This window comes from Achromobacter sp. 1014246743 (assembly GCF_059760725.1).
Genome location: NZ_JCBANA010000031.1, coordinates 1 through 56,218 on the forward strand (window position 1 = coordinate 1; position 56,218 = coordinate 56,218).

At 65.8% G+C, this 56,218-nt stretch carries 50 protein-coding genes and 1 pseudogene (1 of these 51 cut by a window edge); 35 read left to right on the plus strand and 16 right to left on the minus strand.

Annotated features, from left to right (window positions below):
* The first annotated feature begins 65 nt into the window (after nt 1–65).
* The 3 genes from AC6LJ2_RS14645 to AC6LJ2_RS14655 all read left to right on the plus strand — a co-directional run bounded on the left by AC6LJ2_RS14645 (nt 66) and on the right by AC6LJ2_RS14655 (nt 2,690).
* The gene (locus AC6LJ2_RS14645) at nt 66–1,040 is read left to right on the plus strand and encodes a diacylglycerol/lipid kinase family protein (RefSeq protein ID WP_263910410.1); all 975 of its coding nucleotides are present in this window, start codon (nt 66–68) and stop codon (nt 1,038–1,040) included.
* Nucleotides 1,037–1,831 carry a metallophosphoesterase family protein gene (locus tag AC6LJ2_RS14650; protein WP_498151617.1) on the plus strand — a complete coding sequence of 265 codons (795 nt, stop codon included), beginning with the start codon at nt 1,037–1,039 and terminating at the stop codon, nt 1,829–1,831. Before AC6LJ2_RS14645 ends, AC6LJ2_RS14650 begins: the two co-directional genes overlap by 4 nt.
* Nucleotides 1,832–1,922: 91 nt before the next feature.
* Nucleotides 1,923–2,690 carry a phosphatase PAP2 family protein gene (locus AC6LJ2_RS14655; protein WP_263910412.1) on the plus strand — a complete coding sequence of 256 codons (768 nt, stop codon included), beginning with the start codon at nt 1,923–1,925 and terminating at the stop codon, nt 2,688–2,690.
* Here the strand turns inward: AC6LJ2_RS14655 and AC6LJ2_RS14660 are convergent.
* The 3 genes from AC6LJ2_RS14660 to AC6LJ2_RS14670 are packed head-to-tail and all read right to left on the minus strand — an operon-like array spanning nt 2,661 to nt 4,149.
* Complete coding sequence (locus tag AC6LJ2_RS14660; RefSeq protein ID WP_445658390.1) at nt 2,661–3,095, minus strand: NAD(P)-binding domain-containing protein; 435 nt, start codon at nt 3,093–3,095, stop codon at nt 2,661–2,663. The two genes, AC6LJ2_RS14655 and AC6LJ2_RS14660, sit on opposite strands and share 30 nt — an antisense overlap.
* Nucleotides 3,092–3,538, minus strand: coding sequence for a PaaI family thioesterase (locus AC6LJ2_RS14665; protein ID WP_498151618.1), 447 nt, complete (start codon nt 3,536–3,538; stop codon nt 3,092–3,094). The genes AC6LJ2_RS14660 and AC6LJ2_RS14665 overlap by 4 nt, the downstream gene beginning before the upstream one ends.
* Nucleotides 3,535–4,149 (minus strand): TetR/AcrR family transcriptional regulator, encoded by a 615-nt coding sequence (locus AC6LJ2_RS14670; protein WP_263910415.1) that lies wholly within the window; start codon nt 4,147–4,149, stop codon nt 3,535–3,537. Before AC6LJ2_RS14670 ends, AC6LJ2_RS14665 begins: the two co-directional genes overlap by 4 nt.
* 450 nt (nt 4,150–4,599) lie before the next feature.
* On the opposite strand from AC6LJ2_RS14670, the gene AC6LJ2_RS14675 reads away from it, so the two are divergent.
* From AC6LJ2_RS14675 to AC6LJ2_RS14755, 17 genes are all read left to right on the plus strand, one after another.
* A complete protein-coding gene (locus AC6LJ2_RS14675) occupies nt 4,600–5,712 on the plus strand; it encodes a porin (protein WP_263910416.1) in 1,113 nt (370 codons plus the stop codon).
* Between the two features lie 314 nt (nt 5,713–6,026).
* The gene (locus tag AC6LJ2_RS14680) at nt 6,027–6,386 is read left to right on the plus strand and encodes an NADH-quinone oxidoreductase subunit A (protein ID WP_006217959.1); all 360 of its coding nucleotides are present in this window, start codon (nt 6,027–6,029) and stop codon (nt 6,384–6,386) included.
* A gap of 51 nt (nt 6,387–6,437) precedes the next feature.
* A complete protein-coding gene (locus AC6LJ2_RS14685; RefSeq protein WP_006217960.1) occupies nt 6,438–6,914 on the plus strand; it encodes a NuoB/complex I 20 kDa subunit family protein in 477 nt (158 codons plus the stop codon).
* Between the two features lie 81 nt (nt 6,915–6,995).
* Nucleotides 6,996–7,622, plus strand: coding sequence for an NADH-quinone oxidoreductase subunit C (locus AC6LJ2_RS14690; protein ID WP_263910417.1), 627 nt, complete (start codon nt 6,996–6,998; stop codon nt 7,620–7,622).
* Between the two features lie 3 nt (nt 7,623–7,625).
* Nucleotides 7,626–8,882, plus strand: coding sequence for an NADH-quinone oxidoreductase subunit D (locus AC6LJ2_RS14695; RefSeq protein ID WP_054429653.1), 1,257 nt, complete (start codon nt 7,626–7,628; stop codon nt 8,880–8,882).
* 43 nt (nt 8,883–8,925) lie between these two features.
* Entirely contained in the window at nt 8,926–9,420 is a 495-nt protein-coding gene (nuoE, locus tag AC6LJ2_RS14700; RefSeq protein ID WP_498151619.1) for an NADH-quinone oxidoreductase subunit NuoE, read from the plus strand.
* A complete protein-coding gene (gene nuoF / locus AC6LJ2_RS14705) occupies nt 9,417–10,784 on the plus strand; it encodes an NADH-quinone oxidoreductase subunit NuoF (RefSeq protein WP_263910418.1) in 1,368 nt (455 codons plus the stop codon). The genes nuoE and nuoF overlap by 4 nt, the downstream gene beginning before the upstream one ends.
* 15 nt (nt 10,785–10,799) lie before the next feature.
* The gene (nuoG, locus tag AC6LJ2_RS14710) at nt 10,800–13,127 is read left to right on the plus strand and encodes an NADH-quinone oxidoreductase subunit NuoG (RefSeq protein ID WP_498151620.1); all 2,328 of its coding nucleotides are present in this window, start codon (nt 10,800–10,802) and stop codon (nt 13,125–13,127) included.
* Nucleotides 13,127–14,200, plus strand: a complete 1,074-nt coding sequence (gene nuoH, locus AC6LJ2_RS14715; protein WP_059374944.1) for an NADH-quinone oxidoreductase subunit NuoH — start codon at nt 13,127–13,129, stop codon at nt 14,198–14,200. The genes nuoG and nuoH overlap by 1 nt, the downstream gene beginning before the upstream one ends.
* A 21-nt stretch (nt 14,201–14,221) precedes the next feature.
* The gene (nuoI, locus tag AC6LJ2_RS14720) at nt 14,222–14,710 is read left to right on the plus strand and encodes an NADH-quinone oxidoreductase subunit NuoI (protein WP_025137063.1); all 489 of its coding nucleotides are present in this window, start codon (nt 14,222–14,224) and stop codon (nt 14,708–14,710) included.
* Nucleotides 14,711–14,727: 17 nt separating this feature from the next.
* A complete protein-coding gene (locus AC6LJ2_RS14725) occupies nt 14,728–15,384 on the plus strand; it encodes an NADH-quinone oxidoreductase subunit J (protein WP_445658393.1) in 657 nt (218 codons plus the stop codon).
* Nucleotides 15,381–15,689 carry an NADH-quinone oxidoreductase subunit NuoK gene (nuoK, locus tag AC6LJ2_RS14730; protein ID WP_006217969.1) on the plus strand — a complete coding sequence of 103 codons (309 nt, stop codon included), beginning with the start codon at nt 15,381–15,383 and terminating at the stop codon, nt 15,687–15,689. Before AC6LJ2_RS14725 ends, nuoK begins: the two co-directional genes overlap by 4 nt.
* A gap of 17 nt (nt 15,690–15,706) precedes the next feature.
* Complete coding sequence (gene nuoL / locus AC6LJ2_RS14735; protein WP_263910424.1) at nt 15,707–17,737, plus strand: NADH-quinone oxidoreductase subunit L; 2,031 nt, start codon at nt 15,707–15,709, stop codon at nt 17,735–17,737.
* Nucleotides 17,734–19,236, plus strand: a complete 1,503-nt coding sequence (locus tag AC6LJ2_RS14740) for an NADH-quinone oxidoreductase subunit M (protein ID WP_263910425.1) — start codon at nt 17,734–17,736, stop codon at nt 19,234–19,236. The genes nuoL and AC6LJ2_RS14740 overlap by 4 nt, the downstream gene beginning before the upstream one ends.
* Before the next feature lie 9 nt (nt 19,237–19,245).
* Nucleotides 19,246–20,730 (plus strand): NADH-quinone oxidoreductase subunit NuoN, encoded by a 1,485-nt coding sequence (gene nuoN, locus AC6LJ2_RS14745; protein ID WP_498151621.1) that lies wholly within the window; start codon nt 19,246–19,248, stop codon nt 20,728–20,730.
* 12 nt (nt 20,731–20,742) lie between these two features.
* Nucleotides 20,743–21,072, plus strand: coding sequence for a DUF2818 family protein (locus tag AC6LJ2_RS14750; RefSeq protein ID WP_024068076.1), 330 nt, complete (start codon nt 20,743–20,745; stop codon nt 21,070–21,072).
* A gap of 369 nt (nt 21,073–21,441) precedes the next feature.
* Entirely contained in the window at nt 21,442–23,697 is a 2,256-nt protein-coding gene (locus tag AC6LJ2_RS14755; RefSeq protein ID WP_263910777.1) for a TonB-dependent siderophore receptor, read from the plus strand.
* 69 nt (nt 23,698–23,766) lie between these two features.
* On the opposite strand, the gene serB is transcribed toward AC6LJ2_RS14755, so the two are convergent.
* Together serB and mfd are read right to left on the minus strand one after the other, a co-directional pair.
* The gene (gene serB / locus AC6LJ2_RS14760; protein ID WP_263910427.1) at nt 23,767–24,624 is read right to left on the minus strand and encodes a phosphoserine phosphatase SerB; all 858 of its coding nucleotides are present in this window, start codon (nt 24,622–24,624) and stop codon (nt 23,767–23,769) included.
* 23 nt (nt 24,625–24,647) lie between these two features.
* Complete coding sequence (mfd, locus tag AC6LJ2_RS14765; RefSeq protein ID WP_445658395.1) at nt 24,648–28,130, minus strand: transcription-repair coupling factor; 3,483 nt, start codon at nt 28,128–28,130, stop codon at nt 24,648–24,650.
* A 29-nt stretch (nt 28,131–28,159) separates the two neighbouring features.
* Here mfd and ispD point away from each other — a divergent pair, with 29 nt between their 5' ends.
* From ispD to AC6LJ2_RS14780, 3 genes are all read left to right on the plus strand, one after another.
* A complete protein-coding gene (ispD, locus tag AC6LJ2_RS14770; RefSeq protein ID WP_263910428.1) occupies nt 28,160–28,843 on the plus strand; it encodes a 2-C-methyl-D-erythritol 4-phosphate cytidylyltransferase in 684 nt (227 codons plus the stop codon).
* On the plus strand, nt 28,840–29,325 hold the full coding sequence (ispF, locus tag AC6LJ2_RS14775; protein WP_263910429.1) for a 2-C-methyl-D-erythritol 2,4-cyclodiphosphate synthase: 486 nt from the start codon (nt 28,840–28,842) through the stop codon (nt 29,323–29,325). The genes ispD and ispF overlap by 4 nt, the downstream gene beginning before the upstream one ends.
* Nucleotides 29,326–29,643: 318 nt before the next feature.
* Entirely contained in the window at nt 29,644–31,641 is a 1,998-nt protein-coding gene (locus AC6LJ2_RS14780) for a DUF4344 domain-containing metallopeptidase (RefSeq protein WP_263910431.1), read from the plus strand.
* Nucleotides 31,642–31,747: 106 nt separating this feature from the next.
* On the opposite strand, the gene AC6LJ2_RS14785 is transcribed toward AC6LJ2_RS14780, so the two are convergent.
* From AC6LJ2_RS14785 to risA, 4 genes and pseudogenes are all read right to left on the minus strand, one after another.
* A complete protein-coding gene (locus tag AC6LJ2_RS14785; protein ID WP_199167074.1) occupies nt 31,748–32,266 on the minus strand; it encodes a carboxymuconolactone decarboxylase family protein in 519 nt (172 codons plus the stop codon).
* A 74-nt stretch (nt 32,267–32,340) separates the two neighbouring features.
* On the minus strand, nt 32,341–32,889 hold the full coding sequence (locus tag AC6LJ2_RS14790) for a peroxiredoxin (protein WP_006389231.1): 549 nt from the start codon (nt 32,887–32,889) through the stop codon (nt 32,341–32,343).
* 59 nt (nt 32,890–32,948) lie between these two features.
* Nucleotides 32,949–34,254, minus strand: a pseudogene (gene risS, locus AC6LJ2_RS14795) (sensor histidine kinase RisS).
* 124 nt (nt 34,255–34,378) lie between these two features.
* Entirely contained in the window at nt 34,379–35,113 is a 735-nt protein-coding gene (gene risA, locus AC6LJ2_RS14800) for a response regulator transcription factor RisA (RefSeq protein ID WP_003813882.1), read from the minus strand.
* 130 nt (nt 35,114–35,243) lie between these two features.
* Between risA and tsaB the strand changes: the two genes are divergently transcribed.
* Nucleotides 35,244–36,509, plus strand: a complete 1,266-nt coding sequence (gene tsaB / locus AC6LJ2_RS14805; protein ID WP_498151622.1) for a tRNA (adenosine(37)-N6)-threonylcarbamoyltransferase complex dimerization subunit type 1 TsaB — start codon at nt 35,244–35,246, stop codon at nt 36,507–36,509.
* The gene (locus tag AC6LJ2_RS14810) at nt 36,506–37,543 is read left to right on the plus strand and encodes a uracil-DNA glycosylase (protein ID WP_498151623.1); all 1,038 of its coding nucleotides are present in this window, start codon (nt 36,506–36,508) and stop codon (nt 37,541–37,543) included. The genes tsaB and AC6LJ2_RS14810 overlap by 4 nt, the downstream gene beginning before the upstream one ends.
* 113 nt (nt 37,544–37,656) lie before the next feature.
* On the opposite strand, the gene lplT is transcribed toward AC6LJ2_RS14810, so the two are convergent.
* Nucleotides 37,657–38,976, minus strand: coding sequence for a lysophospholipid transporter LplT (lplT, locus tag AC6LJ2_RS14815; protein WP_445658399.1), 1,320 nt, complete (start codon nt 38,974–38,976; stop codon nt 37,657–37,659).
* 313 nt (nt 38,977–39,289) lie between these two features.
* Between lplT and smc the strand changes: the two genes are divergently transcribed.
* Genes smc through ligA form a run of 3 tightly spaced genes read left to right on the plus strand, consistent with a single transcriptional unit; the run spans nt 39,290 to nt 46,047 of the window.
* On the plus strand, nt 39,290–42,823 hold the full coding sequence (gene smc, locus AC6LJ2_RS14820; RefSeq protein WP_445658400.1) for a chromosome segregation protein SMC: 3,534 nt from the start codon (nt 39,290–39,292) through the stop codon (nt 42,821–42,823).
* Between the two features lie 45 nt (nt 42,824–42,868).
* Entirely contained in the window at nt 42,869–43,948 is a 1,080-nt protein-coding gene (locus AC6LJ2_RS14825) for a cell division protein ZipA C-terminal FtsZ-binding domain-containing protein (RefSeq protein ID WP_263910441.1), read from the plus strand.
* Nucleotides 43,948–46,047, plus strand: a complete 2,100-nt coding sequence (gene ligA / locus AC6LJ2_RS14830; RefSeq protein ID WP_498151624.1) for an NAD-dependent DNA ligase LigA — start codon at nt 43,948–43,950, stop codon at nt 46,045–46,047. Before AC6LJ2_RS14825 ends, ligA begins: the two co-directional genes overlap by 1 nt.
* An 86-nt stretch (nt 46,048–46,133) precedes the next feature.
* Here ligA and AC6LJ2_RS14835 read toward each other — a convergent pair whose 3' ends face one another.
* From AC6LJ2_RS14835 to msrB, 4 genes are all read right to left on the minus strand, one after another.
* Nucleotides 46,134–46,910, minus strand: a complete 777-nt coding sequence (locus tag AC6LJ2_RS14835) for a peptidylprolyl isomerase (protein WP_025137083.1) — start codon at nt 46,908–46,910, stop codon at nt 46,134–46,136.
* A 17-nt stretch (nt 46,911–46,927) separates the two neighbouring features.
* Nucleotides 46,928–47,197 carry a BolA family protein gene (locus AC6LJ2_RS14840; RefSeq protein ID WP_263910443.1) on the minus strand — a complete coding sequence of 90 codons (270 nt, stop codon included), beginning with the start codon at nt 47,195–47,197 and terminating at the stop codon, nt 46,928–46,930.
* Nucleotides 47,198–47,281: 84 nt separating this feature from the next.
* A complete protein-coding gene (locus AC6LJ2_RS14845; protein WP_498151625.1) occupies nt 47,282–47,860 on the minus strand; it encodes a septation protein A in 579 nt (192 codons plus the stop codon).
* Nucleotides 47,861–48,259, minus strand: coding sequence for a peptide-methionine (R)-S-oxide reductase MsrB (gene msrB, locus AC6LJ2_RS14850; protein WP_263910445.1), 399 nt, complete (start codon nt 48,257–48,259; stop codon nt 47,861–47,863). It abuts the gene before it with no gap.
* A gap of 52 nt (nt 48,260–48,311) precedes the next feature.
* On the opposite strand from msrB, the gene AC6LJ2_RS14855 reads away from it, so the two are divergent.
* The 7 genes from AC6LJ2_RS14855 (at nt 48,312) to AC6LJ2_RS14885 (ending at nt 55,359) form a co-directional block, all read left to right on the plus strand.
* A complete protein-coding gene (locus AC6LJ2_RS14855) occupies nt 48,312–48,989 on the plus strand; it encodes an energy-coupling factor ABC transporter ATP-binding protein (RefSeq protein ID WP_263910446.1) in 678 nt (225 codons plus the stop codon).
* Nucleotides 48,986–49,582, plus strand: coding sequence for a CbiQ family ECF transporter T component (locus AC6LJ2_RS14860; RefSeq protein ID WP_263910448.1), 597 nt, complete (start codon nt 48,986–48,988; stop codon nt 49,580–49,582). Before AC6LJ2_RS14855 ends, AC6LJ2_RS14860 begins: the two co-directional genes overlap by 4 nt.
* Nucleotides 49,583–49,611: 29 nt before the next feature.
* The gene (locus AC6LJ2_RS14865; RefSeq protein ID WP_263910450.1) at nt 49,612–50,169 is read left to right on the plus strand and encodes a biotin transporter BioY; all 558 of its coding nucleotides are present in this window, start codon (nt 49,612–49,614) and stop codon (nt 50,167–50,169) included.
* Nucleotides 50,170–50,418: 249 nt separating this feature from the next.
* On the plus strand, nt 50,419–51,582 hold the full coding sequence (locus tag AC6LJ2_RS14870) for an ABC transporter substrate-binding protein (protein WP_263910452.1): 1,164 nt from the start codon (nt 50,419–50,421) through the stop codon (nt 51,580–51,582).
* Between the two features lie 134 nt (nt 51,583–51,716).
* A complete protein-coding gene (locus tag AC6LJ2_RS14875) occupies nt 51,717–52,754 on the plus strand; it encodes a branched-chain amino acid ABC transporter permease (RefSeq protein WP_263910454.1) in 1,038 nt (345 codons plus the stop codon).
* A 5-nt stretch (nt 52,755–52,759) separates the two neighbouring features.
* Nucleotides 52,760–54,598 (plus strand): branched-chain amino acid ABC transporter ATP-binding protein/permease, encoded by a 1,839-nt coding sequence (locus AC6LJ2_RS14880; protein ID WP_263910455.1) that lies wholly within the window; start codon nt 52,760–52,762, stop codon nt 54,596–54,598.
* Nucleotides 54,595–55,359, plus strand: coding sequence for an ABC transporter ATP-binding protein (locus AC6LJ2_RS14885; protein ID WP_498151626.1), 765 nt, complete (start codon nt 54,595–54,597; stop codon nt 55,357–55,359). Before AC6LJ2_RS14880 ends, AC6LJ2_RS14885 begins: the two co-directional genes overlap by 4 nt.
* A 48-nt stretch (nt 55,360–55,407) precedes the next feature.
* Here AC6LJ2_RS14885 and AC6LJ2_RS14890 read toward each other — a convergent pair whose 3' ends face one another.
* Nucleotides 55,408–55,830, minus strand: a complete 423-nt coding sequence (locus AC6LJ2_RS14890; RefSeq protein WP_498151627.1) for an ASCH domain-containing protein — start codon at nt 55,828–55,830, stop codon at nt 55,408–55,410.
* Nucleotides 55,812–56,218: the 3' portion of a phosphocholine-specific phospholipase C gene (locus AC6LJ2_RS14895; protein ID WP_445658402.1), read on the minus strand. The gene runs 1,744 nt beyond the window's last position; 407 of the gene's 2,151 nt are visible here — the last part of the coding sequence; the start codon falls outside the window, past its right edge; the stop codon is at nt 55,812–55,814. The genes AC6LJ2_RS14890 and AC6LJ2_RS14895 overlap by 19 nt, the downstream gene beginning before the upstream one ends.

The window sequence follows — 56,218 nt, forward strand, 5'->3', positions numbered from 1 at the left end:
GGCTCGCGCCGCGACGCGAGCCGCCGCGGTTGCGGTGATTTGCCGCCATGGGCTATCTTTTGCCCATGACGCCAATCCAGCAGAGTCCGATGGCAGGGGCTCGTCCCCTGACGGGACAAGAACCTCTCTTCATCGTCCTGAACACCGGCTCCGGGCGCGGCGACGCGCAGGTGCTGCAGGACACCATCCGCCGCGTCCTCGACGAGGCCGGCCGCTCCTACCAATTGATGCCCGTCGACGATCCGTCGCGGCTGACCGAGACCGCGCAGGCGGCGGTGGCCAACGCCCGCAAGGGGCAAGGCATCGTGGTGGCCGCCGGCGGCGATGGCACCCTCAACGCCGTCGCCAGCCAGGTGGTAGGGCAGGGCGTGCCTTTCGGCATCTTGCCGCAGGGCACTTTCAACTACTTCGGCCGCCGCTACGGCATCTCGCAAGATACCGAGCCCGCGTTGCGCAGCCTGTTGGCCGGCGAACTGCGGCCGGTGCAGGTGGGCATGCTCAACGGCCGCCTGTTCCTGGTCAACGCCAGCCTGGGCCTGTATCCGCAACTGCTCGAAGATCGCGAGGCCTACAAGCAGCGCTTTGGCCGCAGCCGCCTGGTGGCGCTGTGGTCCGGCGTGGTGACCCTGCTGCGCGCCCCGCGGCAGCTCAGCCTGCGGCTTGAATACGAAGGCCGGACCCGCGATCTGCGCTCGCCGACGCTGGTGGTGGGCAACAACCGCCTGCAACTCGAACACATCGGCATCGACCCCACCGAACTTGACCGCAACCGCCTGGTCGCCATGGCTGCGCGCCCGGTGGGCACGCTGGCGCTGTACGGCCTGCTGCTGCGCGGCCTGTTCAGCCGCCTGGGCGACGCCGAGCACGTCATCAGCTTCGCCTTCGACCGCCTGACCGTGGCCATCCGCGGACGGCACCGGGTCAAGGTCGCGATGGACGGTGAAATCTCCTGGATGGACACGCCGCTCGAATTCAAGGTGTCCGAGCATCCCCTGCCGCTGGTGGTGCCCGCGGACGCGGACCCCCAGGGGCGCCCATGACGCGCATCCTGCAGTTTTCCGATACCCACTTCGGCACCGAGCGCAAACCCGTCGTCGAGGCGGCGTTGGACCTGGCCCGTTCCGTGGCCCCGGACCTGGTCGTCATCAGCGGCGACATCACCCAGCGCGCCCGCCGCGGCCAGTTCGCCGCCGCCCGCAAGTTCATCGAACGCCTGTCGCTGCCGGTGCTGGCCGTGCCGGGCAACCACGACATTCCGCTCTACAACATCTTCGCGCGGGCGCTCAATCCCTACGGCAACTACAAACGGGCGCTGGGCGCCGTGCTCGAACCGGTCTTCGAGAACGCCGGGCTGCTGGCCATCGGCGTCAACACCACCCGGCCGCGGCGCCACAAGGACGGCGAAATCTCCGATGCGCAGATCGCCCGGGTGGCGCAGCGTCTGCGCCAGGCCAAGCCGGGCCAGCTGCGGGTCGTGGTGGCGCACCATCCGGTGCGCGCCAAGGTCGAGTCCGACCGCCACAACCTGCTGTTCGGCCGTGAACGCGCGCTGGCGGCCTGGGCCCAGGCCGGTATCGACCTGATCCTGGGCGGCCACATCCACCTGCCCTACGTGTTGCCGGCCAGCGCCGATCCCACGCTGGCGGCAGGCTGGGTCGTGCAGGCCGGCACCACCTGCTCGCGGCGGGTGCGCGGCAGCATTCCCAATTCGGTCAACCTCATCACCCGGCAAGCCTCTGGCGAGGGACAGGTCTGCCACGTCGAACGCTGGGACTACGCCGCGGCCACGCACGCTTTCGCCCCGGTCGACAAGACCCTGGTGTCCGGTTGAGGCGCACCATGACGCGGCGTCTCCGGGCGGCAAGCCTTGCGGCACAGAGGGCGGGCGCGATGGTCGCACCCGGCTCGCCAGGAGGCCCGCAATGAACAGCGCCTATGCGCAATGGGTGGCGGCCCACGCACTGCTCCTGCTGATCCTGCTGCCGCTGGCCGCCGCAGTCCTGGCGGTGGGGCTTGCCCGCGCCTACGTGCAGGCCCGGCCCCCGGCGCGGCTGGCCGGCTTTGCCGGCATGGTCGGCCTGGCCTGCGCGGCGTTCCTGTCGCTGGCGGCCGCGGTGAGCCGGCCAGGGGGCGTGGTCGAATTCGATAGCGCCCTGGCGGACGCGCTCAGTATGTCGTTGTCCGATTCGCTCTTGTGGCTGCTGTCGTGGTTCACCACGCTGGGCGACCGCAATTTCCTGACGCTCATCGCCGTCGGCATGACCGTCACGCTGCTGTGGCGGCGGCAATGGCTGCTCGCCGGATTCTGCGCGGCGGCCACGGGCGGGGGCGGGGCGCTCAACAGGTTGCTCAAGCATGGCTTCGAACGCGTCCGGCCCGAGCACGACCATGGCTTTGCGACGGCGGTGGGCTGGAGCTTTCCCAGCGGTCATGCATCGGCCGCCATGGCGGTGTATGGCGCGGCCTGCTATCTGGCCTGGCGCCTGGCGCCCCCGTCTTGGCGTTTGCCCGGCGTGGCCCTGGCGGCGGCATTGGTGATGGCGATCGGGCTCAGCCGCATCCTGCTGCAGGTGCATTTCGCCAGCGACGTCGTCGCCGGCTTTGCCATCAGCTTCGCCTGGCTGGCCCTCTGCGCGGCCGCCGCCGAGCGCCTGGCCCGCTCAGCGCGGCAGGATCAAGGCATTCAGTAACCGCGCGTGCGGCTCGCCGGCAGAGGCCGGGCGCAGCGGCGCGCAGGCATAGCGCCCGCCGGCCGTGGCGATCGCCAGATCCAGCCGGCGCGCCCGCTCGGGCGGCGGGGGCTCCAGGTCCACGATCAGCTTGCCCGCCACGTGCGCGGTCACCTCGCCGTCACTGAAGCGCTCCAGCGTGCGGTCGATCTCCCGTTCGCGGGGCAAGGCCAGCACGATGGTGTCGGATTCGGCCAGCGCCTCGCGGGCCGAGGTCGCCAGCGTGGCGCTGCCGCGGAAGTCCTCGCAGCGGTCCGGGTCGATGTCATAGATCGTCAGGGCAATGTCGGGTTCGGCCGCCAGCAGCCGCCGCGCCGCCAGCGTGCCCGTGCGCCCCATGCCCACGATGCTGATGCGCGGGCTCATGGCTTGGGCACCGACCAGGTGCTGACGATGTGCGCCAGCGGCTCGTCCGACCCGGCGCCGGTCAGGATGACCTCGCCCGCCGACAGCCGGCCCACCTTCAGCAGCCGTGCCTCGGCATGTACCGCCCCGGCCGGACTCTTGCGCAGGAAATTGATGGTCAGGCTGGCCGTCACGGCGTGGGCCTGCCCGGTGGCGCCCACCACCGCGGCGTACATGGCCAGGTCCGCCAGGCCCATCAGCATCGGGCCGGCGACGATGCCGCCCAGCCGCTGGTGGCTGTCGCGGGCCGGCAGGACGGCCCGCGCGGTGCCCCGGCCGATGTGGTGCACCTCGATGCCCAGCAGCAGCGAAAAGGGGTGTTGTTCGGCGAGCAGCAGGCGGAAGTCCGCCAGGCTGATCAGGGGCGCCTGGGCGTTGGCGCAGGGCAGGGCGGTCGCGGTCATCGTTGTTCCAGCGCGGTGCAGTAGTGATCCAGCAGGACGTCAGCCTGCTGGCCCAGGGATTTCAGGCGGTGGGTATGCAGCAGCAGCAACAGGCCGATGAGATACGTGAAGATATTCATCTGCTCTGTCCGCACCGTGTCGGCCGGCCAGGCCTTGGTGCGCCCCAGGCCCACACCGAGAAGATCCACGCATTGCCGCAGGCGGCCGTTGAGCTGTTCATCCATCTCGCGGCCCAGGCCGCGCGGCCCCAGCCCCTGGAACAGGTACAGCCCCAGTGAAAAATCGGTGCGGCGGGCCGCGTAGTAGTCAAAGAAGGCCTGGATGGCCCGCCGCGCGGCCGAGGCCGGCTCTCCTTGCGCGGTGGCCGTCACCAGATGCGCGTGCAGGCGCTGCAGCGATTCGTCCAGCAGGGCGCCGTACAGGATCTCCTTGCCGGCGAACCAGGGGTAGATGGCCCCCGTCGTGCAGCCGGCCTCCTTGGCGATGGCACGCAATGTGGTCTTCTCCAGGCCGTCGCGCTCGAATACGCGCTGGGCGGCGTCCAGGATCATCTGGCGGCGCAGTGCGCTCAGTCGTTCATTGCGGTCGGCGCGTTGGGTCGGCGTGGGCATGGGGGGCGGGATGGCGGGCGCCAGGGTGTTGGTGTGTTCTTGAATAATATCGATGATTTATTTATATAACAACGTTATCAAGCCTGACGCACCAGATTGGACCGGGCCCCGCAGGCCTGCAGGGGCAAAAGCGGTAAAACGACCCCATCGGACTCGGAAAGGCGCCTGAAAGAAACGGCCGTGGCCCCCTTGAATTATTAGGGCCAGGGCTGAAAGTCGCATGGATACGTGGTCGTTTGCAAAACGCTGGGTTAGCCCCGGTGCCATTGGCGCGATGTTGCAATATCCCAACAGGGCTGTCGCAAACCTGCACTTTTCTGACGCCGACCATAGCCAGCCCCCCTGATTTTTGATGCAATAGCGTCAACTTCCCTTCGCGGAGTTAGGGGGGCGGCAGGCTGGTTTGCTGGATTGCTGCTCTTGTCACTCAAATCAACGGAGATTTCTTAAATGAAAAAGACTCTGCTCGCTGCCGCCCTGCTCGCCGGTTTCGCCGGTGTCGCCCAGGCAGAAACGTCTGTCACCCTGTACGGCATCATCGACACGGGCCTCGGCTACAACAAGATCAGCGGTGGTACCGACGCTCAGAACGGTAGCAAGTTCGGCATGATCAACGGCGTCCAGAACGGTTCGCGCTGGGGTCTGCGTGGTTCGGAAGATCTGGGTGACGGCCTGCGCGCTGTTTTCCAACTGGAATCGGGCTTTGATTCGGGTAACGGCACGTCGGCCCAAGGTGGCCGCCTGTTCGGTCGTCAAGCCACCGTCGGTCTGGCCAGCGACAGCTGGGGTCAACTGGACTTCGGTCGCCAAACCAACATCGCGTCGAAGTACTTCGGCTCGATCGACCCGTTCGGCGCTGGTTTCGGCCAAGCTAACATCGGTATGGGCCTGAGCGCCACGAACACCGTCCGCTACGACAACATGGTCATGTACCAGACCCCGTCGTTCAGCGGCTTCCAGTTCGGCGTCGGCTACTCGTTCAACGCGAACGACACCAACACCGCCCAAACCGGCTTCCGTACCGCCGACAACACCCGCGCCATCACGACCGGCCTGCGTTACGTCAATGGTCCCCTGAACGCCGCTCTGACGTTCGACCAACTGAACGCTTCGAACAAGCTGACCCAAGGTCAAGTTGACGCCACCCCGCGTCAATACACCATCGGCGGTTCGTACGACTTCGAAGTCGTGAAGCTGGCTCTGGCCTACGCTCGCACGACCGACGGCTGGTTCGGTAGCCAAGACGTCAAGACCTCGGCCGGCACGATCGGCTTCGGTTCGAACGCCTTCGCTGACGGCTTCAAGGCCAACTCGTTCATGGTTGGCCTGTCCGCCCCGATCGGCGGCGCTTCGAGCCTGTTCGGTTCGTGGCAAATGGTCAAGCCGGGCAACGACAAGCTGACCGGCGACGACGCGAACATGAACGTGTTCAACCTGGGCTACACCTACGACCTGTCCAAGCGCACCAACCTGTACGCTTACGGTTCGTACGCCAAGAACTACGCCTTCGTGGACGACCTGAAGTCGACCGCCGTCGGCGTCGGCATCCGTCACCGCTTCTAATCGAAAGCAGGGCGCAAGTCCTGCCTCGATTCGCAGTGCATGAGCGGGCTTCGGTCCGCTCATATGAAGCCACCTTTCGGGGTGGCTTTTTTTATTTCCAAAAGAGTGTGTGGCGGCCACTGTGCGGGCGTTTTGTGGTGCCCGCGGGCGGTATGGGCGCGCCTTGCGTTAAGCTTGTTTTCTTCCGCCAAGAACTGCCATTGTTCCACTAGAGGAATGCAGTCTTTCACCCGCTGTTCCCGCTACAGAGTTCAGCCAGAAGTAACCGCGCGAATGCTACAATCCTAAGGTTTGCGCATTTGACGGACGCCTGAATGAACCTGCAACAGTATTTCCCCGTCCTGCTGTTTATCGTAGTGGCCACCCTTATCGGGTTCGCGCTTCTGACGGCCGGCTCCCTCCTTGGCCCGCGGCGTCCTTACGCCGAGAAGCTATCACCCTATGAGTGCGGCTTCGAAGCCTTCGAAGACGCTCGCATGAAGTTTGACGTGCGCTACTACCTGGTGGCGATCCTGTTCATTCTTTTCGACCTGGAAATCGCGTTCCTGTTCCCCTGGGCCATCGCCCAAGGCACGGTCGGGCTCGTCGGCTTCTGGACGGTCATGGTTTTCCTCGCCGTGTTGACCGTCGGCTTCATCTACGAATGGAAAAAGGGCGCGCTGGACTGGGAATAACCCGCCGCCGGGTTGTTCACTGCATTTCACTGCACGCTATCAGAGACGAATATGGCTATAGACGGCATTCTCAAGCAAGGGTTCATCACTACCAGCGCCGACAAGTTCCTTAACTGGGCGAAGACGGGCTCCATGTGGCCCATGACCTTCGGCCTGGCCTGTTGCGCGGTCGAGATGATGCACGCGGGCGCGGCCCGCTACGACCTGGACCAGTTCGGCATCATCTTCCGCCCCAGCCCGCGCCAGTCCGATCTGATGATCGTCGCCGGCACGCTGTGCAACAAGATGGCGCCGGCGCTGCGCAAGGTCTATGACCAGATGCCCGAGCCGCGCTGGGTGGTGTCCATGGGCTCCTGTGCCAATGGCGGTGGTTACTACCACTACTCGTATTCCGTGGTGCGCGGCTGCGATCGCATCGTACCGGTAGACGTCTACGTGCCGGGCTGCCCGCCCACGGCCGAGGCGCTGGTCTACGGCTTGCTGCAGATGCAGAACAAGATCCGTCTGACCAACACGATTGCGCGCTGATTCTTCGTACCGGTCCGCGGCCGCCACAAGGCCGCCGCAGGCCCCTCCGAAACAGCGTATCGGTTCACCTAAGCGTACAAGATGATGACCAGGCTCGAAACCCTGAAAAACAATTTGCAGACCACCCTCGGCGCCGATATCGCGCTGACCGAGGCGCTGGGCGAGCTGACGCTCGAAGTGCCGGCGGAACAATGGTTCGCGGTCTGCAACAAGCTGCGCACCGAAGCCGGCCTGCGCTTTGAAACCTGTATCGACCTCTGTGGCGTCGACTACCTGACGTGGGGCAACGGCACGCGCGAGCTGCCTGAGGAAGCCAACGCCAAGGTCCACCGCGCCCGTTTCGCGGTCGTCGTGCACCTCCTGTCCATCGAGAACAACTGGCGCCTGCGCGTGCGCACCTGGGCCGCCGACGATGAATTCCCCATCGTTGCCTCGCTGATGGAATGCTGGCCGGCCGTGGGCTGGTTCGAGCGCGAAGCCTTCGACCTGTACGGCATCGTCTTCGAAGGCCACCCCGACCTGCGCCGCATCCTCACCGACTACGGCTTCATCGGCCACCCGTTCCGCAAGGACTTCCCGCTGTCCGGCACCGTCGAAATGCGCTACGACCCGGAACAGAAGCGCGTCATCTACCAGCCCGTCACGATCGATCCGCGCGAGATCACGCCGCGCGTGGTCCGCGAAGACACCTACGGCTTGGGGCGTTAAATCATGGCAGAAATCAAGAACTACACGCTTAACTTCGGCCCGCAGCACCCGGCTGCGCACGGTGTGCTGCGCCTGGTGCTCGAACTGGACGGCGAAGTCATCCAGCGTGCCGACCCGCACATCGGCCTGCTGCACCGCGCCACCGAAAAACTGGCCGAGCACAAGACCTACATCCAGGCGCTGCCCTACATGGACCGCCTGGACTACGTGTCCATGATGTGCAATGAGCACGCCTACGTCATGGCCATCGAAAAGCTGCTGGGCGTCGAAGCCCCGCTGCGCGCGCAGTACATCCGCGTGATGTTCGACGAGATCACCCGTCTGCTGAACCACCTGATGTCGCTGGGCTCGCACGCGCTGGACGTGGGCGCCATGGCGGTGTTCCTGTACGCCTTCCGTGAACGCGAAGACCTGATGGACTGCTACGAAGCGGTTTCGGGCGCGCGCATGCACGCGGCCTACTACCGCCCGGGCGGCGTCTACCGTGACCTGCCGGACACGATGCCCCAGTACGGCGACACCAGCAAATACCGCGGCGAAAAGGAAATGCGCGTCATGAACGACGCCCGTTCCGGTTCGCTGCTGGACTTCATCGAAGACTTCACCAACCGCTTCCCCGCCTGCGTCGACGAGTACGAAACCCTGCTCACCGACAACCGCATCTGGAAGCAGCGCCTGGTGGGCATCGGCGTGGTCGATCCCGAACGCGCCAAGGCGCTGGGCTTCACCGGCCCGATGCTGCGCGGTTCCGGCGTGGCCTGGGACCTGCGCAAGATGCAGCCCTACGAAGTCTACGACCTGCTCGATTTCGACATCCCCGTGGGGGTCAACGGCGACTGCTACGACCGCTACCTGGTCCGTATCGCCGAAATGCGTGAAAGCAACCGCATCATCCGCCAGTGCGTGGAATGGCTGCGCAACAACCCGGGCCCGGTCATGATCGAGAACCACAAGATCGCCCCGCCCAAGCGCACCGCCATGAAGACCAACATGGAAGAGCTGATCCATCACTTCAAGCTCTTCACTGAAGGTTTCCACGTGCCTCCCGGTGAAGCGTTCGCTTCGGTGGAACACCCGAAGGGCGAGTTCGGCATCTACCTGGTGTCGGATGGCGCCAACAAGCCTTACCGCCTGAAGATTCGGGCCCCCGGCTTCGTCCACCTGCAGTCGCTGGATGAAATGTCGCGCGGTCACATGATCGCCGACGCCGTCACCATCATTGGTACGCAAGACATCGTTTTCGGCGAAATCGATCGCTGATCCAGACAGTCACGAGCACGCCCGCATAACCCGGATTCAAACTATGCTGCTTTCCGAACAGGCCTACCAGAATATCGACCGAGAACTCGCGAAGTTCCCGGCCGACCAGCGGCAGTCCGCCATCATGGCCTCTCTTGCGATCGCGCAAGAAGAGAAGGGCTGGTTGGCTACCGACATTATTGAAGATGTGGCCAACTACATCGGCGTCCCGCCCATCGCGGTCCAGGAAGTCGCCACTTTCTACAACATGTTCGACGTCAAGCCCGTCGGCAAGAACAAGATCGCCGTCTGCACGAACTTGCCCTGTGCCTTGCGCGACGGCGAACGCGCCGGCGACTACCTCAAGCGCAAGCTGGGCGTGGACTATCGCGAAACCACCGCCGACGGCCAGTTCACCCTGGTCGAGGGCGAATGCATGGGCGCTTGCGGCGATTCCCCCGTGCTGATCGTGAACAACAAGCATATGTGCGTGCGCATGACCGAAGAGAAGCTGGACGCGCTGGTCGCGACCCTCAAGGCGCAAGGAGAGTCGGCATGAACGCGCCCGACATCTACAAGCAGTTCGCGCAAGGGCTCGAGCCCAACCCGCTGAACGACCTGTCCAATTCGATGTGCCTGCACGGCCGGCACATCAAGCCGCAGATCATGGCCGACGTCGACGGTGCCAACTGGCGCCTGGCCGACTACGTCAAGCGCGGCGGCTACGAAGCCCTGCGCAAGATCCTCACCACCGGCATGAAGCCGGAAGACGTGATCGCCGAAGTCAAGGCCTCGGGTCTGCGCGGCCGTGGCGGCGCGGGCTTCCCGACCGGCCTGAAGTGGAGCTTCATGCCGCGCGCCTTCCCGGGCCAGAAGTACCTCGTCTGCAACTCCGACGAAGGCGAGCCGGGCACGTTCAAGGATCGCGACATCCTGCGCTTCAACCCGCACATCGTGATCGAAGGCATGGCGATCGCCGCCTACGCCATGGGCATCAGCGTCGGCTACAACTACATCCACGGTGAAATCTTCGAAGTCTACGAGCGCTTCGAAGAGGCCCTCGAAGAGGCGCGCGCCGCCGGCTTCCTGGGCGACAAGATCCTGGGTTCGGAATTCAGCTTCCAGCTGCACGCCTTCCACGGCTACGGCGCCTACATCTGCGGCGAAGAAACCGCGCTGCTCGAATCGCTGGAAGGCAAGAAAGGCCAGCCGCGCTTCAAGCCGCCTTTCCCCGCCAGCTTCGGCCTGTACGGCAAGCCCACCACCATCAACAACACCGAAACCTTCGCGGCGGTGCCCTGGATCATCCGCAACAGCGGCCAGGCCTACCTCGAAGTCGGCAAGCCCAACAACGGCGGCACCAAGCTGTTCTCGATCACCGGCGACGTCGAACGTCCCGGCAACTACGAGATCCCGCTGGGCACCCCGTTCTCGACGTTGCTGGAACTGGCAGGCGGCATGCGCGGCGGCAAGAAGCTCAAGGCCGTGATTCCCGGCGGCTCCAGCGCTCCGGTGCTGCCGGCCGACATCATGATGGAAACCACGATGGACTACGACGCCATCGCCAAGGCGGGTTCCATGCTGGGTTCGGGCGCCGTGATCGTCATGGACGAAACGCGCTGCATGGTGAAGTCGCTGCTGCGTCTGTCGTACTTCTATTTCGAGGAAAGCTGCGGCCAGTGCACGCCGTGCCGCGAAGGCACCGGCTGGCTCTACCGCATGGTGCACCGCATCGAAAACGGTCACGGCCGTCCGGAAGATCTGGACATGCTGGACAACGTGGCAGGCAACATCATGGGCCGCACCATCTGCGCCCTGGGTGACGCCGCCGCCATGCCCGTCCGTGGCTTCCTCAAGCATTTTCGCGACGAATTCGCGCACCACATCGAGCATAAGTCTTGTGTGGTTCCGCAATATCTGTAGGTCTCAGGAACAGCAATGGTTGAACTAACCGTCGACGGCAATACGGTAGAAGTGCCCGAGGGCAGCATGGTGATGCATGCGGCCCAGAAAGTCGGGCTTTACGTGCCGCATTTCTGCTACCACAAGAAACTGTCCATCGCGGCCAACTGCCGCATGTGCCTGGTCGAAGTGGAAAAAGCGCCCAAGGCGCTGCCCGCCTGCGCCACCCCCGTGACGAACGGCATGGTCGTGCACACCTGCTCCGAGAAGGCTCGCGCCGCTCAGAAGTCGGTGATGGAATTCTTGCTCATCAATCACCCGCTCGACTGCCCGATCTGCGATCAGGGCGGCGAATGCCAGCTGCAAGACCTGGCCGTGGGTTATGGCGGCTCCGCCTCGCGCTACCAGGAAGAAAAGCGCGTGGTGTTCCACAAGGACCTCGGTCCGCTGGTTTCCGCCGAGGAAATGAGCCGCTGCATCCACTGCACCCGCTGCGTGCGCTTCGGCCAGGAAATCGCCGGCGTCATGGAACTGGGCATGCTGGGCCGTGGCGAACACTCCGAAATCACGTCGTTCGTGGGCCGCTCGATCGAGTCCGAGCTCTCGGGCAACATGATCGACATCTGTCCGGTGGGCGCGCTGACCTCCAAGCCCTTCCGCTACAGCGCCCGCACCTGGGAACTGGCGCGCCGCCGTTCGGTCAGCCCGCATGACAGCCTGGGCGCCAACCTGGTCGTCCAGGTCAAGGGCGATCGCGTGATGCGCGTGGTCCCGTTCGAAGACGAAGCCGTCAACGAATGCTGGATCAGCGACCGCGACCGTTTCTCGTACGAAGGCCTGAACAGCGACGACCGCCTGTCCGCCCCGATGATCAAGGGCACCGACGGCAAGTGGCAGGAAGCCTCCTGGGCCGACGCCCTGGCCGCCGTGGCGCAGGGCCTGTCGCGGGTTCGCGACAGCTTTGGCGCCGGCCAGATCGGCGCGCTGGCGTCCGAATACGCCACCACCGAAGAATACGCACTGCTGGGCCGCCTGGTGCGCGCGCTGGGGTCGGAAAACATCGACTTCCGCCTGCGCCAGACCGACGCCGCCTTCGACGCCGCCCTGACCGGCGCGCCGTGGCTGGGCATGCCCATCGCCGAACTCGACAACCTGGACCGCATCCTGGTCGTCGGCTCGTTCCTGCGCAAGGATCACCCGCTGATGGCCCAGCGCCTGCGCCAGGCCGCCAAGCGCGGCACGCAGATCCTGATGGTCGACAGCGCCGCCGACGATCCCCTGATGCCCGTCGCCGGCCGCATCACGGTTGCGCCGTCCGAGCTGCCGCGTGCCCTGGCCGAAGTCGCCGTGGCCCTGGCGCAAGCCAAGGAAGCCGCCGTGCCCGCCGAATTCGCCTCGGTCACCCCGGGCGAAAACGCCAAGATCATCGCCGCCAGCCTGGCTTCCGGTGCCAACACCGCCGTGCTGCTGGGCAATATGGCCGTGGCCAGCGCCCAGGCCTCGACCCTGGCCGCCAACGGCCGCGCCGTGGCTGATCTGGCCGGCGGCAAGTTCGGCTTCCTGACATCCGGCGGTAACACCGTCGGCGGTTACCTGGCCGGTGCCGTGCCGGGCAAGGGCGGCAAGAATGCCGCCGCCATGCTGGCCGAGCCGCTCAAGGCCTACGTCGTGCTGCACGCCGAACCGCTGCTGGATGCCGACAACGGCCAGCAAGCGATCGCCGCGCTGCGCGGTGCGCAGTTCGCCGTGGCCCTGACGCCTTACCGTTCGGCCGCCGCCGAATGGGCCGACGTCATGCTGCCGGTGGCCCCGTTCACCGAAACCTCGGGCACGTTCGTCAACGCCCAGGGCCTGGCCCAGAGCTTCAAGGGCACGGTCGCGCCGTTCGGCCAGACCCGTCCGGCCTGGAAGGTCCTGCGCGTGCTGGGCAACGTCCTGCACCTGGCCGGCTTCGACGACGAAACCTCCGAATCCGTGCGCGACGCCGCGCTGGCCGGTGGCATCGAAGGTCGCCTGTCCAACGACATCAAGGCGCCGCTGGGCCTGGGCCAGGCCGTGGCCGGCCTGGAGCGCGTTGCCGACGTGCCGATCTACCGCAGCGACGCCATGGTGCGCCGCTCGGAACCGCTGCAGGCCGCGCCGGCTTCGAAGAAGCCCGCCGCGCGCATGAACGGCCGCACGCTCACCAGCCTCGGCCTGACAGCCGGCGTCACGGTGCGCGTGACGGGCGGGCAGGGCGCCGTCGAGCTCGAAACCGTGCAGGATGATGCCGTGGCCGATCGCGCCGTGCGCATTTCCGCAGCCTTTGAAAATACCGCAGCCCTGGGTGGCGCATTTGGTCAACTCAGCGTGGAGCGTGCCTGATGGAATGGCTCAATGTTCTTGAAAGCCAGGGTACGGCGCTGCTGGGCCCGACGGTCTGGATGGTGCTCTGGACCCTCATCAAGATTGTCGTCATCGCCGTGCCGATCATCCTGTGCGTCGCCTACCTGACGTACTGGGAACGCAAGATGATCGGCGCCATGCACGTGCGCATGGGTCCGAACCGCGTCGGCTTCAAGGGGCTGCTGCAGCCTTTCGCCGACGTCTTCAAGCTGCTGACCAAGGAAGTCGTGGTCCCCAGCCAGGCCAACAAGGTGTTGTTCATCGTGGCCCCCGTGGTCACGCTGATGCCGGCGCTGGCGGCCTGGGCCGTGGTGCCCTTCGGCCCCGACGTCGTGCTGGCCAACGTCAACGCCGGCCTGCTGTACATCATGGCCATCACGTCGGTCGGCGTGTACGGCGTGATCGTCGCCGGTTGGGCCTCGAACTCCAAGTACGCGTTCCTGGGCGCGCTGCGCGCCTCGGCCCAGATGCTGTCGTACGAATTGGCCATCGGTTTCGTGCTGGTGACGGTGCTGCTGGTGTCCGGCAGCCTGAACATGTCGGAAATCGTGCATGTGCAGAACCGCGGCTGGTTCGCCGACAAGGGCCTGACGTTCCTGTCCTGGAACTGGCTGCCGCTGTTGCCGCTGTTCGTGATCTACGTGATCTCGGCCGTGGCTGAAACCAACCGCCACCCGTTCGACGTGGTGGAAGGCGAATCCGAAATCGTGGCCGGCCACATGGTCGAATACTCGGGTATGGCCTTCGCCCTGTTCTTCCTGGGCGAATACGCCAACATGATCCTGCTGTCCTGCATGGCGTCGATCATGTTCCTGGGCGGCTGGGCATCGCCCATCGATATCGCGCCGCTGACCTGGATTCCGGGTTGGATCTGGCTGGGTCTCAAGACGTTCGTCGTGGTCTCGTTGTTCGTGTGGTTCCGCGCTTCTTTCCCGCGCTACCGCTACGACCAGATCATGCGTTTGGGTTGGAAAATCTTCATCCCGCTGACCGGCGTTTGGCTGGTCGTGGTGGCGATCTGGATGCAGACGCCCTGGAACATTTGGCGCTAAGCCGCCAGGCAGAGGCAGGATATGGAAGCGATCAAAGATTTCTTCGGCAGCTTGATGCTGGCCGAACTGCTCAAGGGCATGCGCCTGACGGGCAAGTATTTCTTCAAGCGCAAGGTCACCTTGCGCTACCCGCAGGAAAAGACGCCGACCTCGGCGCGCTTCCGCGGGCTGCACGCGCTGCGCCGCTACCCCAACGGGGAAGAGCGCTGCATCGCATGCAAACTGTGTGAAGCCGTGTGCCCCGCGCTGGCCATCACCATCGAGTCGGACCAGCGCGATGACGGCACCCGCCGCACCACGCGTTACGACATCGACCTGACCAAGTGCATTTTCTGCGGCTTCTGTGAGGAAAGCTGCCCCGTGGACTCGATCGTGGAAACCCATATCCACGAATACCACGGTGAAAAGCGCGGCGACCTGTATTTCACCAAAGACATGCTGCTCGCCGTGGGCGACCGCTACGAAGCCGACATCGCCCGCCGCCGGGCCGAAGACGCTCCCTACCGTTGAGCCCAGGGTCCTGATCCATGACTTTTACCACTGTCCTGTTTTACATACTGGCCGCCGTGCTGGTGATCGCGGCGTTCCGCGTGATCACCGCGCGCAGCCCGGTCACCGCCGTCCTGCACCTGATCCTGGCCTTCACCAACGCGGCCATGCTCTGGATGCTGCTGGGCGCCGAGTTCCTCGCGCTGCTGCTGGTGCTGGTGTACGTGGGCGCCGTGATGGTGCTCTTCCTGTTCGTCGTCATGATGCTGGACATCCGCATGGATGCGCTGCGCCAGGGCATGAAGACCTACCTGCCGCTGGGCCTGATCATCGGCCTGGTCATGGTGGTGGAAATGGCCTTCGTGCTGGGTTCGACCTGGTACGGCGCGGGCCCCCAAGCCCCGGTCGCCGGCGACTACAACAACGCCCGTGCCCTCGGTGAAGTGATGTACACGCAGTACATCTACGCCATCGAAGTCGGCGCCGCGCTGCTGCTGGTCGGCATGGTTGCCGCCATCGCACTGACCCTGCGCCGCCGTCGCGACGTCAAGTACAACGACCCGGTTGCCGCCGTCCGCGTGCGCTCGAAGGATCGCTTCCGCATGGTGAGCATGCCCGCCCAGAGCGAGCGCGCCCAGGCCAGGAACGGCGCCTCGGCGCCCGCCGCCGCCGCGCCCCAAGGAGAAAAACAATGACGCTGACGCTGGCCCACTATCTGATCCTCGGGGCGATCCTGTTCGCCATCGGGATCTTCGGTATCTTCCTGAACCGCCGCAACCTGATCATTCTCCTGATGTCCATCGAGCTCGTGCTCCTGGCCGTCAACATGAACTTCGTGGCGTTCTCCAGCTGGTTCGGCGACACCGCCGGCCAGGTGTTCGTGTTCTTCATCCTGACCGTGGCCGCCGCTGAAGCGGCGATCGGCCTGGCCATCCTGGTGCTGCTGTTCCGCAACCTGAACACGATCAACGTTGACGAACTCGATCGCCTGAAGGGCTGACGGGGTATTGGAAGAAAATGTCTAGCTCACCCAATCTCTACCTGCTCATCGCGCTGGCGCCGCTGGCCGGAGCAATTCTCGCGGGCCTTTTCGGCACCGGCTTCCTGGGCCGTCCCATCGGCCGCCGCGCCTCGCACGTCATCACCATCCTGGGCGTGCTCATTTCCGCCATCGGTTCGGTGGTGGTGCTGGGCGACGTGCTCAACGGCCTGCGCTTTGACGGCGCGGTCTACACCTGGAGCCTGATCGGCCAGACCAAGCTGGAAATCGGCTTCCTGATCGACCCGCTGTCGGCCATGATGATGGTCGTGGTGACCTCGGTGTCGCTGATGGTGCACATTTACACCATCGGCTACATGGCCGACGATCCCGGCTACCAGCGCTTCTTCTCGTACATCTCGCTGTTCACGTTCTCCATGCTGATGCTGGTGATGTCGAACAACATGGTGCAGCTGTTCTTCGGCTGGGAAGCGGTGGGCCTGGTGTCGTACCTGCTGATCGGCTTCTGGTACACCCGCCCCACGGCGATCTTCGCCAACATGAAGGCATTCCTGATCAACCGCGTCGGCGACTTCGGCTTCGTGCTGGGCATCGGCCTGTTGTTCGCCTATGCCGGCACCATGCACTACGGCGAAGTCTTCGCCCAGGCCGACAAGCTGGCCACCCTGACGCTGCCCGGCTCGGACTGGATGCTGCTGACCGTGGCCTGCATCTGCCTGTTCATCGGCGCCATGGGCAAGTCGGCGCAGGTTCCCCTGCACGCCTGGCTGCCTGACTCGATGGAAGGCCCGACCCCGATCTCCGCACTGATCCACGCCGCCACCATGGTGACGGCCGGCATCTTCATGGTGGCGCGTTTCTCGCCGCTGTTCGAACTGTCGGACGTGGCGCTGTCGTTCATCATCGTCATCGGCGCCATCGGCGCGCTGTTCCTGGGCATCCTGGGCATCATCCAGACCGACATCAAGCGCGTGGTCGCGTATTCCACGTTGTCGCAACTGGGCTACATGACCGTCGCGCTGGGCGCCTCGGCCTACTCGGTGGCGATCTTCCACCTGATGACGCACGCGTTCTTCAAGGCGCTGCTGTTCCTGGGCGCCGGTTCGGTCATCATCGGCATGCACCACGACCAGGACATCCGCAACATGGGCGGCCTGCGCAAGTACATGCCCATCACCTGGATCACGTTCCTGCTGGGCACGCTGGCCCTGGTCGGCACGCCGTTCTTCTCGGGTTTCTACTCGAAGGAACACATCATCGAAGCCGCCGGCGCCGCCCACGTCTGGGGCGCAAGCTTCGCTTACTACGCCACGCTGATCGGCGTGTTCGTGACCTCGCTGTACTCGTTCCGCGTGTACTTCCTGGTCTTCCACGGCAAGGAACGCTTCGACACCAGCGACCATGGCCATGGCCATGATGCCCACGGCCACGACGACCACGGTCATGACGACCACGGCCACCACGGCGGCAAGCCGCATGAGTCGCCCTGGGTCGTGACCCTGCCGCTGATCCTGCTGGCGATCCCGTCGGTGCTGGTGGGCGCCTGGGCGGTCGATCCCATGCTGTTCGGCAAGTTCTTCAACGGCGTGATCACGGTGCTGCCGCAGCATCCGGCCATGCACGAGCTGCACGAAGAATGGCACGGTTGGGTGGCTTTCGGCCTGCACGCCTTCCAGACCCTGCCGTTCTGGCTGGTCGTGGCCGGTGCGGTCATCGCCTGGTACTGCTACCTGATCAATCCGAAGGTTCCGGCCGCGATCAAGTCGAGCCTGTCGGGCGTGAACAAGGTGCTTGAAAACAAGTACTACGTCGACTGGGTCAACGAACAGATCATCGCGCGCGGCCTGCGCTGCCTGGGCCGTGGCCTGTGGCAGACCGGCGACCGCGGCATCATCGATGGCTTCCTGATCAACGGTAGCGCCCGCGTGGTGGGCTGGGTGGCTGCGATCAGCCGTCACCTGCAGTCCGGCTTCATCTATCACTACGCGTTCGCAATGATCATCGGCATCATGGCGCTGGTGACTTTCTTTGTGCTGATTCCCCAATGATGGCAAGCGAGATGGCATCCAACACTTTCCCCTGGCTCACGCTTGCGATCTTTGTCCCGATCGTATTCGGCCTGCTGGTGCTGGCGGTGGGCCGAGACGACCGTCCCGGCCTGACGCGCGGCCTGTCGCTGATCGGCTCGATCGCCGGCTTCCTCGTCACGATCCCGCTGTACACCGGGTTCGACTCCAAGACGGCTGCCATGCAGTTCGTCGAGAAGGCCTCCTGGATCGAAGCCTTCAACGTCAATTACCACCTGGGCATCGACGGCATTTCGCTGTGGTTCGTGCTCCTGACCGCCTTCATCACCATCATCGTGGTGCTGGCCGGCTGGGAAGTCATCACCAGCCGCGTGGCGCAGTACATGGCCGCCTTCCTGATCCTGTCGGGTCTGATGGTGGGTGTGTTCGCCGCGCTGGACGGCATGCTGTTCTACGTGTTCTTCGAAGCCACGCTGATCCCGATGTACATCATCATCGGCGTCTGGGGCGGACCGAACCGCGTGTATGCGGCATTCAAGTTCTTCCTCTACACCCTGATGGGTTCGCTGCTGACGCTGGTCGCGTTCATCTACCTGTGGCACGCCTCGGGCGGTTCGTTCGACATCCTGACCTGGCAGCAGACCAAGCTGGGCTACACCCCGCAGATCCTGATCTTCGTGGCGTTGCTGGCGGCCTTTGCGGTCAAGGTCCCGATGTGGCCGGTGCACACGTGGTTGCCTGACGCCCACGTCGAAGCCCCCACGGGCGGCTCCATCGTGCTGGCCGCGATCATGCTGAAGCTGGGCGCCTACGGTTTCCTGCGCTTCTCGCTGCCGATCGCCCCCGACGCTTCGCACAGCCTGGCAGGCATGATGATCACGCTGTCGCTGATCGCCGTCATCTACATCGGCCTGGTCGCGATCGTCCAGGACGACATGAAGAAACTGGTGGCCTATTCGTCCGTTGCCCACATGGGCTTCGTGACGCTCGGCTTCTTCATCTTCAACACGGCCGGCGTCGAAGGCGCCATCGTGCAGATGATCTCGCACGGTTTCGTATCGGGCGCCATGTTCATGTGTATTGGTGTGCTCTACGACCGCATGCACTCGCGCCGCATCGCCGACTACGGTGGCGTGGTCAACGTGATGCCGCGTTTCGCCACGTTCTTCATCCTGTTCTCGATGGCCAACAGCGGCCTGCCGGCCACCAGCGGTTTCGTTGGTGAGTTCATGGTGATCATGGGTGCGGTCGAGCACAACTTCTGGATCGGCCTCCTGGCAGCCACCGCGCTGATCCTGGGCGCGTCGTATTCGCTGTGGATGGTCAAGCGCGTGGTGCTGGGCGACATTGCCAACGATCACGTCCGTGAGCTGACCGATATCAACCGCCGCGAATTCGTGATTCTTGGCGTGATGGCGATCGCCGTGCTGTACATGGGGATCTATCCCAAGCCCTTCACCGACGTCATGCACGTGTCGGTCGAGGCCCTGCTGCAACACGTTGCCGTCTCGAAACTGTAAGACAAGACAATGATGCAATCCCAAATCGATTTCGCCCTGGCGACACCGGAAATCCTCCTGCTGGTTTTCGGCCTGGCTATCCTGCTCGTCGACGCGGTCAGCAATCACCCCGAGCGCAAGCCGACGTTCCTGCTGACCATGCTTGCACTGGGCGTGCTGACCGTGGTGTCGGCGCTGCAGTGGAAGAACGGCGTTGCGGGTTCGACCTTCAACGGCCTGTACGTCACCGACGAACTGTCGCACCTGCTCAAGATCGCCTCGTACATCGCGGTGGCGGTCACGCTGGTCTACGGCCGTGTCTACGCCCAACTGCGCGACATGATGCGTGGCGGCGAGCTCTACGTCCTGACGCTGTTCGCGCTGCTTGGCCAGATGGTCATGATCTCGTCGGGCAACCTGATCTCGATCTACCTGGGCCTGGAACTGATGTCCCTGGCGCTGTACGCGCTGATCGCCCTGCGCCGCGACAACGTCGTGGCCACCGAAGCCGCCATGAAGTACTTCGTGCTGGGTGCGCTGGCCTCGGGCTTCCTGCTGTATGGCATGTCGATGGTCTACGGCGCCACGGGTCACCTGGACCTGGCTGAAGTCTCGAAGGTCATCGCCGCCGGCAAGGCCGAGAAGCTGGCCCTGGTGTTCGGCATCGTGTTCCTGGTGTCGGGCCTGGCATTCAAGCTGGGCGCCGTGCCGTTCCACATGTGGGTGCCGGACGTCTACCAGGGGTCGCCCACCGCGGTCACCCTGATCCTGGGCGGCGCGCCCAAGCTGGCGGCCTTCGCCATCACGCTGCGCCTGCTCGTGGACGGCCTGCATGGCCTGGCCGCCGACTGGCAGCCGATGCTGATGATCCTGGCCGTGCTGTCGCTGGCCATCGGCAACCTGACCGCTATCGCACAGACCAATTTCAAGCGCATGCTGGCCTACTCGACCATCTCGCACATGGGCTTCGTGCTCTTGGGCCTGATGTCGGGCTCGGTGGTGGGCAAGCCGGAACTGGCCTCGTCCGCCTACGGCGCGTCGCTGTTCTACATGCTGACCTACGTGCTGACCACGCTGGCCAGCTTCGGCATCGTGCTGCTGCTGTCGCGCCAGGGTTTCGAGTGCGAGCACATCGACGACCTGAAGGGCCTGAACCGTCGCAGCCCGTGGCACGCCGCCATCGTGCTGCTGCTGATGTTCTCGCTGGCCGGCATTCCGCCGCTGGTGGGCTTCTACGCCAAGCTGGCCGTGCTGCAGGCCCTGATCAGCGCCGGTCACGTCACGCTGGCCGTGGTTGCGGTGATGTTCTCGCTGATCGGCGCGTTCTACTACCTGCGCGTGGTCAAGGTCGTGTACTTCGACGAACCTGCGGCCGATGCCGCCCCGATGGCGGCCACCTGCGGCCAGCGCGGCGTGCTGTCGGTCAACGGCCTGTTGATCCTGGTGCTGGGCCTGTTGCCGGGTGGCCTGATGGCCCTGTGCGTGCAGGCCATCCGCGGCTCGCTCAGCCTGTAAGCAGACCGGGCCATGAACCAGACCTTGGCGGTATGGCTCCTGATCGCGCTGGCGCTCGTCAGCGCGAACCTGCCTTTCCTGACCGAGCGCGTGTTCGCCGTGCTGCCCTGGAAGCAGGGGGGCGCCGAAGCCGTCAAGCCGTTCTGGATGCGCCTCGTTGAAGTGCTGGTGTTCTACCTGATCGTAGGCGCCCTGGGTTTTACCTTCGAGTCCGTGCTGGGCAATCGTTTTGCCCAGACCTGGGAGTTCTACGCCATCACCCTGAGCCTGTATCTGGTACTGGCCTATCCCGGATTCGTGTACCGCTACCTGTTCAAGCGCCATCCGCGTCTGCGGACCTGAGCATACGCTCACGGATAGGCCCAGGAAGTGCCAGAACGCCCCGCCAGGGGCGTTTTTCATTGTGGCGGCACCCTGGGTGGGGAGGGGGGTAGCCGATGCGTCAGGCGCTGTTCTACGGGGCGCACGCATTCTTGCTGTCGTATCGCTCGTTTTGCCCTGAGTCTGACTCGGGAAAACCCGCGTCATGAGGTGCTGTTTACTGAGGAAATTTCCTCAGCGCGTGTTGTTTTTTCATCTTTTAGTCCTATTTCGGCGGGCTTTCAGGAATCTTTCAGCAGGACCCCTCAGAATCGCAACCTGTAAAAAAACAAGAATCGTTGTCATTCATGTTCAGGAGAAGCTGATTTGAAGCCCCAAGACTCGTATTCGATGAATACGCTTACCTCGTCCCTGGCCGCCGCGATCGCGGTGCCGGCCCTGTTCGTCGGCTCCTGCGCGTCGGCGCAATCCGCTGATGCCGGCGTGACGCAGCTTTCGCCGGTGCGGGTCGAGGGCGAGGGCTCGTCCTATCAAACCTCCACGGCGCAGTCGCCGAAAATGACGGCGCCGCTGCTGGATACGCCCCGGACAGTACAGGTCGTGCCCAAGCAGGTCATCCAGGACCAGGCCGCGAGCACGTTGCAGGATGTGCTGCGCAATTCGCCGGGCATCACCTTCGGTGCAGGCGAAGGTGGCCGGCCCGGCGGCGACCTGCCCATCATCCGGGGGCAGAATTCGGCGGGCAGTATCTTCCTGGATGGGGTGCGCGACGCCAGCACCCAGGTGCGCGACACCTTCAACCTGGAGCAGGTCGAGGTCATCAAGGGGCCTGATTCGGTCTATTCCGGACGCGGCGGTGCGGGCGGCAGCATCAACATGGTGAGCAAGGCGCCCAAGGCAACGGACTTCACGGAAGCCACCGCCCAGATCGGCACCGACAGCAACTACCGCGCGACCATCGACAGCAATTGGCGCCTGGCCGACAAGGCGGCGTTCCGCCTGAACGTCATGGGCAACAAGGGCGACGTGCCGGGGCGCGATGACGCGGTCAATTTCGAACGCTGGGGCGTGGCGCCGTCGTTGATGCTGGGCGTGGGCACACCCACCCGCATCACGCTCAGCTACTACCACTACCAAGACGACAGCATGCCGGATTACTCGATTCCGTATGACCCGAAGACGGGCCAGCCGGTGACCGAGACCCGGGGCGTCAGCCGCAAGACCTTCTACGGCCTGAAAGATCGCGACTTCATGAAAACGCGCGATGACGTGGCCACCGTCGACTTCCAGCACGATTTTTCCGACAAGCTGCAATTGCGCAACGTGCTGCGCTATGGCCGCGGCACCACCGACTTTGCCGCGACGAACCCTGATGACAGCAAGGGCAACGTGCCCAACGGCCTGGTCTATCGGGCCCTCAAGTCGGGCTACTACGTCACCAAGACGTTCGCGAACCAGACCGACCTGACGGGCGAATTCGAGACCGGCAGCCTCAAGCACACCTTCGACCTGGGCTTTGAATACAGCAACGTCAAGCAGGACAAGGACAGCTATACCGAATCCGGTGTGCCCGCGGGCACCAGCGGTTGCGTCACCGGTACGGACGCCAAGAACAAGCCCATCTACGCCAATCCGGCGCTTTGCGCGCCGCTGTGGAATCCGGACCCCGGCACGTCCTACCCCGGCACCCTGACACGCAACGGCAACCCGGCCCGCTACAACACGGATACCGTGGCGCTGTACGGCTTTGACACCATCAAGTTCAACGAGCAATGGCAAGCCAGCGTCGGCCTGCGCTGGGACAACTACCGCACCAGCGGCAGCAACATCGCCAAGGGCCGCAGCGATCCGGCCACCACGCCAGCGTTCTACAGCACCAGCCGCGAAGACAACCTGTTCAACTACCAGTTGGGTCTGGCCTACAAACCCTTGCCCAACGGCACGATTTACGCGACCTACGGCACGTCGTCGACGCCGTCGGCCCTGGCAGGCAGCGCCATTTCGGACGCGGTTTCCGTGACCAACCAGTCGCTCGAACCCGAAAAGAGCCGCTCGGTTGAACTGGGCACCAAGTGGCAGGTGTTCGACGACCGCCTGACGCTGTCCGGCGCGGTGTTCCAGGACATCCGCAAGAACACCAGCGTCGCGGTATCGGCCACCGAAGTGGCGCAGGTGGGCGAGGCCAAGGTGCGCGGCATTGAGCTGGGTTTCTCCGGCAGCATCACGCCCAAGTGGAATGTGTTCGGCGGCTACACCTTCATGAACAGCGAAATGACCAAGGGCGCCTACAACAGCGGCGCCGTCGGCCAGGACCTGCCCAACACGCCGCGCAACGCCTTCAGCCTGTGGACCACCTACAAGGTGCTGCCCAAGCTGACCGTGGGCGGTGGTGCGTATTACGTCGACAAGGTGTACGGCAATTCCGACGCCACCAGGAATGCCGACGGTACGCCCAAGGCGCGTTGGGTGCCTTCCTACTGGCGCTTCGATGCGATGGCGGCGTACGAGTTCAACGACCACATCTCGGCGCAGTTGAATGTGCTGAACCTGTTTGACGAAACCTACTACACCAAGGCCTACGCCGCGCACTATGCGGCTCTGGGTACGGGCCGGGCGGCGCTGCTGTCCCTGAAGGTCCGCTACTGATAACGGGCGCTCCAACAAAAAGCCACCTTCACTGAAGGTGGCTTTTTTTCGCCCCGCGTTTGGCGGGGATCAGCTTTCGAACCAGTTCAGCACGCCGTCCAGGCCCGACACGTTCAACGCATAGCGCGTCTGCTGGCGCACCAGCGGCTTGGCGTGATAGGCCACGGGGAAGCCGGCGGCGCCCAGCATCTTCAGGTCGTTGGCGCCATCGCCCATGGCGATGATCTGCTCTTTGGTGGCGCCATGCGCGCGGGCGAATTCGCGCAGATAGACGGCCTTGGCATCGGCGTCCAGGATGTCGCCCAGCACGCGGCCGGTCAGCACGCCGTTGTCGATTTCCAGCGTGTTCGCGTGCGCGCTGTCCAGTTTCAGGCGCTCGCGCAGGCGGTCGGTGAAGAAGGTGAAACCGCCCGACACCAGCAGCACCTTGATGCCTGCCGCCTGCGCGGTGGTGATGAGACGTTCGGCGCCAGGGTTCAGGCGCAGTTTTTCGGTGTAGACCTGTTCCAGGGCTTCGGCGGGCACGTCCTTGAGCAGCGCGACGCGGCGGCGCAGGCTTTCGGAGAAGTCCTTGATTTCGCCGCGCATTGCGGCTTCGGTGATTTCGGACACCTTGTCCTTCACGCCGGCCACGCCCGCGATCTCGTCGATGCACTCGATGTTGATCAGCGTCGAATCCATGTCCATGGCCAGCACCTTGCAGTGCGACAGCTTCAGGCCGGCCGGCAGGAAGGCGACGTCGATGCCGTGACGTTCGGCCCAGCCCGTTGCCTCGGCGCGCGTGGCGTCGTCGTATTGCACGTCCAGCAGTCGGGCGGCGGTGGCGCTGATGCGCGCCACGCCCTGGGCCTGGGCCAGCGCGGCGATCTGCTCGGCGTGTTCGACCGTCAGGCCGGGGGATTGAACGACAAGGTGATGGATAGTCATAAAGATGCGAATGTCGGGGCGGGTTACTTCAGGGCGCGCAGCACGGCACGCACCGCGTCGGCGCGGGCAGGTATTTGCGCAGCCTTGATCTCAACCCGCAATTTATCCTGTCCGGCGAGTTTGATGTGGCGTTGGCGCTGCACCAGCTCGATGATTTTGGCAGGATCGACGCTGGTCTTGGGGCCGAACTGCAGCAGCGCCTGGGTCTCGCTGGCGTCGATCTTGACGATGCCCAGCGGTTGCGCGGCCAGGCGCAGGCGGTGCGTGGTGAGCAAGGTCTGGGCGGCCTCAGGCAGTTTGCCGAAGCGGTCGATCAGCTCTTCCTGGATGTGGATCAGGTCGTCTTCGTCGGCGGCATGAGCCAGGCGCTTGTAGACGCCCAGGCGTGCGTGCACGTCGGCGCAATAATCGGACGGCAGCAGCGCCGGCGCATGCAGGTTGACTTCGCAGGCCAGGTTGAAGGGCGCGTCCAGGTCGGGTTCTTCACCGGCCCGCAGGGCGCGCACGGCCTCGTTGAGCATCTCGTTGTACATCGAGAAGCCGACTTCCTGGATGTTGCCCGACTGCGAGTCGCCGAGCACTTCGCCGGTGCCGCGGATCTCCAGGTCGTGCATGGCCAGGTAGAAGCCCGAACCCAGTTCTTCCATGGCCTGGATGGCCTCCAGCCGCTTCTTGGCGTTGCTGGTGATGGCGTCTTCGCCCGGTGTCAGCAGGTACGCATAGGCCTGGTGGTGCGAACGGCCGACCCGGCCGCGCAACTGGTGCAACTGTGCCAGGCCGAAGCGATCGGCGCGGTGGATCACGATGGTGTTCGCGCTGGGCACGTCGATGCCGGTCTCGATGATGGTGGTGCACAGCAGCACGTTGTAGCGTTGCTGGTAGAAGCCCTTCATCACCTGTTCCAGTTCGCGCTCGGGCATCTGACCGTGGGCCACCGCGATGCGGGCCTCGGGCACCAGTTCTTCCAGGCGGGCACGGCGGTTGTGGATGGTCTCGACCTCGTTGTGCAGGAAGTAGCACTGGCCGCCGCGCTTGAGTTCGCGCAGCAGCGCCTCGCGCAGCGTGCTGCCGTCTTCGCGCCGCACGAACGTCTTGATGGCCAGGCGCTTTTGCGGCGCGGTGGCGATGACGGAAAAGTCGCGGATGCCTTCCAGCGACATGCCCAGCGTGCGCGGAATTGGCGTGGCCGTCAGGGTCAGCACGTCGACCTCGGCGCGCAGCGCCTTCAGCGCTTCTTTCTGGCGCACGCCGAAACGGTGCTCTTCGTCGATGATGACCAGGCCCAGGCGCTTGAACTTCACGTCCTTGGACAGGATCTTGTGGGTGCCGATGACGATGTCGACTCGGCCGTCGTTGATGCCTTCGACGGCGGCTGCCACCTCCTTGGGTGACCGGAAGCGCGACAGTTCCACCACCCGCACGGGCCAGTCGGCGAAGCGGTCTGAGAATGTCTGCGCGTGCTGTTCAGCCAAGAGCGTGGTGGGGCAGAGCAGGGCGACCTGCTTGCCGTTGGCCACGGCCAGGAAGGCGGCGCGCAGGGCGACCTCGGTCTTGCCGAAGCCGACGTCGCCGCAGACCAGGCGGTCCATCGGCCGGCCCGAGGTCATGTCGGCCAGGACGGCCTCGATGGCGGCGGCCTGGTCGGCGGTTTCCTCGAAGCCGAAGCCTTCGGCAAAGGCCTGGTAGTCGTTCAGCGGCAGGTTGAAGGCAAAGCCCTCGCGCGCGGCGCGTTGGGCGTACAGCGCGAGCAGTTCGGCGGCGGTGTCGCGCACCTGCTTGGCGGCCTTGCGGCGTGCCTTGTCCCATTGGCCCGAACCCAGCTGGTGCAGCGGCGCGGCTTCGGGATCGGCGCCGCTGTAGCGGGCAATCACGTGCAGCTGCGACACCGGCACGTACAGCGTGCTGCCGTTGGCGTACTCGAGATGCAGGAATTCCATCTCGCCTTCGCCCATGTCCATGTTGACCAGGCCGTGGTAGCGGCCGATGCCGTGCTGCGCATGCACGACAGGATCGCCGGCGCGCAGCTCGGACAGGTCGCGCACCATGGCTTCGACGTTGCTGGCGCGTTCCTGGTCGCGCTTGCCGCGCCGGCCGGTGCTGGCCAGCCCGGGATACAGGTCATTCTCGGTCAGGAAGGCCAGGTTTGCCTGCGGCAGCTCGAAGCCCGTGGCCAAGGGCGCGGCCACGATGCCGAAATGGGCATCTGACGCCAGGAAGGCCTCGACCGTGTCCGGCTGGGCGTCCGGCGTGACGCCGAATTCGTTCAGCATCTGCACCAGCGTCTCGCGCCGCCCGGCCGAATCGGCGCACAGCAACACCCGGCCCTGATGCTTGCCCACCAGCGTGCGCAGCTTGGCGATCGGGTCGTCGGACCGGCGCGCCACGCTGACGTCGGGCGCGGCGCGGAAATCGGGGTGCGGCTGGCCTGCGGCCAGCGACAGGCGGCGGAACGCCTTCAGGTGGGCGTACAGCGCCTGTTCGTCCAGGAACAGGGCCGACGGCGGCAGCACCGGTCGCTCGCGGTCGCTCTTGAGGAAGTTGTAGCGGCTGCCGGTGTCCTGGCTGAACCGCATCATGGCGTCGTCGATGTCGCCGACCGTGACCGTGATGGTGCCTTCGGTCAGGTAGTCGAACAGCGTGGCGGTTTCTTCGAAGAACAGCGGCAGGTAGTACTCGACCCCGGCAAACGGAATGCCGTTGCCGATGTCTTTGTAGGGCAGGGCGCGCGACGGGTCGCCTTCGAAGACCTCGCGGAAACGCGCACGGAAGCGGTTGCGCGAATCCTCGTCCATGGGGAATTCGCGGCCGGGCAGCAGTTGCACCTCGCGCACCGGGTACAGGCTGCGCTGGGTGTCCACGTCAAAGCTGCGGATGGTCTCGATCTCGTCGTCGAACAGGTCCAGCCGGTAGGGCAATGCCGAGCCCATCGGGAACAGGTCGATCAGGCCGCCGCGCAGGCAGAATTCCCCCGGCGCGGTGACCTGGGTGACGTGGTTGTAGTTGGCCAGCGTCAGTTGCGCCCGCAGCGCGGCTTCGTTCAGCTTGTCTTTCTGGCGGAACGAAAACGTGTAGGCCGCCAGGAACGAGGGGGGGGCCAGGCGGTACAGCGCCGTGGTCACCGGCACCGTCAGCACGTCCACCGACTTGGTCATCAGCGAATGCAGCGTGTGCAGGCGTTCGGAGATCAGATCCTGGTGGGGCGAAAACGCGTCGTAGGGCAGCGTTTCCCAGTCGGGCAGCTGGCGTACCCGCAGCCCGGGGGCGAACAGGGCGATTTCCTCGGCCAGGCGCTGCGCTTCGAGTGGCTCGGCCGTCAGCACGACCAGGGGCGCGGCCGCCTGCCGGGCCAGGTCGGCCAGCAGCCAGGCGTCGCCGGACCCCGGCGGACGGGGCTGGGCGTAGCGCGCGCCGGCTTTCAGCGCGGCAAGAGTGGGGGCGGTCGCAGGGACGGGCGGCGCTGCCGTGGCGGAGGAGGTGGGGGCGGGCATCAGGCTGGGAGCAGGCATCAAGCGGAAGATTATAAAATCACCGAACCATGTCTGACTCAATCATTGCGATCGTGCCCGCCGCGGGCGTCGGCGCCCGCGCCAGCCGGCCCGGCGCCCAGGCCGTGCCGAAACAGTACCGTCCGCTGGCCGGACAGCCCATGTTGCGCCATGCGGTCCTGGCGCTGCTGGCCGACGACCGCGTGTCGCAGGTGCGGGTGGCCGTGACGCCGGGCGACGGCTGGGTCGACCAGGCCCTGACCGGCCTGCCGCGCACCGTCTGGCGGGCCTGCGGCGGCACCACCCGCGCCGATACCGTGGCCGGGGCCCTGGCCGACAGCGGCGTGGCCGACGACACCTGGGTACTGGTGCATGATGCGGCTCGGCCGGGCTTGCCCGCTGCCGCGCTGGCCCGCCTGATCGACGCCTGCCTGCAAGATCCCGTGGGCGGCCTGCTGGCGCTGCCGGTGGCCGACACCGTCAAGGGCGGCCACGAACGCGTCGAGCGCACGCTGGACCGCAACGGCCTGTGGCTGGCGCAGACCCCGCAGATGTTCCGTGCGGGCGCGCTGCGCGATGCGCTGACGGCCGCTGCCGTGAACGGTGTCGCGGTCACCGACGAGGCCTCGGCCCTGGAGGCCGCGGGCTATGCCCCCCTGCTGGTGCCGGGCGCGATGCGCAATTTCAAAGTGACCTGGCCGGACGATTTCGAACTGATGGAAAAATGGCTATGAGTATTCCCTTCCGCGTCGGACAAGGTTTTGACGTACACGCGCTGGTCGAGGGCCGCCCGCTGATCATCGGCGGCGTGACCATCCCCCATACGCACGGCCTGCTGGGCCATTCCGATGCGGATGTGCTGCTGCATGCCATCACCGACGCGCTGCTGGGCGCCGCCGGCCTGGGCGACATCGGCCGCCACTTCCCGGACACCGACCCCGCCTTCAAGGGTGCGGACAGCCGGGTGCTGCTGCGCGAAGCCATGGCGCGCGTGCGCGCCGCCGGCTGGGTGCCCGTCAACATCGACGCCACCGTGCACGCGCAGGCGCCCAAGATCGGCCCGCACGCGCCCGCCATGGTCAGGCACATCGCGGCGGACACCGGCCTGGCCGAGACCGAGGTCAACATCAAGGCCAAGACCAACGAAGGCCTGGGTTATCTGGGCCGTAAAGAAGGCATCTCGGCGACCGTGGTGGCGCTGCTGGCCCGCGCCTGACCGTTGTTTTTTTATATACGCAGATACATGTATATAACTAATTAACAAACGGAAAAAATGGGCGCGAGTGGCGTCCTTCCTGCGGCTCGGCGCAAGTCCCGCGCGGTTTGAGCCCGACGGCTGAAAACACAGCCTGTTTTCGCCTTGCGACCGGGTTTGAACTGGAATATTCTCCGCTATTCTCGCCTGAATATTAGGGACACTAGGATGCATGTACGTGGCGTTGCCCTGTTTTTGGCCCTCGTCGCATTTGGTTCGCCAGCACATGCTGAATTCGAGCAGCAACTCGGCCCGCTGGCCGGCGCGGTACGGCAGCAAATGCTGCAAGGTTGGACCGCAGGGGTCCAGGATGGCTGGTTCACCCTTCGCAACAAAGAGAGCAGCGGCAGCGAACAGACGCTGTACCTGAATCTCGGGCCGGCACCGGAAACGGGCCGCATCATCGACGTGAACGTCGTCCTGAATTCGCAGAAACCCAAGGCCTCCATCGGCGTCGCGCTGACCAACCGCGCGCGCAAGGGCCTGTGCCTGATCGAAATTACCGCCGACAAGAACACGCAGCTGTTCTGCCTGGATGGGCAGAACCGTCGCGACATCGCATCGGTGCCCAACCTGGCCAAGCTCGATGGTTCCGACCGCATCAAGGTGGTGGAAGTGCCGGGCGCCGCACGATTCATCGTGAACGGCCAGAAGATCGGCGACGTCGAAGACGCGGCCGCGCTCGGTTCCGAGGTCGGCATCATGGCGTATGACGTCGGCACGTTCGGCATCGCCGACTTCACGGTCAATTCCAACCTGGCGCCCGCCCAGTCCGGTGGCGGCAACGGGCAATCGGGCGGTTTGCCGGCCCGCAGCGGCGGGGGGGGCGGTGGGGGCCAGCAGACGGCGCCGGCTCGCACGCCCGCGTCCAGCGACAACAGCGGCTTGCCGGGCACCGGCCCCTATCCGCGCTTTGGCGGCGACTCCACCCGCATCGTGGCGGTCTATGTCGGGATCATGCGCAGCATTTTCCTGCACGAGTTCGGCCATGCCCTGATCGGCGAACTGGAACTGCCGTCGACCGGCGCCGAAGAAGACGCGGTCGATATCTACTCGGCGCTGCACGTGGTCGAACCGACCATGTACCCGTCCGATAACAAGGACACCAACGCCATGGTGCAGGGCGCGGCCAAGTACGCGGCCCTGCAGTGGTACTACAACGGCAAGCTGGCCGAAGCCAAGGGCGCGGGCAATTCGCCCTGGCAGGACGAGCACACGGGCGATCTCAAGCGGTTCCGCAACATGCTGTGCATCATGTACGGCGGCAACCCGGCCGTGTTCGAGTCGCTGGTCCAGGAGGTCGGCTTCGAAGACCGCACCAAGGCGCGCTGCGGCGATGAATTCACCAAGCAGAACCGCGCCTGGCGCCGGATCCTGGCGCCGTACACCCGCGTCGGCGCCTGGACGCCGGACGGGCAGCAGCCGGCAAACGCGCCCGGCGCACCGGTGAACGTCACCTTCGAACCGTCGTCGCGCCGCATCGGCAACCTGTTCGCCAACAACCTCTCGCAGGCCATCGGCGACAACATCAAGCTGCTCGGCAAGACCTACGTGCTGCCGCGACCGGTGAACGTGACCTTCAAGGACTGCGGCAAGCTCAACGCCTGGTACAGCCCGCGCGAAGGCACCATCACGATGTGCTACGAGCTGATCGAGAACATCGCGGTGATGATTTCCGACATCGAAATGGGCACGGTCGGGGGCGAGATCAAGCAAGGCGGGGGCGCCCCCCAACAACAGCCCGGGCAGCCGCAACAGCAGCCGCGCCAGCAACCGTCGGGCGGCCAGCCGCCGCGCGCGCCGGCCGGCGGCTTCGACGAACTGCAGGAGACCGGCGTGCCGCCGACCACCCTGCTGTTCTCGGCGCCCTACAAAGGCCCGACGCCCGCCAGCCATCCTCGCGCCAAGGTGATCACCACCAAGGATCTGGTCTATCTGCTCAAGAACGAGAAGAATCTCTTGATGATCGATACCAGCGGCCTGCGCGAAACGGTGCCGGACGCCTACCCGCTGATCGATGCGGGCCAGGACGGCAGCGTCACCGACCAGATGCAGAACGCATTCGACGGCTGGCTGCACAAGAAGACGGGCACCGAGAAAGAACACAATGTGCCGCTGGTGTTCATCGGTGGCAGCATGAATGACCGCTCTTCCTATAACGCCGCGCTGCGCGCCGGCACGCTGGGCTGGCCGGTCTACTGGTACCGCGGCGGCATCGAGGCCTGGGTCGCCAACGGCCTGCCGACCGTACAGGTCAAGGCCTCCCAGGGCAACTGACCCTCACCGCGCCGCCGCTGGCATGACGGCCGGCGATCGCCCGCCCGGCAAAAAAGCCCGCCTGTTCGCACAGGCGGGCTTTTTTTTGTCGCGGCGCAATGCGGAATTACTTGCCTTGAGCGGCCAGCGCCAGGGCGGCGGCGTTGACCACGGAGGCGATGCGGCCGGCGTCACGCAGCTGTTCCGTCGACAGGCCGTCTTTCTTCAGGTTCTCGTAGTGCGAAGCCACGCAGAAGTGGCACTTGCCGATGATGGAGGCCACCAGCGCAAACAGCTCGAAGCGCTTTTTGTCCACGCCGCCATGGGTGGCGTAGGCGTTCATGCGCAGTTGGGCCGGCAGGCTCTTCAACTGGGCATCGCCGGTCATTTCCACATACGGGTACCAGGTGTTGTTCATGCCCATGAGCGCGGACGCGGTCAGTGCGGCGTTGGCGTCGGTTTCGGACAGGCCGCTCTTGAAGGCCTCGACCAGCACCGGGCTGCGGGCGGCGTAGGCGGCCGACAGGGCAGCGCCGACGGCATCTTCCGGGGCCAGCGTCGAGCGGGCGATCACGGCGTCCAGATTCAGGCGGATGTCCTTGGCCCAATCCGGCAGCTGTTCCTTAATGGTCGTAAGAAATTCCATAGTTTTTACCTATAATCTAGAGCAGTTAAAGCCCAGCGAAGGACCCGCAAGCAGGTCCCCGGCCGGGCTGGAAATTACAGCGTGGCGCCGCCAACCGTACGGTTGCACGGGCACAGCTCGTCGGTTTGCAGGCCGTCGAGCAGACGCAGAACTTCTTCCGGGTTACGGCCGACGTTCAGGTTGTTCACCGAAACGTGCTGGATCGTGTTGTCCGGGTCAACGATGAAGGTGGCGCGCAGGGCAACGCCAGCACCCTTTTCACGCACGCCCAGCTGGTCGATCAGGGCGCCGGTGGTGTCGCCGAACTGATAGTGACCCAGCTTGTTCAGGTCCGGGTGCTCACGGCGCCAGGCCAGCTTGACGAATTCGTTGTCGCTCGAGCCACCCAGCAGGACGGCGTCGCGGTCTTCGAAATCCTTGGCCAGCTTGTTGAAGCCGACGATTTCGGTCGGGCAAACAAACGTGAAGTCTTTCGGGTAGAAGTAGATCACCTTCCACTTGCCGGGGAACGAGCTTTCGGTGATGTCTTCGAATGCGGACACGCCGTTTTCTTCGTGCTGGTTGAAGCCGGGCTTGACGCCGGTAACCTTGAAGGGCTCGAGTTTGTCGCCAACAGTTTTCATGTTTACTCCCAGTCGTTGTTGGTGGAATTAAGGCTGTGCCTCAAACCATAAATTCTACGCTATGGATTATCGTTGTCTAATTGATAATTCCTAAATTTAGCTTTGGGCAACTCTATCCGGGCGACCAGGCCGCCGCCCTCGCGGGGCAGCATGCGCAGGGCGCCGCCCACGTGCTTGAGCAGGCGCTCGACGATCGCCAGGCCCAGGCCCGCGCCGCTGACGCCGGTGCGGGCGGCCTCGCCGCGCGAGAACGGCCGCAACAGGCGGTCGACGTCTTCGGGGGGCGATGCCGGGCCCGCGGTCCGATACCTCGATGACGATCATGCCGCCCTCAGCTTGCAGTGTCATGACCAGATGAGCCTGGCCGTCGCTGGAACGACCGTAGCGGCGCGCGTTCTCGATCAGGTTGCTGACGATGCGCTTGAGGTCCAGTGCCGTGATGCGGGCGCGCAGGCCGGGTTCGAGTGAAGCTTCCAGGTCGCCGCCCAGCGACGAGGTATGGCTGCGCTCGCGCTCGTACAGCTCGGCCAGCACCGCCGAGATGTCGGTCGCCAGCTGGGGCAGGGTGCCCGCCGGGCGGGCATATTCCATCAGCTGGCCGATACTGTGGTCGATCTGGCCAAGGTCTTCGTCGATGGCCTGGCGGGCGTCTTCGGACACGCCGCTCAGCTCGATTTCCAGGCGCATGCGTGCCAGCGGCGTTCGCAGGTCGTGTGAAATCCCCGCCAGCATCAGTTCCCGGTCGGCCTCGGCCTGCCGCAGGTCTTTGGCCATGCGGTTGAACGAGGCGTTGAGGTCGCGGATTTCCAGCGGCCCCTGCTCGGGCAGGGGCGCAGGTGTTTCCCCGCGCGACAGCACCTGGGCCGCGCGCGCCAGGCGCGACAGCGGTCGGTTGACGAAGCCTACGCTGACCGCCGCGCCCACCAGGGACAGCAGCAGCGCCGTGGCACCCCAGCCCAGCCATTCGATGCCCCCGGTCAGGCCGATCTGTTCGCGTTCGAACACCAGCCAGTACAGGTCTTTTTCGATCTGGAAACTGACCCAGAAGCCAGGTACCTGGTTCACTCCCCAGGCGATCTGCGTTTCGGGGCCGAAGCGGGTACGGATGTGCTGGGCAACGCGTTGCCAGTAGTCGTCGTCGGGCAGGGCTTCGGCGAAGTCGGTGACCTCGCGCGGATAGACCTGGATGCCTTCGTTGGTGGCCAGGTCGAGCAGGAGCTTGCTGCGTTCGCCGTTGTGCGAATAGATCAGCGCGGTGCGCGTGATATTGACGGCCGTGATCACCCGCTGCGCCATTTGATTGGCGCGCGGTCCCAGCTCCATGCTGAAGAAGACTTGTAGCCACGCCCCCAGGCTGACCAGCATCAGCGCGGCCAGCAGCAGGAACGTGCGGCCGAACAAGCCGAGCCGCAAACGTGAAGTCAGGTTCCTGAAGGTTCTGCGCAAGCGGGGCACGAGGCTGCGCTCCTGCCCGGGGCGGGCGTGTCGGTCAGCTACCACCGTCCGGCACAAACACGTATCCGAGACCCCAGACGGTCTGGATGAATACGGGCTTGGACGGATTCGGTTCGATCAGCTTGCGCAGGCGCGAGATCTGCACGTCGAGACTGCGGTCGAAGGCTTCGTATTCGCGGCCGCGCGCCAGTTCCATGAGCTTGTCGCGGGACAGGGGGATCTTCGGATGGCGCGCAAAGACCTTGAGCACCGAGAATTCACCCGTGGTGATGGGCACCTGTTCGCCGTTGCGCGTGAGCGTACGGGTGGACAGGTTCAGCACGTAGGGGCCGAAGGCGATGGATTCGTTTTCCTGGCTGGGGGCGCCGGGATGTTCCTCGGTGCCGCGGCGGCGCAGGATCGCGTTGATCCGAGCCAGCAGTTCCCGGGGGTTGAACGGTTTGGACAGATAGTCGTCCGCGCCCATCTCCAGGCCGACGATGCGGTCGATTTCTTCCGCTTTGGCCGTCAGCATGATGATGGGCGTGTTGTCGTGGCCACCGCGCAGCCGGCGGCAAATGGACAGACCATCTTCGCCGGGCAGCATCAGATCCAGCACGAGCAGGTCGAAGTGCTCGCGTTGCCAGAGTTTGCCCATCTCTTTGGCGTCTTCGGCAACGAAAACGTTGAATCCCTGCTCGGACAAATACCGACGCAGCAAATCGCGCAAGCGCGGATCATCGTCAACGACGAGGATTTTTCGGGTGGGGGTGGTGTTTTGCGTATTCATGGCCGGAAATGTAACAGTGACAAGAACCAGCGGCTAGTGGGCGTTCACAAGATATTACACATTGCGAACCATGGTTGAAATCCCCCTTACATACGGGGGAACGGCCCGGTATTTCGTACAATCTGCTCCTATGGAACTAAACCTGCTGGCTCTGGAAACTTCTTCGTCGCGCTGCGGCGTGGCCCTTTTGCGCGCGTCCGGCGACCGGCTGGAGGTCAGCGTCCGCGAGCATGAGGGGTCCCAGGAGCACGCGGAACGCCTCTTGCCCATGGCGAACGAGTTGTTGGCCCAGGCCGGATTGCCCCCTGGCGCCTTGCACGCGGTGGCGTTCGGCCAGGGGCCGGGCGGCTTTACCGGCTTGCGGGTGGCCTGCGGCGTGGCCCAGGGCATGGGCATGGGGCTGGGCATTCCGGTGTTGCCCATTGTGTCGCACCAGGCGGTGGCCACCCAGGCCGTCGGCGGGGCGGACGAGGCCATCGTGGTGGCGCTGGACGCTCGCATGAATGAAGTCTATCTGGCGGTTTACCGTCAGGCCGGCCCGGCGGGCGGCGAGCCGGCCTGGGAAACCCTGCAGGCACCGCTGCTGATCGCGGCCGCCGAAGTCGTGCCCTGGACGGCGCATCATCTGCCTGGCTGGTCGCGCAGCGCCGGGCGGCCCCTGGCCGTGGTGCTGGCGGGCGATGCCTGGGATGCCTACGCCGCCGACATGGTCGCGCCCGATGCCTGGCGCCGCGCCAGCGAGGCCCTGCGGCCCGAAGCCGCCAGCGTGGCGCGCCTGGCGCGCCAGGGCTGGCTGCGGGGCGACGCCGTGCCCCCGGAACAGGCGGCGCCGCTGTATGTGCGCGACAAGGTGGCGTTTACCACCGCCGAGCGCCAACGCGGCGAGGGCGGCAACCCGAAGGCACCCTCGACCCTGGCGCCCGTATGCCCGCAACCGCTGACCGATGCCGATCTCGACGACGTCGTCGCGATCGAGGCCAACGTGCAGTCCTTTCCCTGGACCCGCGGCAATTTCGTCGATGCGCTGGCGGCCGGTTATGGCGCCTGGACGCTGCGGCGCGAGGGGCGGGTGGCGGGTTTCTGTATCGTGATGTTCGCGCCCGACGTGGCCCACGTGCTGGTGATCGCCGTGGCTCGCAGCCTGCACCGCCAGGGGCTGGGCAGCGTGCTGCTCGACTGGTGCGAGCAGCAGGCGCGCGAGCGCGGCCTGGAGGGCGTGCTGCTGGAAGTGCGGCCGTCCAATGTGTCAGCCCTGGCGTTCTACCAGGCCCGCGGTTATCTGCAGATCGGCCTGCGGCGGGGCTATTACCCTGCCGAGAAGGGCGGGCGCGAAGACGCCCTGGTGATGCAGAAGCGCTTTGATGCGCTTGCCGCGCCCCAGGGAGTGGCGGCATGACGGCCCCGACCGCCGCGCCGGCCTCGTCCGCGCCTCGCGTCAATCCGCTGCAGCGCCTGTGGCTGCGCGAGCTGGGCATGGAGCGCCTGTGGCTGCGTCCGGCCGCTGCGCCGGTGGCGCAAGTCCTTGTTTCAAAAACAGATTCATCCCCGGCCGGGCAAGTGGGCGCGGCGGCGTCTCCGACGCCCGGCGCGGGGGCGCAAGGCGCCGCTTCCATCGTCGTGCCGTCCCTGGCCGCGCCCGGTGCGCCTGCCGCAGGGGGGGCGTCCCAGGCGGATATGCCCAGAGCGGGTACGCCCCAAGCGGGTACGCCCCAAGCGGGGATGCCCCCAGCGGGTATGCCCCCTGTGTCGTCACCGCGCACGGGCGGTCCCGCTGCAGCCGTGCGCAATGGGCCGCCGCCGCGTCCCGCGGCCAAGGCCGATGCCGCGCCTGACGCCGCGCCGGTGCGCATCCCGGTGGCCGAGGCCGTCAAGCACGCCAACCTGGACGAACTGCGGGAACAAGTCGTGGCCTGCACGGCCTGCGGCCTGTGCGAGGGGCGCCGCCACGCGGTGTTCGGGCACGGCGGCCAGCCCACGCGCTGGCTGGTGGTGGGCGAGGCCCCGGGCGAACAGGAAGACCGCCAGGGCCAACCCTTCGTGGGCCGCTCCGGCCAATTGCTGGATGCCATGCTGTCTGCGGTGGGCATGAGCCGCGAGCGCGACGTGTTCATCGCCAACGTCATCAAGTGCCGGCCCCCGGGCAACCGCAATCCCAAGCCCGAGGAAATTGCCGCCTGCAGTCCTTACCTGATGCGCCAGATCGCGCTGCTCAAGCCCGAGCGCATCCTGGTGCTGGGGCGGTTCGCCGCTCAGGCGCTGCTGGGCACCGATGCCACCATCGGCAGCCTGCGTGGCCGCATCCACCAGATGAAGACGGACGAAGGACGCGAGATTCCGGTGATCGTGAGCTACCACCCGGCTTATCTGCTGCGCAGTCCGGCCGAGAAGGCGCGCGCCTGGCAGGATTTGAAACTGGCGGCCCGTATGTAGGCAGGGTGTAGGCGGGCAGGGCCGAACCGGGTCCACGTTGCCCGGGGCACAGGCAAAAAAAAGGCCGGCATCCGTGATGGACCGCCGGCCTTTCTGTTTGTTGGGGGCGGGCGTCAGTGGCCCTTGGTCGAGTCCAGCGCGTGGCCGTGGCCTTCCTGGCCGATCTGGTCGTGCAGATCGGGGTCGTTGGCCAGGTTGCGCTTGCTCCAGCGCATGAACACCACCATCAGCACGGCGACCACGGTGCCGAAGATCACGATGATGACGTTGATGGGCAGTTGCAGCCACAGCAGCAGGGTGTACATCGCCACCATCAGCAGGATGTTGAGCTGCTCGTTGAAGTTCTGCACGGCGATCGAGTGGCCGGCGGACAGCAGCACGTGGCCGCGATGTTGCAGCAGGGCATTCATGGGCACCACGAAGAACCCTGCCAGGCCACCGGTCAGCAGCAACAGCAGGTAGACGCTCCAGGGCGAATACACCAGCGGCATCAGCAGCACGACCAGGCCCATCGCGGCGCCCACGGGCAGCACCGCCAGCGCGCGACGCAGCGGAATGCGGCCCGCCAGGATGGAACCGACGACCGTGCCCAGGGCGGCCACGCCCATCAGCATCGACGCCTTGTCGAGCTGGTAGCCCAGGTGGCTGCGGCCCCATTCGATGACAATCAGTTGCAAAGTCGCGCCCGCGCCCCAGAACAGCGTGGTGACCGCGAGGGAGATCTGGCCCAGCTTGTCGCGCCACAGCACGCAGACATAACCCCAGAACGTGCGGATGAGCTTGACCGGGTTCTTCTGCTGCGGCGGATAGCGCACATGGGTGCGCGGAATCAGCAGGTTGCACAGCGCTGCCAGCAGGTAGACGAAGGCGATGACCAGGATGGCGGCCTCGGCCGGCGTGTGCACCAGCTTGCCGATGAACGAGTGGTTCAGCAGCGCGGTGGACACCGTGGTGGAGATCAGCAGCCCGCCCAGCACCGTGCCCAGGATGATGGAGAAGACAGTCAGGCCTTCGATCCAGCTGTTGCCCTTGACCAGCATGGTCGGGGGCAGCATCTCGGTGACGATGCCGTATTTGGCGGGGGAGTAGGCGGCGGCGCCGATGCCCACGACCGCATAGGCGGCGCAGACGAGATAGGTCTGGTATTCAGGGGCGACGCCGACGCTGGCGTACGAGAACATCAGCAGGCAGCCGGCGACTTTCAGGGCGTTGGTCGAGAACATGACGCGGCCCTTGGGGAACGAGTCCGCCAGGGCGCCGACAAAGGCCGCCAGCACCACGTAGGCCAGCGCGAAGGACCATTTCATCAAGGGCGCCAACCAGTCGGGGCCGTGCAGTTCCTGTATCAAGGCGATGGCTGCGATGAACAGCGCGTTGTCCGCCAATGATGAGAAGGCCTGCGCGGCCATGACCAGATAGAAACCTCGTTTCAAGAATGTCCCCGTTCTTTGACCTGAGCCCGGTCAGTCTGCGTGAAAATTTATGTGACTTGCGAAAAAGTGTCAGCGAGTATAGCCCGTGGCGCGGGTAGGGCTATTCAGCGTTTGCCCGCGGGTTGCGGCAGGTCAGCCCGAGGGGGGGCAGGATGCGGGCAGCCCCCGGCTTGACCGTTGTTCACGTTTGGGGACAGACTGCCTGCGGTATCATACGACCCATACGTGAGCCGGCCCCCCTGGGGCCGGTTTGCAATGTGTGCGGCAGGTCCGTTAACGCCTTTCGTTCAACCCACCCCGTCGTCATCGTACTGTGCGTCTCACTCAGCTAAAACTCGCCGGCTTCAAGTCTTTCGTCGATCCCACCGTGATTCCCGTGCCCAGCCAGCTGGTGGGCGTGGTGGGTCCCAATGGCTGCGGCAAATCGAACATCATTGACGCGGTGCGCTGGGTGCTCGGCGAGGCCAAGGCCTCGGAGCTGCGCGGCGAGTCCATGCAGGACGTCATTTTCAACGGCTCGGGCAACCGCAAGCCGGCGGCCCGGGCGTCGGTCGAAATGGTGTTCGACAACAGCGAGGGCCGCGCCGCCGGGCAATGGAGCACCTACGCCGAAATCGCCGTGCGCCGCGTCCTGACCCGCGACGGCGCCAGCAGCTATTTCGTCAATAACCAGCAGGTCCGCCGCCGCGACATCCACGACATTTTCCTGGGCACCGGCCTGGGCGCGCGGGGCTACGCGATCATCGGCCAGGGCATGATCAACCGCCTGATCGAGGCGCGCCCCGAGGAATTGCGGGTGTTCCTGGAAGAGGCCGCGGGCGTGTCGCGCTACAAAGAGCGCCGCCGCGAAACCGAAAACCGCCTGTCCGACACGCGCGAGAACCTGACCCGCGTCGAAGACATCCTGCGCGAACTGAACAGTCAGCTGGAAAAGCTGGAAGCCCAGGCCGAGGTCGCCACCCGTTACCGCGAGTTGCAGGCCGACGGCGAAAAGAAGCAGCATGCCCTGTGGTTCCTGAAGGAAACCGGCGCCCGCGAAGAGCGTGCCAGGAAAGCCCAGGAAATGGCGCAGGCCCAGAACGAGCTCGAGGCCGCCATTGCCGGCCTGCGGGCCGGTGAGGCCGCGCTGGAATCCCGCCGCCAGGCCCACTACGCCGCCAGCGATGCCGTCCATACGGCCCAGGGCGCGCTGTACGAAGCCAATGCCCAGGTGAGTCGCCTCGAGGCCGAGATCCGCCACGTGGTGGATTCCCGCAACCGCCTGCAGGCGCGTCGCGACCAGTTGCAGCAGCAGATCGCCGAATGGACCACCCAGCGCGAGCATTGCACCGAGCAGATCGCGCAGGCCGAAGAAGACCTGGCCGCCGGCGCCGCTCGTACCGAAGAGGCCCGCGCCACCGCCGAAGACGCCCAGGCGGCCTTGCCGGCGGTCGAGCAGCGGGTGCGCGAAGCCGCCTCCGGCCGCGACGAGATGCGCGCCGCCCTGGCCCGGGTGGAACAGAACCTGGCCCTGGTGGCGCAGACCCAGCGCGACGCCGACCGCCAGATGCAGGCCCTGGAGCAGCGCCGCGAGCGTCTGCAACAGGAACTGCGCGAATTGCACAGCCCCGACCCGGCTCGCCTGGAGCAACTGGCTGGCGACCGCGCGGCAGGCGAAGACCAGCTTGAAGAAGCCCAGGAAGAACTGGCTACCCTGGAAGGCCGGGTGCCCGAAGCCGACGCCGAACGCAGCCGCGCCCAGGCCGCCGCCCAGACCGACGCTCAGAACCTGGCCCGCCTTGAGGCCCGCCTGTCGGCGCTGGTCAAGCTGCAGGAAGACGTCCAGAAGCAGGGCGCCCTGGAACCCTGGCTGGCCAAGCACGAGCTGGCCGGCCTGGCGCGCCTGTGGCAGAAGCTGCACGTGGAGCCCGGCTGGGAAACCGCCCTGGAAGCCGCGCTGCGCGAGCGCATGGCCTCGCTGGAAGTGCGCAACCTGGACTGGGCCCGCGCGTTCTCGGACGATGCGCCGCCCGCCCGCCTGGCTTTCTATCAATTGCCGCCGGCGGCGCCCGCCCCGGCCGCGCCGGCCGGCATGACGTCGCTGGCCAGCCTGCTGCGCATCACCGATCCTGACCTGCGTACGCTGCTCAACGAGTGGCTGGGCGGCATCTACACCGCCACCGACCTGACCCAGGCCCTGGCGATGCGCGCCACGCTGCCGGCCGGTTCGGCCTGCGTGGTCAAGGCCGGCCACCTGGTGGATGCGCACAGCGTGCGCTTCTACGCCCCGGATTCCGAACAGGCCGGCCTGTTGGCCCGTCAGCAGGAAATCGAAAACCTGCAACGCGAGATCAAGGCCCAGCAACTGATCACCGACCAGGCTCGCGCCGCGGTGGCCCGCGCCGAGGTCGCCTGGCAGCAGGTCAGCCAGGCCATCGCGCCGGCGCGCCAGCGCGTGGCCGAAGTGACCCGCCGGGTGCATGACATCCAGCTTGAACACTCGCGCCTGCAACAGCAGGCCGAGCAGTCCGGCGAGCGCGCCTCGCGCCTGCGCCAGGACCTGGAAGAAATCTCCGCCCACGAAGAAGACCTGCGCGCCACCCGCGAAGAGGCCGAAGCCCGTTTCGAGGCCCTGGACGAGGAACTGGCCGAACATCAGTCCAGGTTCGCCGATGCAGAGATGGACGGCGAAACCCTGGCCGCCCAGGCCGAGGCCGCCCGTACGCGTCTGCGCGAACTGGAACGCGCCGCCCAGGAAGCCGAATTCGCCGAGCGCAGTATCCAGGTCCGCATCACCGACCTGCAGCGCAACCAGCAATTGGCGGCCGACCAGAGCCAGCGCGCCAGTGTCGAACTCGAACAACTGCAGGCCGACCTGGTCGACCTGGACGCCTCGGCGTCGCAGGCCGGCTTGCAGGACGCCCTGGAATTGCGCGCCGAGCGCGAAGACGCGCTGTCGCGCGCGCGCCAGGAAATGGAAAACCTGTCGGCCCTCTTGCGCGGCGCCGACGAAGACCGCATGCAGCAAGAGCGCACCCTCGAGCCGCGCCGCGCCCGCATCACCGAACTGCAGTTGCAGGAGCAGGCCGCCCGGCTGGCCGAAGAACAATTCACCGAGCAGTTGAACGCGCGTGAAGTCGACCGCGAGGCCCTGGCCCAGGACCTGGCCAACCAGCCCGACGAATGGCGCCGTGCCAACTGGCTGCAATCGGAAGTCACGCGTATTTCACGCCAGATCGAGTCCCTGGGATCGGTCAACCTGGCCGCGCTGGACGAACTGAACACCTCGCGCGAGCGCAAGGGCTTCCTGGATGCGCAGCACCAGGACCTGATGACCGCCATCGATACCCTCGAAGACGCCATCCGCAAGATCGACCGCGAAACCCGCGAACTGCTGCAAGAGACCTTCAACGTGGTCAATGGCCACTTTGGCGAGCTCTTCCCCAAGCTGTTCGGCGGGGGCGAAGCCAAGCTGACCATGACCGGCGAAGAAATCCTCGACGCCGGCGTGCAGGTGATGGCACAGCCCCCGGGCAAGCGCAACAGCACCATCCACCTGTTGTCCGGCGGCGAAAAGGCCCTGACCGCGACCGCGCTGGTGTTCGCGCTGTTCAAGCTGAACCCCGCGCCGTTCTGCCTGCTGGACGAGGTGGACGCGCCGCTGGACGACGCCAACACCGAACGCTACGCCAACCTGGTCGCCAACATGAGCGAGCAGACCCAGTTCCTGTTCATCTCGCACAACAAGATCGCGATGCAGATGGCCAAGCAGCTGATCGGCGTCACCATGCAAGAGCAGGGGGTTTCGCGTATCGTTGCGGTAGATATAGATTCGGCCGTCCAGATGATGGCCTCCGAAGCGGCATAAACCAATATTCAGAATGGCGCCGGCTTCCTGGCGCGGGATTTACACATGAGTGATTTGCAGATCGGGCTGATTGCCCTGGGCGTCTTGCTGATACTGCTGGTGCTGGGCTTCAATTGGTGGCAAGACCGCCGCGTCCGCCGCAAGATGCAAAGCCATTTTCCCACCTCCGAGCAGGATCCCCTGCTGGGGGCGGGTGCAAATGCGGCCGCGGGCGCAACCGCCGCGGGCGGCGCGGCCATGCGGCGCGAGCCGGGCATGGGCGATGCCCCCAAGGCACACCCCGAGCAACCCAAGCCGGTCGATCCGGGCAGCGATGCCGACGACGCCGAAGAGCCCGATCCCGCGTGCGAAGTGGTCATCGAAATCAACTTCGCCGAGCCCGTGCGCGGCGCCGACCTGTTGCCCTACATGCAAAGCCTGCGCCACGTGGGCCGCAAGCCTATGCGCGTGTTCGCCGAAACCGACCAGCGCCGTCACCGCGCGCGCGTACATGCCGGCGAATCCTATGCGTCCATGCAGCTGGCCGTGCTGCTGGCCAACCGCAGCGGCCCCCTGACCGCCATCGAATGGTCGCAGGCCTGGGCCCGCGCCCAGGACATGGCCGAACGCTTCGATGCGCTCATCGAAGGCCCCGACCAACAGGCCGTGCTGGAACAAGCGGCTCGCCTGGACGACACCTGCGCCGCGCTGGACACCCAGGTCGGCCTGACGCTGCTGCTGGGTGCCGCCCAACCGGCCGCTGAAGTCCTGAACGTGGCGCGCGATGCCGGCTTCGTGGCCGATGGCAACCGCCTGGCCTGGCCTGCCGAGAACGGCGTGGCCCGCTTCACGCTGGCGCGCGCCGATGGCGCTGCCTTCGACGCCGGCATGGGCGGCATCGAACGCCTGTACCTGCTGCTGGACGTGCCGTGCAGCCCGGCGGACAGCCGTGCCTTCGGCCGCATGGTCGACGTGGGCCGCGAATTGGCCACCCGTTTGCGTGCCGATCTGGTCGACGACCAGGGCAAGCCCCTGGCCGACGGCTCTGAAACGGTCATCGACGAACGCCTGCAAGTGCTGTTCGGTCAGCTCGAACAAGCCGGTTTGCCGGCGGGCAGCGAGCGCGCTCAACGGGTGTTTGCGTAATGAGCAAGGCCGGAGGGACCCCTGCGGCGGAAACCGCGGCTCGCCTGCGCGCGGAGATCGAGCAGCACAACGTCCGCTATTACGTCTACGACGACCCGTCGATCTCGGATGCCGACTACGACCGCCTGATGCGCGAGCTTCAGGACCTGGAAGCCGCCCACCCCGAGCTGGTGTCGCCCGAATCGCCCACGCAGCGCGTGGGGGCGGCACCGGTGTCGGCCTTCGGCAGCGTGCGCCACGCGGTGCCCATGCTGTCGCTGGGCAACGCCTTCGACGAAGAAGACGTCGTGGCATTCGACCGCCGGGTCACCGACACGCTGCGTGGCGCGGGCCTGCTGGGCCCGGCCCAGCAGGCCGAATACTTCTGTGAACTCAAGCTCGACGGCCTGGCGATCAGCCTGCGCTACGAAGATGGCCGCCTGGTGCAGGCCGCCACCCGCGGCGACGGCCAGACGGGCGAAGACGTGACGTCCAACATCCGCACCATCAAGGCGATTCCGCTGCAACTGACCGGCCCCGCACCCAGGGTGCTGGAAGTGCGCGGCGAAGTCCTGATGAATCGCGCCGACTTCGAAAAACTCAACGCGGCCCAGGCCAAGCGCGACGAAAAGGTCTTCGTCAATCCGCGCAACGCGGCCGCCGGCAGCCTGCGGCAGCTGGATCCGCGCATCACCGCCAAGCGGCCGCTGCGCTTTTTCGCTTATGGCTGGGGCGAGGTCCAGGGCCTGCCGGGCGGGCAGAGTGGCCTGTTCGACGAGGCGCCGGCGGGCGCCGCCGAGGCCTCGCCGCTGCCCGAGAAGTCCCACGGCGCGATGCTGGACTGGCTGGCCTCGCTGGGCCTGCCCGTCAACGTCAAGCACAACCTGCGCGCCACTGGCGCCGAAGGCCTGATGGCGTTCTACGCCAAGGTCGGCGCGCTGCGCGCTGCCTTGCCCTACGACATCGACGGCGTGGTCTACAAGGTGGATTCGCTGCCGGCCCAGAAACTGCTGGGCTTCGTGGCGCGCGCGCCGCGCTTCGCGCTGGCGCACAAGTTTCCCGCCGAAGAAGCCACCACCACGCTGCTGGACATCGAGGTGCAGGTGGGCCGCACCGGCGCCATCACCCCCGTCGCCCGGCTCAAGCCGGTGTTCGTGGGCGGCGTGACGGTCACCAACGCCACGCTGCACAACGAAGATGAAATCCGCCGCAAGGACGTGCGCATCGGCGACACGGTCATCGTGCGGCGCGCGGGCGACGTGATTCCCGAGGTCGTGGGCGCCGTGCTCGAGAAGCGGCCCGATGATGCGCGCGAATTCGTCATGCCCAAGCAATGCCCGGTCTGCGGTTCCGCGATCGAGCGCCTGGAAGACGAAACCATCGCCCGTTGCACCGGCGGCCTGTTCTGCGCCGCCCAGCGCAAGCAGACGCTCTGGCACGCGGCCAGCCGCAAGGCGCTGGATATCGAAGGCCTGGGCGAGAAACTGGTCGAGCAACTGGTGGACAGCGGTCGGGTCAAGTCGCTGGCCGACCTGTTCAGCCTGCGCCCGCTTGAGCTGGTGGGCCTGGACCGCATGGGCCAGAAATCGGCCGACAACCTGGTCGAGGCCATCGACAAGGCGCGGGCTCCGGCGCTGGGGCGCCTGTTGTTTGCCCTGGGCATCAGACACGTGGGCGAGACGACCGCCCGCGACGTGGCGCGCCATTTCGGCAGCATCGAGGCCATCATGGATGCGGACGAAGATGCCCTGTCGTCCGTGCCCGACGTGGGGCCCGTCGTGGCAGGCTCCATCCGCCGCTTTTTCGCCGAGCAGCATAACCGCGACGTCATCGACCAATTGAAGGCGCAGGGTGTGCAGCCGGTGGCCGAGGCCGTGCCCGAAGACACTACCCTGGCGGGCAAGACCTTTGTCCTGACCGGCACGCTGCCCAATTGGACCCGCGAAGAAGCCTCGATGCGCATCCAGGCGGCCGGCGGCAAGGTCAGCGGGTCGGTCTCCAAGAAGACCGCCTACCTGGTGGCCGGCGAAGACGCCGGCAGCAAGCTCACCAAGGCCCGGGAGCTGGGCGTGACGGTGCTGGACGAAGACGCGCTGAAGGCGCTGTTGGGCCTGTCCTAGGCGTCCTAGGATGTATTGCCGGGAAACGCCGGCACAAAAAAAACTGCCCGCTGTTTGCGGGCAGTTTTTTTGGGAAGGCGACAGGCTTACTGAATCTTGGCCTTTTCGCGCAGTTCCTTCTGGTAATCGGCCAGGGTTTGCTGGCGCAGCATTTCTTCCAGTTGCGGACGCACTTGGTCCAGCGGCGGGAATTCGACCGGGCGGGTGTCGTCGACCATGATGATGTGCCAGCCGAATTGGGTCTGGACCGGCTTGTCGACCAGTTGGCCCTTCTTGAGCTGGGTCACGGCTTGCGCGAACGGCTGGACGTAGTTGGTCGGGGGAGCCCAACCCAGGTCGCCACCCTTTTCGGCGCTGCCAGGGTCTTTCGAGTTCTTCTTGGCCAGGTCGTCGAACTTGCCCTTGTTGCTCTTCAGCTGGGCCAGCAGGTCGTTGGCGGTCTTTTCGTCTTCGACCAGGATGTGACGGACCTTGTATTCCATCTTGCCGGCCTGTTCTTTCTTGATCTTGTCGTATTCGGCCGTGACCTTGGCATCCGACACCGGGTGCTTGGCCAGGTAGTCGGCCATCAGGGCGCGAACCAGGATGCCTTGGCGGGCCAGTTCGATTTCGGTCTGGACGTCGGCCTGCTTGGCGATGCCGGTGGATTCAGCGGCTTGCACGAAGACCTGGCGGTTGATCATTTCTTGCTTGACCTGTTCGCGCAGCTGGGGCGAATCGGTGGCGCCCTGGCTGACCAGCAGCTTGACGAATTGATCCAGGCTCTTTTGCGGAATGGCCTTGCCGTTGACAGTGGCCACGTTCTGGGCAAAAGCGGGCACAGCGATGACGCAGGCGGCGGCCAGCATGACGATGCGTTTCATGAATATCCTTTTACTAACTATTTGGGAGCCTGGGCGTCTAGCGCAAGCGCATGAATCGGATAGGGGATCAAATCTTGCAAATGATGATACACCAGCCGATGCCGTGCCACGGCGGAGAGCCCCGCAAAGCAGGACGCAACGATGTGCACACGATAATGGCCGGCGCCGTTTTTACTGCCTTCGTGGCCGGCATGCAAATGGGAGTCGTCCTGGATGTCCAGGGAAAGCGGTTCCAGGACGGCCAGGCGCTCCCGGATCAGGGCGATGCGATCGGTGGTTTCTGACATGGCGTCAATCGTAAAGTTCCGGCGCGTCGGGCGCGCCGTGGGGGAAGGGCGATGGGCCGGGCGCGCGGGCCCGGCCGGGCGGCCTCAGGGCTTGGGCGGGGTGCTGGAGCCCGGCGCAGCGTTGTCTTCGGTCTGGATGTGCTTGCCCAGCCAGAGCGATTGGCCGATGACGAACACGATCATCAGGCCCATCAGGCCAAAGGCCTTGAAGCTGACCCACTGCGATTCGGTGAAATGCCCCGAAAACGCCACGTACAGGTTGAGGGCGCCCGCGACCAGGAAGAAGCCGGCCCACACCAGGTTGAGCTTTTCCCAGGCGGCGTCCGGCAGCTGGATCTGCTTTTCCATCAGGCGGCGGATCAGGTTGCGGCCGAACAGCAGGCGGGCAAACACCAGCGCGCCACCGAACAGCCAATACAGCACCGTGGGCTTCCATTTGATGAAGACATCGCTGTGCAGCCAGATGGTGGCGCCGCCGAACACCAGGATGACGGTCAGGTTGATCCAGTGCATGGCTTCGGTGGCGCGGCCGGTGGCCTTGAGCCAGACGATCTGCAGCACCGCCGCCACCATGGCCACGCCGGTCGCGATGAAGATGTCCGTGAACCGGTAGGCCAGGAAGAACAGGAACAGCGGAAAGAGGTCGAACAGGAACTTCTTCATTCAGTCTTCTATGGGTTCGAACGTCATCGACAGGGAATTGATGCAGTAGCGCAGGCCGGTGGGTTCGGGGCCGTCGGGAAAGACGTGGCCCAGGTGCGCGTCACAGACGTTGCAGAGCACTTCCGTGCGCACCATGCCGTGGCTGGTGTCGCGTTCTTCGCGCACCAGTTCCGGATCCAGCGCCTGGAAGTAGCTGGGCCAGCCACAGCCCGCGTCGAACTTGGTGTCGGATGCGAACAGCGCGGTGCCGCAGCCCACGCAGCGGTAGATGCCAGGGGTGAAGGTATTCCAGTAGCGCCCGGTGAATGCGCGTTCGGTACCCTTTTCGCGGGTGACGACGTATTCTTCCGGGGACAGCTGGGCCCGCCATTCGGCGTCGGTTTTGCGTACTTTGTCCATATCAGCTCTTGGAGTCCCGATGCCCGAAATGGTTCGGGCATAATCCCGCCCCATGTTAATCGAGTTTGACCAGGCGATTGTATCGACGCCCCAGGCGGAAGTGTTGCGCGGGGTGAGCCTTCGGCTTGCCGGCCGCCGGGTTGGCATCGTCGGCCCGAACGGCGCCGGCAAGAGCACGCTGGCGCGGCTGGTCAATGGCCTGGTGCTGCCTACCTCGGGCCGCGTGCGGGTCGGCGGACTGGACACCCGTCAGGACCTCAAAGCCGTGCGCCGGCAGGTCGGTTTCGTGTTCCAGAACCCCGAAAACCAGATTGTCTTTCCCATCGTGCGCGAAGACCTGGCGTTTGGCCTGAAGCACCTGGAACCCGACCGTGGCCAGCGCGAGGCCCGTATCGAGGCCCAACTGGCCGCCCTGGGCGTGGCGCACCTGGCGGACCGCACCAGCCACACCCTGTCGGGCGGTGAGCGCCAGTTGGTGGCCTTGGCCGCCGTGCTGGTCATGCGCCCTGCGCTGGTGGTGTTCGACGAGCCCACCACCCAGCTGGACCTGCGCAACCGCAACCGGGTGCGCGACGCCATTGCCGCCTTGCCGCAGGACGCCATCGTGGTCAGCCACGACCTGGACCTGCTCGACGACTTCGAGCGCGTGGTGGTGGTGCGGGACGGCGCCATTGCTGCCGACGACACGCCCGCAGCGGCGCTGCGCTGGTACCGGAACCACTGCGCGTGATCGAACCCCTATATATACCCGGCGATTCGCCGCTGCACCGACTGCCCGCGTGGCTCAAGCTGCTGGCGCTGGCCGCGGCGGGCGCGGGCCTGTTTCTTTTGCACGATCCGCGCGGGCTGGCGCTGGCGTGCCTGGTGGCGGCACTGCTGCTGCGCCTGGCCGGGGCCACGGTGGCGGGCGTCTGGAGGCAGGTGCGCGGGCTGGCCTGGGTGCTGCTGGCCGTGGCCTTGTTCACGGGCTGTTTCCAGGGCTGGCAGGAGGCGCTGGCCGTGGTGCTGCGCATTGCCGCGATGGTGGGCCTGGCCTTGGCCGTCACCTTGTCGACCCGTACGTCCGACCTGATCGCCGTGTGCGAGCGCGTGCTGATGCCGCTGCAGCGGATCGGGCTGGTCGACGCCGGCAAGGTGGCGTTGGCGCTGGCCCTGGCCTTGCGCTTCGTGCCCGAGATATGGCGCAATTTCCATGAAATCCGCGAGGCGCAGGCGGCACGAGGACTGGGCGCAAACCCGGCCGCGCTGATCGTGCCCCTGGTGGTGCTGACCCTGAAGCGGGCCCAGGAAGTGGCCGAGGCCATCGACGCCCGCAGTCTCTGAACGCTCGTCTTGATAGAAAAGGCACTGCCATGAAATCCAACAACACTGTGCTGGTGGCCCTGTTCGCCGCGCTGATCGTCGTGATGAGCCTGATTCCGCCGGTGCCGCTGCCCGGCATTCCGGTGCCGATCACCTTGCAGACGCTGGGGGCCATGCTGGCCGGCGCGATGCTGGGGCCCGGGCGCGGCGCCTTGGCCTGCCTCTTGTATCTGGTGCTGGCGGCCATCGGGCTGCCGGTGCTGCCGGGCGGGCGGGGCGGCATGGGCGCGTTCTTCGGCCCCACGGGGGGCTTCCTGGTCGGGCTGGTGGCGGGGGCCTGGGTCACCGGCTTGCTGGCACGCCGTCTGGCGGGCCGGGCCGAGCGCTTCTGGCCGGCCCTGGCCGGCTATGCCTTCGCCTGCGTGGTGGGCGGCATCGTGGTGGTCTACGCGTTCGGCGTGCCGTGGCTGGCGACGGTTACCAAGATGGGTTTGGCCAAGGCCGCGATGGCCGTGGCGGTGTTCGTGCCCGGCGATCTGATCAAGGCGGCGCTGGCCGCATGGGTCGCCGCCAGGGTCGAGCGGGTGTGGCCGATGCTGGGGCGTTGAATGCGGTGGCGGGGTGCGCCGCACAAGGGAATCCCCCAACTGACGCCCGCAGGGCTTTCAAGTACAAGTTCGCCATTAACGAATGCGTTTGCTGAACTGGGTTTCCGTAGCACATCAGGGATTTACCGTAGTTGTGCGAAGTCATTTGATACTCTTTTAACCCTATAATATTTTTTTCTGTATAACTTTAACTAGGCTCGCTTCCGCCTCGACCGGGGCAACAAAAGAGCCACCACAGGAGACAAAAACATGCGCAAGCACTTCGGCTTGTCCGCGGCCGCCGCCGCCGTTGCCCTGACCCTGCCGCTGCTGGCTAGCGCCCAGGTCAAAGTGGGTGTCACGGTGTCCAGCACCGGCCCCGCCGCCTCGCTGGGCATCCCCGAGCGCAACACCGTGGCGCTGCTGCCCAAGGAAGTGGCCGGCCAGAAGATCGAATGGATCGTGCTGGACGACGCCACCGACACGACGCAAGCCGTCAAGAACTCGCGCAAACTGGCTTCCGACGACAAGGTCGACGTGCTGATCGGCACGTCGGTCACGCCGGGCTCGCTGGCCATGGTGGACGTGGCCGCCGAAGCCAAGGTGCCGATGATCAGCGTGGCCGCCAGCGCCAAGATCGTCGAACCCGTGGACGACAAGCGCCGCTGGGTCTTCAAGACCCCGCAGAACGACGCCCTGATGGCCGGCGCGCTGGCTGACGCGATGTCCAAGTCCAAGGTCAAGACGTTGGGCTTCATCGGCTTTGCCGACGCCTACGGCGACGGCTGGCTGGACGTGATGCAAAAGGCCGCCAAGGCCAAGGGCATCGAGATCGTCGCCATCGAAAAATACAGCCGCACCGATACCAGCGTGACGGGCCAGGTGCTCAAGCTGGTCGGCGCCAAGCCCGACGCCATCCTGATCGCCGGCGCCGGCACCCCGTCTGCGCTGCCGCAGAAGGAACTGAAGGCCCGCAACTACGGCGGCACCATCTACCAGACCCACGGCGCAGCCAACAACGACGTGCTGCGTGTCTGCGGCAAGGATTGCGACGGCATGTTCCTGCCGGCCGGCCCGCTGCTGGTCGCGGCGCAACTGCCCGACAGCAACCCGGTCAAGAAGTCGGCCCTGGCCTACGTCGAAACCTATGAAAAGGCCAACGGCGCCGGCTCGACCAACACCTTCGGCGGCCATATGTGGGATGCCGGCCAACTGGTCGTGGCAGCCTTGCCCGTGGCGCTGAAGTCCGGCGCCAAGCCGGGTACGCCGGAATTCCGCGTGGCCATGCGCGATGCCCTGGAAAACGTCAAGGACCTGGCGGTCTCGCAAGGCGTGTTCAACATGTCACCGACCGACCACGCCGGCTTTGACGAGCGTTCGCGCGTCATCGTCAAGGTCGAAGGCGGCAAGTGGGTCTACCAGCCCGGCCTGTAATCCCCGCGGATTGCCCGATCCAGGGGCGCCCGCCTGGGCGCCCCAGCAATGCTTCGCACCGGCCTCTCCGGCCGGTGCGTCGTATCAAGTGTCCCGGGCGCGGCCGGTGCACCAAGAACTAAATAGGTTGTTAGATGGATTCCTCAATTGCGCTGATCCTGCTGCAAGACGGTGTCGTCAACGGCGCCATCTATGCCCTCCTGGGCATGGCTCTGGTGCTGGTATTCGCCGTTACGCGCGTCATTTTCATTCCCCAGGGCGAGTTCGTGGCGTTCGGCGCCCTGACCCTGGCGATGCTGGTGGATGGCAAGGTGCCCGGCACCGCCTACCTGCTGCCGCTGCTGGGCGTGGTCTGCCTGGCGCTTGAACTGCTGCGCGCACTGCGCACCCGCAACGCGGCCGGATTGGTTCGCGCGGTGCTGACCTGTGTCGTCCTGCCGCTTGCGCTGCTCTGGCTGACCGTCACGTATACCGCCGCCGGCAATTCGCTGTGGCTGAACATGCTGCTGACGCTGCTGCTGGTCATTCCGATGGGCCCCATGGTCTATCGCATCGTCTACCAGCCGCTGGCCGAAGCCACCGTGCTGGTGCTGCTGATCGTGTCCGTGGCGGTGCACTTCGCGCTGACCGGCCTGGCGCTGGTGTTCTTCGGCGCCGAAGGCTGGCGCACGCCGGCGTTCGTGAGCGGCCAGGTCGACCTGGGCTTCATGACGTGGTCGGCGCAAAGCCTGTTCGTGGTGGCGACCTGCGCGCTCTTGATCATTGCGCTGTGGCTGTTCTTCGGCAAGACGCTGTACGGCCGCGCGCTGCGCGCCACCGCCGTCAACCGTCGCGGCGCCCGCCTGGTGGGCATCAGCACCACCATGTCCGGCAGCCTGACGTTCACGCTGGCGGTGGCCATCGGCGCCATGTCCGGCATGCTGATCGCGCCCATCACCACGGTCTACTACGACACGGGCTTCCTGATCGGCCTGAAGGGCTTCGTCGGGGCCATCATCGGCGGCCTGGCCAGCTACCCCGTGGCGGCCGCCGGCTCGCTGCTGGTGGGTGTGCTGGAATCGTTCTCGTCCTTCTGGGCCAGCGCCTACAAGGAAGTGATCGTCTTCACCTTGATTATCCCGGTTCTGGTCTGGCGTTCGTTCAGCACCCATCACGTGGACGAAGAGGAATAAACGTCATGAACCGCATTTTGCTTGCTGTCTTCATCGTCGTCCTGGCCGGCCTGCCGCTGTTGCCGGCCACGCCCGAATTCTGGGTGACGCAGCTGAACTACATCGGCCTGGCCAGCCTGGTCGTGCTGGGCCTGGTGCTGCTGACCGGCGTGGGCGGCCTGACCTCGTTCGGCCAGGCTGCGTTCGTCGGCCTGGGCGCCTACACCACCGCCTACCTGACCACGCAATACGACGTGTCGCCCTGGCTGGCGCTGCCCGCCGGCCTGATCCTGACCGCCGTGGTGGCCTATCTGCTCGGCGCGATCACGCTGCGCCTGTCGGGCCACTACCTGCCGCTGGGCACCATTGCCTGGGGCCTGTCCTTGTTCTTCCTGTTCGGCAACCTGGATGCGCTGGGCAAGCATGACGGCATCGCCGGCATCGAGCCCATCAGCCTGTTCGGCATGTCGCTGGCCAGCGGTCGTCACATCTATTACCTGATCTGGGTGTTCGTGCTGCTGGCGCTGTGGGCAACCCGCAACCTGTTGAACTCCAGGCCGGGCCGCGCCATCCGCGCGCTCAAGAGCGGTGCCGGCATGGCCGAGTCGATGGGCGTGAACACGGCCGCGTACAAAGTCGTGATCTTCGTCTGGGCCGCCTTGCTGGCGTGCGTGTCGGGTTGGCTCTATGCCCACATGCAGCGCGCGGTCAGCCCCAGCCCGTTCGGCATCAACTACGGCATCGAATACCTGTTCATGGCGGTGGTCGGCGGCGCGGGCTACGTCTGGGGTGCCTTGCTGGGCTCCAGCGTCATCCTGGTGCTGAAAGACCAGCTGCAGAACCTCCTGCCCAAGCTGCTGGACACCAATGCCAACTTCGAGATGATCGTCTTTGGCGTGCTGCTGATCCTGATGCTGCAATACGCCCGCAACGGCCTGTGGCCGATCCTGGCGGGCTGGTGGGGCAGCCTGACGGGCGCCGACGGTTCGCGCCGCAACCTGGCGCCGCCCGCACCGGCGCCGGCCCTGCCGCTGCGTCCGCGTCCGCAGGCGGGGCAGGTGGTGCTGGAAGTGGATGCCATCCGCAAGGAATTCGGCGGCCTGGTCGCCGTCAACGACATCACCTTCAAGGTCCGCTCGGGCGAGATCATGGGCCTGATCGGCCCCAACGGCGCCGGCAAGAGCACGACCTTCAACCTGATCAGCGGCGTGCTGCCGGTGACGCGCGGCAAGGTCACGTTCATGGGCGAGCGTATCGACAACCGTTCGGCCCGCGAGATCGCCAGGCTGGGCGTGGGCCGCACCTTCCAGCACGTGCAATTGCTGCCGGGCATGACGGTGCTGGAAAACGTGGCGCTGGGCGCGCACCTGCGTTCCGACGTGGGGGTGTGGGCGGGTGCCCTGCATGCCGACCGTGCCCGCGAAGCGCAGCTGCTGCACGAAGCCGCCGAGCAGATCAAGCGCGTCGGCCTGGGCGAATACCTGTACGAACAGGCGGGCAACCTGGCGCTGGGCCAGCAACGCATCCTGGAAATCGCGCGGGCCCTGGCCAGCGACCCGGTGCTGCTGTTGCTGGACGAGCCGGCCGCCGGCCTGCGCTACAAGGAAAAGCAAGACCTGGCCCGTGTGCTGGAACAACTGCGCGCCGAGGGCATGAGCATTCTGCTGGTGGAACACGACATGGATTTTGTGATGCGCCTGACCAACCACCTGGTGGTGATGGACTTTGGCACCAAGCTGGCCGAAGGCGTGCCGGCCGAGGTGCAACAGAACCCGGCGGTGCTGGAAGCCTACCTGGGCGGCATCGACGACGATCTGCCCGAAGCCGACCAGGCCAAGCCCGTCACCGCAGGAGGCGTGCAATGACCGCGTCCAAACCCGTACTTGAAGTCAGCAATCTGTCGGCCCGCTACGGCAAGGTCGGCGCGCTGGCCGGCGCCACCCTGACCGTGCCGGCAGGCAGCATCGTCACCGTGATCGGCGCCAACGGCGCCGGCAAGTCCACCATGCTGAATGCCGTGATGGGGTCCTTGCCCCAGACCGGCCATGCGGCCGGCACCGTGCAGTACGCCGGCTCCGACGTGTCCGGCTGGCAGGTCGAGCGTCGCGTGGCCGCCGGCATGTCGCTGGTGCCCGAGCGGCGCGAGCTGTTCGGCACCATGTCGGTCGAAGACAATCTGCTGCTCGGTGGTTTTCGCCGTTACCGGGCGCGCGAAAGCGGCTGGCGTGACACGCTGAACGAGGTCTTCGACCTGTTTCCGCGGCTGCGCGAACGCCGCGCCCAGCAGGCCGGCACGCTGTCGGGCGGCGAACGCCAGATGCTGGCGGTGGGGCGCGCGCTGATGGCCAAGCCCACCTTGCTGATGCTGGACGAGCCCAGCCTGGGTCTGGCGCCGCGCATCGTGCGCGAGATCTTCCACATCATCGCGCGGCTGCGCGAAACCGGCGTGGCGATCCTGCTGGTCGAACAGAACGCCCGTGCGGCCTTGCAGGTGGCCGACTACGGCTACGTGCTGGAAACCGGCGAGGTCATCCTGCACGGCCCGGCCCGCGAGCTGGCCGGCGATCCCAAGGTCATCGAAAGCTACCTGGGCCTGGGCAAGGCCGCGGAGCAGGAAGCGGCCTGATGGGGGCAGGCGCCTGCGGGCGCCGCGGCCCCCTGGCGGGACGGGCGTTCAGTCCGTCCCGCGTTCGAACACCTCCACTACGCGAAAGCGCTCGCACACCAGCATCATGTCGGGTGCATAGCCGCCATTGCGGTCGAAGTACGCGATGTGCTCGGCCCGCCATACCGCGTACGGGCCTTCGCCTTCGGCCAGCGCAAACGCTTCGTCCACCTGGTCGAAGCGCTGCATCAGGACGCTGGTGGTTTCGATGACGCAGGCCGGGCGGCCGCGGCCGTCCAGCACTACGTCGCGCCGGCCCGCCTCGGGCACCGGCTCTTGCTCGTTGAAGTCTCGCAGTGCGCCGCAGGTCGCCGTCTTGGCGCCTGACAGCACCAGCGCCAGCAGTTCGTCGGCCAGTTCAGGCGAATCGCCGAACTGGAGGGTCACGGCGTTTTCGTAGGGGGCGGGTGGTTTCACGCGGGCGGTGTCCATTGCAGTATCAGTTCCTGTCCCATTGCGGGGTCCGAGATTGAGGGGGCGCCGGTCTCGATGCGCCCGGCCACGCGACGCACGAAACCGGGTTCGTCGTCGGCATGCACGCTGAAGTCGTACCAACCGCCGCTGCGCGCCAGGTCCCAGTCCACCCGGGTCTCGGCGCCGGCGGGCAGTGCGGCGTCGGCACGTCCAGGATAGCCGTAGGCATTGGCCTCGATGCGCACCACGCGGGCCTGGCCACCCGGGTTGCGCAGCGTCAGGTGCAACCGCGGGCCGGCCGCCTCGCACAGGGCTGCGACCGCCAGCGGTACCGTGCCCGCCTGCAAGCGGCCGGCGATGTGGCGGTGAAAGCCGTTGGGACCCAGCACCCACAGGTCATAGCGCC

What these genes read in the sequence shown, in the direction of transcription:
- AC6LJ2_RS14645 (WP_263910410.1), top strand. Translation starts at nt 66, where the DNA reads ATGACGCCAATCCAGCAGAGTCCGATGGCAGGGGCTCGTCCCCTGACG.
- AC6LJ2_RS14650 (WP_498151617.1), top strand. Translation starts at nt 1,037, where the DNA reads ATGACGCGCATCCTGCAGTTTTCCGATACCCACTTCGGCACCGAGCGC.
- AC6LJ2_RS14655 (WP_263910412.1), top strand. Translation starts at nt 1,923, where the DNA reads ATGAACAGCGCCTATGCGCAATGGGTGGCGGCCCACGCACTGCTCCTG.
- AC6LJ2_RS14660 (WP_445658390.1), bottom strand. Translation starts at nt 3,095, where the DNA reads ATGAGCCCGCGCATCAGCATCGTGGGCATGGGGCGCACGGGCACGCTG.
- AC6LJ2_RS14665 (WP_498151618.1), bottom strand. Translation starts at nt 3,538, where the DNA reads ATGACCGCGACCGCCCTGCCCTGCGCCAACGCCCAGGCGCCCCTGATC.
- AC6LJ2_RS14670 (WP_263910415.1), bottom strand. Translation starts at nt 4,149, where the DNA reads ATGCCCACGCCGACCCAACGCGCCGACCGCAATGAACGACTGAGCGCA.
- AC6LJ2_RS14675 (WP_263910416.1), top strand. Translation starts at nt 4,600, where the DNA reads ATGAAAAAGACTCTGCTCGCTGCCGCCCTGCTCGCCGGTTTCGCCGGT.
- AC6LJ2_RS14680 (WP_006217959.1), top strand. Translation starts at nt 6,027, where the DNA reads ATGAACCTGCAACAGTATTTCCCCGTCCTGCTGTTTATCGTAGTGGCC.
- AC6LJ2_RS14685 (WP_006217960.1), top strand. Translation starts at nt 6,438, where the DNA reads ATGGCTATAGACGGCATTCTCAAGCAAGGGTTCATCACTACCAGCGCC.
- AC6LJ2_RS14690 (WP_263910417.1), top strand. Translation starts at nt 6,996, where the DNA reads ATGATGACCAGGCTCGAAACCCTGAAAAACAATTTGCAGACCACCCTC.
- AC6LJ2_RS14695 (WP_054429653.1), top strand. Translation starts at nt 7,626, where the DNA reads ATGGCAGAAATCAAGAACTACACGCTTAACTTCGGCCCGCAGCACCCG.
- nuoE (WP_498151619.1), top strand. Translation starts at nt 8,926, where the DNA reads ATGCTGCTTTCCGAACAGGCCTACCAGAATATCGACCGAGAACTCGCG.
- nuoF (WP_263910418.1), top strand. Translation starts at nt 9,417, where the DNA reads ATGAACGCGCCCGACATCTACAAGCAGTTCGCGCAAGGGCTCGAGCCC.
- nuoG (WP_498151620.1), top strand. Translation starts at nt 10,800, where the DNA reads ATGGTTGAACTAACCGTCGACGGCAATACGGTAGAAGTGCCCGAGGGC.
- nuoH (WP_059374944.1), top strand. Translation starts at nt 13,127, where the DNA reads ATGGAATGGCTCAATGTTCTTGAAAGCCAGGGTACGGCGCTGCTGGGC.
- nuoI (WP_025137063.1), top strand. Translation starts at nt 14,222, where the DNA reads ATGGAAGCGATCAAAGATTTCTTCGGCAGCTTGATGCTGGCCGAACTG.
- AC6LJ2_RS14725 (WP_445658393.1), top strand. Translation starts at nt 14,728, where the DNA reads ATGACTTTTACCACTGTCCTGTTTTACATACTGGCCGCCGTGCTGGTG.
- nuoK (WP_006217969.1), top strand. Translation starts at nt 15,381, where the DNA reads ATGACGCTGACGCTGGCCCACTATCTGATCCTCGGGGCGATCCTGTTC.
- nuoL (WP_263910424.1), top strand. Translation starts at nt 15,707, where the DNA reads ATGTCTAGCTCACCCAATCTCTACCTGCTCATCGCGCTGGCGCCGCTG.
- AC6LJ2_RS14740 (WP_263910425.1), top strand. Translation starts at nt 17,734, where the DNA reads ATGATGGCAAGCGAGATGGCATCCAACACTTTCCCCTGGCTCACGCTT.
- nuoN (WP_498151621.1), top strand. Translation starts at nt 19,246, where the DNA reads ATGATGCAATCCCAAATCGATTTCGCCCTGGCGACACCGGAAATCCTC.
- AC6LJ2_RS14750 (WP_024068076.1), top strand. Translation starts at nt 20,743, where the DNA reads ATGAACCAGACCTTGGCGGTATGGCTCCTGATCGCGCTGGCGCTCGTC.
- AC6LJ2_RS14755 (WP_263910777.1), top strand. Translation starts at nt 21,442, where the DNA reads ATGAATACGCTTACCTCGTCCCTGGCCGCCGCGATCGCGGTGCCGGCC.
- serB (WP_263910427.1), bottom strand. Translation starts at nt 24,624, where the DNA reads ATGACTATCCATCACCTTGTCGTTCAATCCCCCGGCCTGACGGTCGAA.
- mfd (WP_445658395.1), bottom strand. Translation starts at nt 28,130, where the DNA reads ATGCCTGCTCCCAGCCTGATGCCCGCCCCCACCTCCTCCGCCACGGCA.
- ispD (WP_263910428.1), top strand. Translation starts at nt 28,160, where the DNA reads ATGTCTGACTCAATCATTGCGATCGTGCCCGCCGCGGGCGTCGGCGCC.
- ispF (WP_263910429.1), top strand. Translation starts at nt 28,840, where the DNA reads ATGAGTATTCCCTTCCGCGTCGGACAAGGTTTTGACGTACACGCGCTG.
- AC6LJ2_RS14780 (WP_263910431.1), top strand. Translation starts at nt 29,644, where the DNA reads ATGCTGCAAGGTTGGACCGCAGGGGTCCAGGATGGCTGGTTCACCCTT.
- AC6LJ2_RS14785 (WP_199167074.1), bottom strand. Translation starts at nt 32,266, where the DNA reads ATGGAATTTCTTACGACCATTAAGGAACAGCTGCCGGATTGGGCCAAG.
- AC6LJ2_RS14790 (WP_006389231.1), bottom strand. Translation starts at nt 32,889, where the DNA reads ATGAAAACTGTTGGCGACAAACTCGAGCCCTTCAAGGTTACCGGCGTC.
- risA (WP_003813882.1), bottom strand. Translation starts at nt 35,113, where the DNA reads ATGAATACGCAAAACACCACCCCCACCCGAAAAATCCTCGTCGTTGAC.
- tsaB (WP_498151622.1), top strand. Translation starts at nt 35,244, where the DNA reads ATGGAACTAAACCTGCTGGCTCTGGAAACTTCTTCGTCGCGCTGCGGC.
- AC6LJ2_RS14810 (WP_498151623.1), top strand. Translation starts at nt 36,506, where the DNA reads ATGACGGCCCCGACCGCCGCGCCGGCCTCGTCCGCGCCTCGCGTCAAT.
- AC6LJ2_RS14825 (WP_263910441.1), top strand. Translation starts at nt 42,869, where the DNA reads ATGAGTGATTTGCAGATCGGGCTGATTGCCCTGGGCGTCTTGCTGATA.
- ligA (WP_498151624.1), top strand. Translation starts at nt 43,948, where the DNA reads ATGAGCAAGGCCGGAGGGACCCCTGCGGCGGAAACCGCGGCTCGCCTG.
- AC6LJ2_RS14835 (WP_025137083.1), bottom strand. Translation starts at nt 46,910, where the DNA reads ATGAAACGCATCGTCATGCTGGCCGCCGCCTGCGTCATCGCTGTGCCC.
- AC6LJ2_RS14840 (WP_263910443.1), bottom strand. Translation starts at nt 47,197, where the DNA reads ATGTCAGAAACCACCGATCGCATCGCCCTGATCCGGGAGCGCCTGGCC.
- AC6LJ2_RS14845 (WP_498151625.1), bottom strand. Translation starts at nt 47,860, where the DNA reads ATGAAGAAGTTCCTGTTCGACCTCTTTCCGCTGTTCCTGTTCTTCCTG.
- msrB (WP_263910445.1), bottom strand. Translation starts at nt 48,259, where the DNA reads ATGGACAAAGTACGCAAAACCGACGCCGAATGGCGGGCCCAGCTGTCC.
- AC6LJ2_RS14855 (WP_263910446.1), top strand. Translation starts at nt 48,312, where the DNA reads ATGTTAATCGAGTTTGACCAGGCGATTGTATCGACGCCCCAGGCGGAA.
- AC6LJ2_RS14865 (WP_263910450.1), top strand. Translation starts at nt 49,612, where the DNA reads ATGAAATCCAACAACACTGTGCTGGTGGCCCTGTTCGCCGCGCTGATC.
- AC6LJ2_RS14870 (WP_263910452.1), top strand. Translation starts at nt 50,419, where the DNA reads ATGCGCAAGCACTTCGGCTTGTCCGCGGCCGCCGCCGCCGTTGCCCTG.
- AC6LJ2_RS14875 (WP_263910454.1), top strand. Translation starts at nt 51,717, where the DNA reads ATGGATTCCTCAATTGCGCTGATCCTGCTGCAAGACGGTGTCGTCAAC.
- AC6LJ2_RS14880 (WP_263910455.1), top strand. Translation starts at nt 52,760, where the DNA reads ATGAACCGCATTTTGCTTGCTGTCTTCATCGTCGTCCTGGCCGGCCTG.
- AC6LJ2_RS14885 (WP_498151626.1), top strand. Translation starts at nt 54,595, where the DNA reads ATGACCGCGTCCAAACCCGTACTTGAAGTCAGCAATCTGTCGGCCCGC.
- AC6LJ2_RS14890 (WP_498151627.1), bottom strand. Translation starts at nt 55,830, where the DNA reads ATGGACACCGCCCGCGTGAAACCACCCGCCCCCTACGAAAACGCCGTG.